The 56,312-nt window shown below is 34.9% G+C and carries 64 protein-coding genes and 2 pseudogenes (1 of these 66 running past the window's edge); 43 read left to right on the top strand and 23 right to left on the bottom strand.

Annotated elements, in window-relative coordinates; all coding sequences use genetic code 11:
* A protein-coding gene (locus ACFCYJ_RS15455) for a helix-turn-helix transcriptional regulator (RefSeq protein WP_376074819.1) crosses the window boundary here: on the top strand, positions 1-970 show its 3' portion. 8 nt of this gene lie to the left of the window's left edge; only the last 970 of its 978 coding nucleotides appear in the window; the start codon falls outside the window, past its left edge; it ends in the stop codon at positions 968-970.
* 88 nt (positions 971-1,058) lie between these two features.
* Here ACFCYJ_RS15455 and ACFCYJ_RS15450 read toward each other — a convergent pair whose 3' ends face one another.
* Complete coding sequence (locus ACFCYJ_RS15450) at positions 1,059-1,487, bottom strand: hypothetical protein (RefSeq protein WP_376074818.1); 429 nt, start codon at positions 1,485-1,487, stop codon at positions 1,059-1,061.
* 93 nt (positions 1,488-1,580) lie between these two features.
* Here ACFCYJ_RS15450 and ACFCYJ_RS15445 point away from each other — a divergent pair, with 93 nt between their 5' ends.
* From ACFCYJ_RS15445 to ACFCYJ_RS15430, 4 genes are all read left to right on the top strand, one after another.
* Positions 1,581-1,886 carry a hypothetical protein gene (locus tag ACFCYJ_RS15445; protein ID WP_376074817.1) on the top strand — a complete coding sequence of 102 codons (306 nt, stop codon included), beginning with the start codon at positions 1,581-1,583 and terminating at the stop codon, positions 1,884-1,886.
* On the top strand, positions 1,805-3,268 hold the full coding sequence (locus ACFCYJ_RS15440) for an AAA family ATPase (RefSeq protein WP_376074854.1): 1,464 nt from the start codon (positions 1,805-1,807) through the stop codon (positions 3,266-3,268). The genes ACFCYJ_RS15445 and ACFCYJ_RS15440 overlap by 82 nt, the downstream gene beginning before the upstream one ends.
* A 325-nt stretch (positions 3,269-3,593) precedes the next feature.
* Positions 3,594-4,112, top strand: a complete 519-nt coding sequence (locus ACFCYJ_RS15435) for a TetR/AcrR family transcriptional regulator (RefSeq protein ID WP_376074816.1) — start codon at positions 3,594-3,596, stop codon at positions 4,110-4,112.
* Positions 4,113-4,397: 285 nt separating this feature from the next.
* Positions 4,398-4,820, top strand: a complete 423-nt coding sequence (locus ACFCYJ_RS15430) for a DUF3995 domain-containing protein (protein WP_376074815.1) — start codon at positions 4,398-4,400, stop codon at positions 4,818-4,820.
* Positions 4,821-5,251: 431 nt separating this feature from the next.
* On the opposite strand, the gene ACFCYJ_RS15425 is transcribed toward ACFCYJ_RS15430, so the two are convergent.
* Genes ACFCYJ_RS15425 through ACFCYJ_RS15415 form a run of 3 tightly spaced genes read right to left on the bottom strand, consistent with a single transcriptional unit; the run spans position 5,252 to position 6,544 of the window.
* Entirely contained in the window at positions 5,252-5,659 is a 408-nt protein-coding gene (locus ACFCYJ_RS15425; RefSeq protein ID WP_376074814.1) for an EVE domain-containing protein, read from the bottom strand.
* A complete protein-coding gene (locus ACFCYJ_RS15420) occupies positions 5,652-6,134 on the bottom strand; it encodes a MarR family winged helix-turn-helix transcriptional regulator (protein ID WP_376074813.1) in 483 nt (160 codons plus the stop codon). The genes ACFCYJ_RS15425 and ACFCYJ_RS15420 overlap by 8 nt, the downstream gene beginning before the upstream one ends.
* Complete coding sequence (locus ACFCYJ_RS15415; protein ID WP_376074812.1) at positions 6,131-6,544, bottom strand: SRPBCC family protein; 414 nt, start codon at positions 6,542-6,544, stop codon at positions 6,131-6,133. The genes ACFCYJ_RS15420 and ACFCYJ_RS15415 overlap by 4 nt, the downstream gene beginning before the upstream one ends.
* A gap of 242 nt (positions 6,545-6,786) precedes the next feature.
* Between ACFCYJ_RS15415 and ACFCYJ_RS15410 the strand changes: the two genes are divergently transcribed.
* From ACFCYJ_RS15410 to ACFCYJ_RS15395, 4 genes are all read left to right on the top strand, one after another.
* Positions 6,787-7,398: a histidine phosphatase family protein gene (locus ACFCYJ_RS15410; RefSeq protein ID WP_376074811.1), complete on the top strand. Its 612-nt coding sequence runs from the start codon at positions 6,787-6,789 to the stop codon at positions 7,396-7,398.
* 90 nt (positions 7,399-7,488) lie between these two features.
* Positions 7,489-8,325, top strand: a complete 837-nt coding sequence (locus ACFCYJ_RS15405; RefSeq protein WP_376074810.1) for a D-alanyl-D-alanine carboxypeptidase family protein — start codon at positions 7,489-7,491, stop codon at positions 8,323-8,325.
* Between the two features lie 181 nt (positions 8,326-8,506).
* A complete protein-coding gene (locus ACFCYJ_RS15400; RefSeq protein WP_376074809.1) occupies positions 8,507-8,674 on the top strand; it encodes a hypothetical protein in 168 nt (55 codons plus the stop codon).
* 193 nt (positions 8,675-8,867) lie between these two features.
* On the top strand, positions 8,868-10,133 hold the full coding sequence (locus ACFCYJ_RS15395; RefSeq protein WP_376074808.1) for a polysaccharide deacetylase family protein: 1,266 nt from the start codon (positions 8,868-8,870) through the stop codon (positions 10,131-10,133).
* 61 nt (positions 10,134-10,194) lie between these two features.
* Here the strand turns inward: ACFCYJ_RS15395 and ACFCYJ_RS15390 are convergent.
* A pseudogene (locus ACFCYJ_RS15390) lies at positions 10,195-10,392 on the bottom strand (sodium/glutamate symporter); the annotation flags it as partial.
* A gap of 186 nt (positions 10,393-10,578) precedes the next feature.
* Entirely contained in the window at positions 10,579-11,544 is a 966-nt protein-coding gene (gene hutG / locus ACFCYJ_RS15385; RefSeq protein WP_376074807.1) for a formimidoylglutamase, read from the bottom strand.
* 140 nt (positions 11,545-11,684) lie between these two features.
* Here hutG and ACFCYJ_RS15380 point away from each other — a divergent pair, with 140 nt between their 5' ends.
* From ACFCYJ_RS15380 to ACFCYJ_RS15365, 4 genes are all read left to right on the top strand, one after another.
* A complete protein-coding gene (locus ACFCYJ_RS15380) occupies positions 11,685-12,572 on the top strand; it encodes a LysR family transcriptional regulator (protein ID WP_376074806.1) in 888 nt (295 codons plus the stop codon).
* A 535-nt stretch (positions 12,573-13,107) separates the two neighbouring features.
* Positions 13,108-14,343, top strand: a complete 1,236-nt coding sequence (locus ACFCYJ_RS15375; RefSeq protein ID WP_376074805.1) for an acyl-CoA dehydrogenase family protein — start codon at positions 13,108-13,110, stop codon at positions 14,341-14,343.
* Complete coding sequence (locus tag ACFCYJ_RS15370) at positions 14,340-15,116, top strand: SDR family oxidoreductase (RefSeq protein WP_376074804.1); 777 nt, start codon at positions 14,340-14,342, stop codon at positions 15,114-15,116. Before ACFCYJ_RS15375 ends, ACFCYJ_RS15370 begins: the two co-directional genes overlap by 4 nt.
* Before the next feature lie 457 nt (positions 15,117-15,573).
* Positions 15,574-16,617: a phosphotransferase family protein gene (locus ACFCYJ_RS15365; RefSeq protein WP_376074803.1), complete on the top strand. Its 1,044-nt coding sequence runs from the start codon at positions 15,574-15,576 to the stop codon at positions 16,615-16,617.
* A gap of 949 nt (positions 16,618-17,566) precedes the next feature.
* Here ACFCYJ_RS15365 and ACFCYJ_RS15360 read toward each other — a convergent pair.
* Positions 17,567-18,052, bottom strand: coding sequence for a tetratricopeptide repeat protein (locus tag ACFCYJ_RS15360; RefSeq protein WP_376074802.1), 486 nt, complete (start codon positions 18,050-18,052; stop codon positions 17,567-17,569).
* Between the two features lie 259 nt (positions 18,053-18,311).
* Between ACFCYJ_RS15360 and ACFCYJ_RS15355 the strand changes: the two genes are divergently transcribed.
* A complete protein-coding gene (locus ACFCYJ_RS15355; protein ID WP_376074853.1) occupies positions 18,312-19,157 on the top strand; it encodes an alpha/beta hydrolase in 846 nt (281 codons plus the stop codon).
* A gap of 129 nt (positions 19,158-19,286) precedes the next feature.
* On the opposite strand, the gene ACFCYJ_RS15350 is transcribed toward ACFCYJ_RS15355, so the two are convergent.
* Positions 19,287-19,721, bottom strand: coding sequence for a ribosomal maturation YjgA family protein (locus tag ACFCYJ_RS15350; RefSeq protein WP_376074801.1), 435 nt, complete (start codon positions 19,719-19,721; stop codon positions 19,287-19,289).
* A gap of 51 nt (positions 19,722-19,772) precedes the next feature.
* Positions 19,773-20,429 (bottom strand): GNAT family N-acetyltransferase, encoded by a 657-nt coding sequence (locus ACFCYJ_RS15345; RefSeq protein WP_376074800.1) that lies wholly within the window; start codon positions 20,427-20,429, stop codon positions 19,773-19,775.
* Between the two features lie 281 nt (positions 20,430-20,710).
* Here ACFCYJ_RS15345 and ACFCYJ_RS15340 point away from each other — a divergent pair, with 281 nt between their 5' ends.
* Positions 20,711-21,469, top strand: a complete 759-nt coding sequence (locus ACFCYJ_RS15340) for a class I SAM-dependent methyltransferase (protein WP_376074799.1) — start codon at positions 20,711-20,713, stop codon at positions 21,467-21,469.
* A gap of 61 nt (positions 21,470-21,530) precedes the next feature.
* Here the strand turns inward: ACFCYJ_RS15340 and ACFCYJ_RS15335 are convergent, their stop codons facing one another.
* A complete protein-coding gene (locus ACFCYJ_RS15335) occupies positions 21,531-22,376 on the bottom strand; it encodes a DUF1266 domain-containing protein (protein WP_376074798.1) in 846 nt (281 codons plus the stop codon).
* Positions 22,377-22,782: 406 nt separating this feature from the next.
* Here ACFCYJ_RS15335 and ACFCYJ_RS15330 point away from each other — a divergent pair, with 406 nt between their 5' ends.
* From ACFCYJ_RS15330 to ACFCYJ_RS15310, 5 genes are all read left to right on the top strand, one after another.
* Entirely contained in the window at positions 22,783-23,628 is an 846-nt protein-coding gene (locus ACFCYJ_RS15330) for an MBL fold metallo-hydrolase (RefSeq protein WP_376074797.1), read from the top strand.
* 255 nt (positions 23,629-23,883) lie between these two features.
* A complete protein-coding gene (locus ACFCYJ_RS15325) occupies positions 23,884-24,432 on the top strand; it encodes a PadR family transcriptional regulator (RefSeq protein WP_376074796.1) in 549 nt (182 codons plus the stop codon).
* 63 nt (positions 24,433-24,495) lie between these two features.
* Positions 24,496-25,191 carry an ABC transporter ATP-binding protein gene (locus tag ACFCYJ_RS15320; protein ID WP_376074795.1) on the top strand — a complete coding sequence of 232 codons (696 nt, stop codon included), beginning with the start codon at positions 24,496-24,498 and terminating at the stop codon, positions 25,189-25,191.
* A gap of 11 nt (positions 25,192-25,202) precedes the next feature.
* Entirely contained in the window at positions 25,203-25,913 is a 711-nt protein-coding gene (locus ACFCYJ_RS15315) for an ABC transporter permease (RefSeq protein WP_376074794.1), read from the top strand.
* A 191-nt stretch (positions 25,914-26,104) separates the two neighbouring features.
* Positions 26,105-26,524, top strand: a complete 420-nt coding sequence (locus tag ACFCYJ_RS15310; protein WP_376074793.1) for a VOC family protein — start codon at positions 26,105-26,107, stop codon at positions 26,522-26,524.
* A 290-nt stretch (positions 26,525-26,814) separates the two neighbouring features.
* Here ACFCYJ_RS15310 and ACFCYJ_RS15305 read toward each other — a convergent pair whose 3' ends face one another.
* From ACFCYJ_RS15305 to ACFCYJ_RS15295, 3 genes and pseudogenes are all read right to left on the bottom strand, one after another.
* Positions 26,815-27,168 carry a cupin domain-containing protein gene (locus ACFCYJ_RS15305; RefSeq protein WP_376074792.1) on the bottom strand — a complete coding sequence of 118 codons (354 nt, stop codon included), beginning with the start codon at positions 27,166-27,168 and terminating at the stop codon, positions 26,815-26,817.
* Between the two features lie 20 nt (positions 27,169-27,188).
* Positions 27,189-28,103, bottom strand: a pseudogene (locus tag ACFCYJ_RS15300) (class I SAM-dependent methyltransferase).
* 148 nt (positions 28,104-28,251) lie between these two features.
* Positions 28,252-28,938 carry a DUF421 domain-containing protein gene (locus ACFCYJ_RS15295; protein WP_376074791.1) on the bottom strand — a complete coding sequence of 229 codons (687 nt, stop codon included), beginning with the start codon at positions 28,936-28,938 and terminating at the stop codon, positions 28,252-28,254.
* Positions 28,939-29,243: 305 nt separating this feature from the next.
* Between ACFCYJ_RS15295 and ACFCYJ_RS15290 the strand changes: the two genes are divergently transcribed.
* Positions 29,244-30,050: an aminoglycoside adenylyltransferase domain-containing protein gene (locus ACFCYJ_RS15290; protein ID WP_376074790.1), complete on the top strand. Its 807-nt coding sequence runs from the start codon at positions 29,244-29,246 to the stop codon at positions 30,048-30,050.
* Between the two features lie 182 nt (positions 30,051-30,232).
* Entirely contained in the window at positions 30,233-30,790 is a 558-nt protein-coding gene (locus tag ACFCYJ_RS15285; RefSeq protein ID WP_376074789.1) for a cysteine hydrolase family protein, read from the top strand.
* A gap of 366 nt (positions 30,791-31,156) precedes the next feature.
* Here ACFCYJ_RS15285 and ACFCYJ_RS15280 read toward each other — a convergent pair whose 3' ends face one another.
* Positions 31,157-31,282, bottom strand: a complete 126-nt coding sequence (locus tag ACFCYJ_RS15280) for a hypothetical protein (RefSeq protein WP_376074788.1) — start codon at positions 31,280-31,282, stop codon at positions 31,157-31,159.
* A 141-nt stretch (positions 31,283-31,423) separates the two neighbouring features.
* Between ACFCYJ_RS15280 and ACFCYJ_RS15275 the strand changes: the two genes are divergently transcribed.
* The 7 genes from ACFCYJ_RS15275 to ACFCYJ_RS15245 all read left to right on the top strand — a co-directional run bounded on the left by ACFCYJ_RS15275 (position 31,424) and on the right by ACFCYJ_RS15245 (position 36,262).
* Positions 31,424-31,963 (top strand): DUF7010 family protein, encoded by a 540-nt coding sequence (locus tag ACFCYJ_RS15275; RefSeq protein WP_376074787.1) that lies wholly within the window; start codon positions 31,424-31,426, stop codon positions 31,961-31,963.
* 320 nt (positions 31,964-32,283) lie between these two features.
* Complete coding sequence (locus ACFCYJ_RS15270; RefSeq protein WP_376074786.1) at positions 32,284-33,003, top strand: alpha/beta fold hydrolase; 720 nt, start codon at positions 32,284-32,286, stop codon at positions 33,001-33,003.
* A 25-nt stretch (positions 33,004-33,028) separates the two neighbouring features.
* Positions 33,029-33,589 carry a DUF1697 domain-containing protein gene (locus ACFCYJ_RS15265; RefSeq protein WP_376074785.1) on the top strand — a complete coding sequence of 187 codons (561 nt, stop codon included), beginning with the start codon at positions 33,029-33,031 and terminating at the stop codon, positions 33,587-33,589.
* A 507-nt stretch (positions 33,590-34,096) separates the two neighbouring features.
* Positions 34,097-34,378, top strand: a complete 282-nt coding sequence (locus ACFCYJ_RS15260) for a hypothetical protein (protein ID WP_376074784.1) — start codon at positions 34,097-34,099, stop codon at positions 34,376-34,378.
* A gap of 25 nt (positions 34,379-34,403) precedes the next feature.
* Positions 34,404-35,096 carry an ABC transporter permease gene (locus ACFCYJ_RS15255; protein WP_376074783.1) on the top strand — a complete coding sequence of 231 codons (693 nt, stop codon included), beginning with the start codon at positions 34,404-34,406 and terminating at the stop codon, positions 35,094-35,096.
* A 79-nt stretch (positions 35,097-35,175) separates the two neighbouring features.
* Positions 35,176-35,361 (top strand): hypothetical protein, encoded by a 186-nt coding sequence (locus tag ACFCYJ_RS15250; protein WP_376074782.1) that lies wholly within the window; start codon positions 35,176-35,178, stop codon positions 35,359-35,361.
* Positions 35,362-35,518: 157 nt separating this feature from the next.
* On the top strand, positions 35,519-36,262 hold the full coding sequence (locus ACFCYJ_RS15245) for an amidohydrolase family protein (protein ID WP_376074781.1): 744 nt from the start codon (positions 35,519-35,521) through the stop codon (positions 36,260-36,262).
* A 321-nt stretch (positions 36,263-36,583) separates the two neighbouring features.
* On the opposite strand, the gene ACFCYJ_RS15240 is transcribed toward ACFCYJ_RS15245, so the two are convergent.
* Positions 36,584-37,495 carry a DMT family transporter gene (locus tag ACFCYJ_RS15240; RefSeq protein ID WP_376074780.1) on the bottom strand — a complete coding sequence of 304 codons (912 nt, stop codon included), beginning with the start codon at positions 37,493-37,495 and terminating at the stop codon, positions 36,584-36,586.
* A 252-nt stretch (positions 37,496-37,747) separates the two neighbouring features.
* On the opposite strand from ACFCYJ_RS15240, the gene ACFCYJ_RS15235 reads away from it, so the two are divergent.
* From ACFCYJ_RS15235 to ACFCYJ_RS15225, 3 genes are all read left to right on the top strand, one after another.
* Complete coding sequence (locus ACFCYJ_RS15235) at positions 37,748-39,157, top strand: aminotransferase-like domain-containing protein (protein ID WP_376074779.1); 1,410 nt, start codon at positions 37,748-37,750, stop codon at positions 39,155-39,157.
* Positions 39,158-39,176: 19 nt separating this feature from the next.
* Positions 39,177-39,803, top strand: a complete 627-nt coding sequence (locus ACFCYJ_RS15230; RefSeq protein ID WP_376074778.1) for a DUF3267 domain-containing protein — start codon at positions 39,177-39,179, stop codon at positions 39,801-39,803.
* A gap of 370 nt (positions 39,804-40,173) precedes the next feature.
* The gene (locus ACFCYJ_RS15225) at positions 40,174-40,983 is read left to right on the top strand and encodes a hypothetical protein (protein ID WP_376074777.1); all 810 of its coding nucleotides are present in this window, start codon (positions 40,174-40,176) and stop codon (positions 40,981-40,983) included.
* A gap of 99 nt (positions 40,984-41,082) precedes the next feature.
* Here the strand turns inward: ACFCYJ_RS15225 and ACFCYJ_RS15220 are convergent, their stop codons facing one another.
* A complete protein-coding gene (locus tag ACFCYJ_RS15220) occupies positions 41,083-41,541 on the bottom strand; it encodes a putative iron-sulfur cluster-binding metallochaperone (RefSeq protein WP_376074776.1) in 459 nt (152 codons plus the stop codon).
* Positions 41,542-41,899: 358 nt separating this feature from the next.
* Here ACFCYJ_RS15220 and ACFCYJ_RS15215 point away from each other — a divergent pair, with 358 nt between their 5' ends.
* A complete protein-coding gene (locus tag ACFCYJ_RS15215; RefSeq protein ID WP_376074775.1) occupies positions 41,900-42,073 on the top strand; it encodes a hypothetical protein in 174 nt (57 codons plus the stop codon).
* Here ACFCYJ_RS15215 and ACFCYJ_RS15210 read toward each other — a convergent pair.
* The gene (locus ACFCYJ_RS15210) at positions 42,065-42,985 is read right to left on the bottom strand and encodes a DMT family transporter (protein WP_376074852.1); all 921 of its coding nucleotides are present in this window, start codon (positions 42,983-42,985) and stop codon (positions 42,065-42,067) included. The genes ACFCYJ_RS15215 and ACFCYJ_RS15210 overlap by 9 nt on opposite strands.
* Positions 42,986-43,218: 233 nt before the next feature.
* Between ACFCYJ_RS15210 and ACFCYJ_RS15205 the strand changes: the two genes are divergently transcribed.
* The 5 genes from ACFCYJ_RS15205 (at position 43,219) to ACFCYJ_RS15185 (ending at position 48,082) form a co-directional block, all read left to right on the top strand.
* Positions 43,219-43,704, top strand: coding sequence for an Lrp/AsnC family transcriptional regulator (locus ACFCYJ_RS15205; protein WP_376074774.1), 486 nt, complete (start codon positions 43,219-43,221; stop codon positions 43,702-43,704).
* A 78-nt stretch (positions 43,705-43,782) separates the two neighbouring features.
* Positions 43,783-44,352 carry a histidine phosphatase family protein gene (locus ACFCYJ_RS15200; protein ID WP_376074773.1) on the top strand — a complete coding sequence of 190 codons (570 nt, stop codon included), beginning with the start codon at positions 43,783-43,785 and terminating at the stop codon, positions 44,350-44,352.
* 127 nt (positions 44,353-44,479) lie between these two features.
* Positions 44,480-45,694, top strand: coding sequence for a phosphoenolpyruvate hydrolase family protein (locus ACFCYJ_RS15195; protein ID WP_376074772.1), 1,215 nt, complete (start codon positions 44,480-44,482; stop codon positions 45,692-45,694).
* A 344-nt stretch (positions 45,695-46,038) separates the two neighbouring features.
* On the top strand, positions 46,039-47,298 hold the full coding sequence (locus ACFCYJ_RS15190) for a Tm-1-like ATP-binding domain-containing protein (protein ID WP_376074771.1): 1,260 nt from the start codon (positions 46,039-46,041) through the stop codon (positions 47,296-47,298).
* A complete protein-coding gene (locus ACFCYJ_RS15185) occupies positions 47,264-48,082 on the top strand; it encodes a phosphoenolpyruvate hydrolase family protein (RefSeq protein WP_376074770.1) in 819 nt (272 codons plus the stop codon). Before ACFCYJ_RS15190 ends, ACFCYJ_RS15185 begins: the two co-directional genes overlap by 35 nt.
* Positions 48,083-48,355: 273 nt before the next feature.
* On the opposite strand, the gene ACFCYJ_RS15180 is transcribed toward ACFCYJ_RS15185, so the two are convergent.
* Positions 48,356-48,799 carry a carboxymuconolactone decarboxylase family protein gene (locus ACFCYJ_RS15180; RefSeq protein ID WP_376074769.1) on the bottom strand — a complete coding sequence of 148 codons (444 nt, stop codon included), beginning with the start codon at positions 48,797-48,799 and terminating at the stop codon, positions 48,356-48,358.
* Between the two features lie 401 nt (positions 48,800-49,200).
* Positions 49,201-49,416: a YkvA family protein gene (locus ACFCYJ_RS15175; RefSeq protein ID WP_376074851.1), complete on the bottom strand. Its 216-nt coding sequence runs from the start codon at positions 49,414-49,416 to the stop codon at positions 49,201-49,203.
* A 260-nt stretch (positions 49,417-49,676) separates the two neighbouring features.
* On the opposite strand from ACFCYJ_RS15175, the gene ACFCYJ_RS15170 reads away from it, so the two are divergent.
* Entirely contained in the window at positions 49,677-50,186 is a 510-nt protein-coding gene (locus tag ACFCYJ_RS15170) for a MepB family protein (protein ID WP_376074768.1), read from the top strand.
* A 497-nt stretch (positions 50,187-50,683) separates the two neighbouring features.
* Entirely contained in the window at positions 50,684-50,935 is a 252-nt protein-coding gene (locus ACFCYJ_RS15165) for a hypothetical protein (protein ID WP_376074767.1), read from the top strand.
* Between the two features lie 389 nt (positions 50,936-51,324).
* Here ACFCYJ_RS15165 and ACFCYJ_RS15160 read toward each other — a convergent pair whose 3' ends face one another.
* Entirely contained in the window at positions 51,325-51,744 is a 420-nt protein-coding gene (locus ACFCYJ_RS15160) for an HXXEE domain-containing protein (RefSeq protein WP_376074766.1), read from the bottom strand.
* 253 nt (positions 51,745-51,997) lie between these two features.
* Here ACFCYJ_RS15160 and ACFCYJ_RS15155 point away from each other — a divergent pair, with 253 nt between their 5' ends.
* Together ACFCYJ_RS15155 and ACFCYJ_RS15150 are read left to right on the top strand one after the other, a co-directional pair.
* Complete coding sequence (locus ACFCYJ_RS15155; RefSeq protein ID WP_376074765.1) at positions 51,998-53,224, top strand: collagen-like protein; 1,227 nt, start codon at positions 51,998-52,000, stop codon at positions 53,222-53,224.
* Positions 53,225-53,622: 398 nt separating this feature from the next.
* Complete coding sequence (locus ACFCYJ_RS15150; RefSeq protein ID WP_376074764.1) at positions 53,623-53,805, top strand: hypothetical protein; 183 nt, start codon at positions 53,623-53,625, stop codon at positions 53,803-53,805.
* A gap of 202 nt (positions 53,806-54,007) precedes the next feature.
* On the opposite strand, the gene ACFCYJ_RS15145 is transcribed toward ACFCYJ_RS15150, so the two are convergent.
* Both ACFCYJ_RS15145 and ACFCYJ_RS15140 read right to left on the bottom strand, forming a co-directional pair.
* Positions 54,008-54,529, bottom strand: coding sequence for a GNAT family N-acetyltransferase (locus ACFCYJ_RS15145; RefSeq protein WP_376074763.1), 522 nt, complete (start codon positions 54,527-54,529; stop codon positions 54,008-54,010).
* Positions 54,530-54,788: 259 nt separating this feature from the next.
* Positions 54,789-54,986 carry a hypothetical protein gene (locus ACFCYJ_RS15140; RefSeq protein ID WP_376074762.1) on the bottom strand — a complete coding sequence of 66 codons (198 nt, stop codon included), beginning with the start codon at positions 54,984-54,986 and terminating at the stop codon, positions 54,789-54,791.
* A 182-nt stretch (positions 54,987-55,168) separates the two neighbouring features.
* Between ACFCYJ_RS15140 and ACFCYJ_RS15135 the strand changes: the two genes are divergently transcribed.
* Positions 55,169-55,504, top strand: a complete 336-nt coding sequence (locus tag ACFCYJ_RS15135; RefSeq protein WP_376074761.1) for a hypothetical protein — start codon at positions 55,169-55,171, stop codon at positions 55,502-55,504.
* A gap of 244 nt (positions 55,505-55,748) precedes the next feature.
* On the opposite strand, the gene ACFCYJ_RS15130 is transcribed toward ACFCYJ_RS15135, so the two are convergent.
* The coding region (locus ACFCYJ_RS15130; RefSeq protein ID WP_376074760.1) for a pentapeptide repeat-containing protein at positions 55,749-56,312 on the bottom strand (564 nt) is incomplete at its 5' end.

Genomic DNA, 56,312 nt, shown 5'->3' with positions numbered 1-56,312 from the left:
TTCACAACAAAACAAAGGCTATCGTGTCATTTCGATGTTTGACAGACTGATAGATGGTCAGGGAATTAACAAAAAACAAGAAGCATTTACACACAATGTTGGTGAAAAAACCGTACAACGGGATTTGAATGAAATTCGAGCGTATCTGGAAAAAGCTAAATTGGATTGCCATTTAGAATATGTTCGGACAGAAAATGTGTACAAGCTTACAAATACAGAGGAAAGTATTTTATCGAAGGAGCAAGTTTTAGCGATTGTTAAAATTCTAATTGAATCAAGAGCGCTGCTAAAATCAGAGATGAGCGATATAATAGATAAGCTTATTTCGATTGTTGCAGCCGATAAACAGGAGTTTATTCGCAATATTATTTTAAATGAAAAGCATTTGTATGTAGATTTAAATCATAAAAAGTCACTATTGCATTTAATTTGGGCTCTGTCAGAGGCGATTCAAAAAAAGAAAATCATTAAAATTGATTATTTACGTGAAGGTGAAACAATTCCGACAGAAAAGATTTTAAAACCACTCGCTGTTATTTTCTCAGAATACTACTTTTATTTAATTGCCTATGATAAAAAGGTCGAGAAGGATTTGCCCATTGTCTATAGAGTCGACCGTATACAACATTTTCAAGAGCTCGAACAAAAATTTCAAATACCCTATACCGAACGTTTTCAAGAAGGAGAGTTTCGGAAACGCATTCAGTTTATGCATGCTGGCGAGCTAATGCGTATGAAATTTATCTTTAAAGGAACATCCCCGCAAGCGGTATTAGATCGCTTACCAACAGCAAACATAGTATCCAAAAAAGATGAGCAATATTTATTTGAAGCAGAAGTTTTTGGACATGGTATTAAAATGTGGCTGCTGAGCCAAGGGGCAAACATAGAAGTGCTAGAGCCAATTGAGCTTAGAGAAGAAATCATTGAAACGATTCAATTGATGCAGCAAAACTATCGCTATATATAAAAGACCAAAGCTATCCACAAATAAAAGGTAAAAAATCCGCGTAGAATCTAATCGAAGCGGATTTTTACTGTTTAAGAATGAATATTTTCTAAAAAAGTTCCTCAAGCAACGCCATATTAAATTTATCTAAAAGCTTGTAATCTTTCATATAATTTTCCTCATATAAATATACGAATAAATGCTTTGAATCATCTAATCGTATGCCTATTTCTTGTTTATCATTATTACGTAATGTTACCCAATAAGCCTCGTCGTAATTTGAATTGGAAAAAAAGACTTTTCGAAGCGGCTGATCTTCAAATTGCTGCATTATTTGATTAATTGTCGCTACATCTGTAATAGTGATTGTTTTGTTATCAGAGGAACGGATTACTTCAATTTCATTAATTTGTTCAAGATCAAATTGTTCAATTACCTCCTTATTAAAAGTTGAATCGCGCGTTAAAAATAGGGTTGAAGCAAATAAAATGAGAAGAGGTAATAGGATGCCAATTAATATTTTATATCGTTTTTTCATGTTAAACTCCTTGAATTCTAAAAATTCGCACATATGTATTCTTTTCCACGCTATAATTGAGCATATACTGAATGGATAAAGGATGGCAATCAAATGACACATAATTATGAAGAAAAAGAGATATTGTATCCAGATGGTACATTAATGTATCTTGGCGGTGTGAAGAAAAATGACTTTGGTCATGACATTTATGATGGAAAGGGTACGCTATTTGACCAAGAAGGGGAGCTGTTATTCGAGGGTGAATTCGTCAATCATATGAAGCAAGGTAACGGCATCATGTATTTAAAAGGACAAATGATTTATCAGGCGAATTTATTCAAAATAAAAAACAAGGTAATGGTATTTTATATAAGGATGGTCAGGTATATTACGAGGGACATTTTCGTAATGATTTAATGGAAGGTTACGGGATTTTGTATTATGAGGAAGATGTTACGGCTCCATTTAAAGAGCTTCGTACACAGTATCCGCATTTAAATCAGCCACAATATGAGGGTGATTTTGTCCATGGCATGAAGAAAGGCAAAGGAAAACAATACTATCCAAGTGGTTTTTTACAGTATGAAGGTGATTTCATATGGAATCATATGCAAGGGGCAGGAAAGCTTTACTTCGCACCAGAATCGCCAAGTGCTGAGGAGCTTGCAAAGGGTGTAATATCCCTTCAGTATGAGGGCTATTTCTTTGAGGATATGAAGCATGGAAAAGGTAAGAACTATTCCAGACAAGGTGTACTTGAATCGGAGGGGCAATTTAAAGAGGATGCGATGACAGGACAGGGTACTCTTTATTATGCTAATGGACAGGCTTCTTATATTGGGGAACTTGTAAATGGAGAAAAGCACGGTCGAGGAGATTATTTTAATGAAGAAGGAAAAATTATTTATAGTGGTGAATTTATTAACGGGGAACGTTTACGAATTACACCAGAAATAGAACAGGAGATTGAAAAGTTACAGAAGCAGCTGGATGGACTTGTAGGACTTCCAAATGCCAAAAAGGAATTACATAATCTAATTAACTTCATAAAAATTCAAAGTTTGCGTGTCGATCATGGTTTAACAAGCTTCCCAATAACATATCATCTAGTATTCTCTGGAAATCCAGGTACAGGAAAAACAACAGTAGCGCGTATCATAGGCCAAATATATAAGCATCTTGGTGTACTTTCAAGCGGGCATTTTGTGGAAACAGATCGTGCAGGCTTAGTAGCAGGATATGTTGGCCAGACTGCTTTGAAGGTCCAGGAAGTTGTGAATAAAGCAAAAGGTGGCGTGCTTTTTATAGATGAAGCCTATTCACTAATCAATGATAAACAGGACGCATTTGGTAAAGAAGCGATTGATAGTTTATTAAAGGCGATGGAGGATTTACGCGATGATTTAGTTGTTATCGTTGCTGGATATACAGAGCTCATGGAGGAATTTTTGCTTGCCAATCCAGGATTTAAATCCCGATTCAACCATTTTGTGCGGTTTGATAATTTTAGCACAGATGAGCTTTATGATATTTTTGCCATGCTTTGTAAAAATAATGATTACCAGTATGGTGACGTATTTGCATACCATATGAAGGAGCAATTGCATCAAATTCCAGTTGAATCAATTCCAAACTTTTCGAACGGTCGTTATATCCGAAATTTATTTGAAAAGCTCGTAACCATTCAATCAAATCGTCTAATTCAACAGAAAGACATTACGAGAGAAGAATTAATGGAGTTTACAGAGAAAGATATTTTACTAGGCATAGCAGAACGTCTATTTGATAATACATTTTAACTTCTTTCAGCCGATTCCGGACACAATTTTGCCGAGGCATAATTGAAAAGTTGTCATTGAGGCCAAGGATTAATAAAATTTGGCCTCAGCTGTGTACAAAAGAATAAATATGATCAATAAAATGAAAAATGGAGGTAAAGATGAAAAAGCTTTTAGCTATTATATTAGTATGCGCGTGTATTATACCAAGGGTAATGACTGTAAATATTACGATCAACAATAATATTAAAGTACCTAAAAAACAGAATGAATAATTGACAAAAAATGAAAGTAGTAGTAATCTAACTGGAAAACATACGCTACCGTATTTTACTGGAGAGATGACATGCAATTAACGAGGGAAGATTGGATAAAAGCAGGCTTACAACAATTAGCTAATGAAGGAATACATAAAGTTCGCATCGAAGCACTTGCTCGATTACTAAAAATAAGTAAAGGGAGCTTTTATCACTATTTCCATGACCATCAAGAGCTGTTAGATTCTATGCTCGACTATTGGGAAGTACATGCAACAAAGCTCATTGTTCAAAGTATGGAGCAACCTGATGCCTCATTAGAACAGCTATTACAAATTAGTTTTAATCGAGATAAAAAAATGGAGATTGGTATTTATACTTGGGCAAAATATGATCCTGTTGTTGCAGAACGCTTAGTGAATATTGAAGAACAAAGAATTTCGTGTGTTGCGAAATTGTATCAAAAAAAGGGCATAGACAACGCTGAATCGATTGATAGAGCGAGACTTGCCTATTTAACGTATGTAGGATGGATGACAAGGTTTGAAGAAAATCCTAATTTTGATCTTGATAAAATGGTTGATCTTTTAACTTCTTTTAGCGGTTAACTAAACATCCGTTGTTGCTGTCGCTATGCTTTCGCACAGAAAACATTTGTCGCTGTCGCTACGCTTTCGCACCAAAAACATCCGCTGAGATAGAGGGACTCAGGCTAGGAACTTCACATCCTGTAAAAAACGCCAGATGTGCAAGTACAAAGCCGAATCCGGACGCATAATTGATTACACGATTTTAAATGTCCCTAATATGGTTATAGAACCTGAGGGGACAAAATTATTACCATAACATACGGTAGTGTATGTTTGAGGGTTGAGACAATTGGAGGTAACTATATGAAATCAATTTTGCCATTAGTAGCTGTGGGATTACTTTGGTTTATCAGTTTTTTGCATATGTATTGGGCTTTTGGAGGTCGATGGGGTTCTGCCGCTGTTCTCCCGGTAAGAGAGGGAGAGCATAAACCTGTATTTACACCGAAGAAATGGGGAACATTATTCGTAGCCATTCTTATTCTAATTGCTAGTATCATTATCGTTGTTCAAGGTGATTATTTGCAGAGCTTCCAAGCAAATAGCCTATCTAAAATCGGAAGTATTGTCTGTGCTATCGTTTTTATTATTCGGGCGATTGGTGATTTTAATTATGTTGGATTTTTTAAAAAAATAAAACATTCACAGTTTGCTAAATACGATACTTGGATCTACAGTCCATTATGTTTGTTCTTTGGATTTGTCTATACCATACTATTGTTTTAAAATGAGTGACAACTAGGGAGAATTTATAGGAGGAAACAATAATGGATCAAACGATTTCCTTACTTCATCATGGTGATACGGAATACAATACACAAGGACGATACCAAGTCGAGCTCGATTCTTTAGTACATTATGTTTTATATAGACTATAATGACAGCAGTAGTTAACGTTTTCTACGTTAGCTTACTGTTCTTTTTTTGTTAAATACTATATAGGGTGTGATTTTTATAGTTCTTATAGTTTTTAATGAATCGGAGAGAAAAATGAAGGTAATAGAGATTGGATCAGCCGGGGGCAAAAGATATATACTACTAAATCGAGAGGGAGGACCAGTTATACCAGCCATGAAATATCTAAAACTTGAAACAAAAAGAAGTAAAAAAGTTAAAAAGAGGCATATCAGCAAATTACTGATAAACCTCTCTGAATTTTATGATTTCATCATACCAGCTAAAATATCAAATAATTCTTTTGATATTTCAAAGTGTCCGAATCGTAGTCTTGAGCGATATTCCTGCCATAAGGGTTCTTTTGAAATCAATGATAACGGAACGGGTACTATATGTTCGAGGTAGCTCACATTTTTCCTGTAGGGCATGAATCCAGGATATAATTCTACTTGATAAGCAACTCCACTTAATACTTTCCCAATTGCCGTAAATTTTTGACAAGGGACTTTTGTTTCTAGGGTTTCTTTAGGACTATAGTAAATAATCCAATCTCCTTCTTTCATTCTATTTAAAGGAGCATTTTTACCATGACATAATTGACAAAAGCCTTCTTTAACCCCATATTTCACATGATTTTCTGATGCTATACCAATCCAATATTTAATCATAATTTTTTTCTCCAGCTGAACTAAAATCAAAGTTTGATAATGTAAGTAATTTTTCCTTAAAGAAAGCTTCCTCACCATTTAGAGAAGAAAAAAAGATATTGTCGATTCTTTCAACTAATGGAATAGCAATTTCTAATTTATTTTGCCCTTTTTCAGTAAGGGAAATTGTATTTGCTCTAGGATCTTTTTTAGAGATATTTCTTACTACCAATTCACTGTTTTCCAGTTTTTTTATAATACTTGAAACAGTCATTACATCCATATCAGCAGCTTTGGCAATTAAAGCCTGGTTAATATCTTCATTCCTCTGTGCTAGATATGCTAAAGTTGTTAATACAACGAATTGAGGATGAGTAAGAGCAACCTCTTTCAATTGTTTTTTTATTTCCCTATGCCAAATATTGTACGATCTAATGAATAGAAAACCAATAGATGCTGAAGAATCGTCTTTGAATTTTGAAGGAAATTTGGTCATTTTTCAACCAATTTCTTTATTGAAATTATACTCATAGGTACGTCTCTAAACACCTGGTTTAAGAAGTTAATATTTTCTTCTGTAGTTTTAGCATTTTTCAATTCAACTGTATGTTTAATAATACTTTGATCAACACCTTCGATAATTTTATGATCAAAATAGAGGTCTCCTAATCCTGGGATTGAAGTTTTATCACAAAAACATTTATTTTCTTCAACACTTACCAATTCAAATACAATTGGTGGTTGGCCTTCAAGCTCCATTGTTCCAGTGCTTCCCTTTACGAATTCACCATTTAGTGAAATATCTTTCAAGTCTGCTTCCCACTTAAACCATTCATTTACATTTGCGTATAATGGCCAAATTTTGTCTGGTGTAGTATTAACTCCTAGTTCAAAACTAAATTTCATAAACTAATCCCTGCTTTCTGTTGTAAGTAAACTTATTATAAGTTTACTTACAATAAATATCAACAATAATTTCTTCATCTAGAGAACATCGTTATCTGGAATTTTTGTCCTATCCAGCCTGAATCATGTTTAATTAAGTAGAGGAAGCTAAAAAGTCTTGATAAAACACTTATTCTTTGATTTTTTCTATGTATCTTATAATATTAATTATAGCAAGGGAGAAATTATAGGGGGAAACAATATTGAACCAAACGATTTACTTACTCCGTCATGGGGAAACTGAATTTAATACACAAGGACGATACCAAGGAGAGCTCGATTCTCCATTAACAGAATTGGGTGTACATCAAGTACAACAAAACGCTCAAATGCTAAAAAGTTTAATTGGAAATCCTAATGAATGGAAAATTGTGTCGAGTCCATTAGGAAGAGCCATGCAAAGCACGGAAATAATTTGTGAAACAATTGGATATGATGTGAAGAATGTTGAAAAAGATAATCGTTTAACCGAGGTTGCAGTGGGACAGTGGGCTGGGTTAACAACGAAAGAAATTGAAAATTCTTGGCCCAATCTTTTTCATAATACAGACGTGTATAACTGGTATTTTAATGCGCCAAATGGAGAAGCGTATGACTCGGTAGTGAACAGACTGAGTGCTTGGCTAGAAGACATTCAACATATACCGAAAGTGATTGCTATTTCACATGGTCTAACAGGTCGTATTTTACGAGGAATATATGCGGATTTAAAAAAGGAAGATGCATTGAAGCTAGAAGTATCTCAGGATGTATTATTTAAATTAGCGAATAACACCATCACAAGAATATGTTCAGATTTTGATGATTTTTATTAGTGACTAACAAACCTTAAGAATTTCTTCATAAATTTCCTACAGGAATATTCATAAATGCCTCCTATTATAATGTGTGGGGGGCGTTTTTTTATGAAGAAATTTGTCGTATTTTGTATTATATGTGCGGCAACATTCTATTTTTATTATGCAAATAACAGAACGGAACAAACGGAAATAGAGCTACCTTCGTTGCATAGTAAAAATGCATTGTTGCTGAATGAAAAAGGAGATGTATTATTCGAAAAAAATGCAGATGACACTATCTATCCTGCATCATTAACGAAAATTATGACAGCGATTGTTGCCATTGAAACGACTACTGATCTGCAGAAGCAAACAATCGTTGAACCACAAACGATTTCTAAATTTACTGCTCAAAATGCTTCTATGGCTGGCTTTAAGGCAGGAGATTTTGTAACGATAGAGGATTTATTATATGGTACATTGCTTGCCTCTGGGGCGGATGCTACAGGAACACTTGCAAATGCGATTGCAGGTAGTGAAGAATCATTTGTGACATTAATGAATAATAAAGCGCATGAATTAGGGTTGAATGATACTCATTTTGTGAATGCCAGCGGATTACATGATCCTGCTCATGTCTCCAGTGTACGTGATATTAGCAAGCTGTTTCGTTATGCTATTGAAAATCCAACCTTTTATCAAATTTTGACTTCAAAAAGCTATAGTACTCATGTGCCTAATGAATTAACGATAACAAGCTCACTTTTAACGAAAATACCAGATGGAGAAGGTGCAATATTGGGAGGGAAAACCGGCTATACACCTGAAGCGGGTCTTTGCTTAGCCTCTATAATCGAAAAAGATGGTAAACAATATATCTTTGTGACGACTAATGCGGCTGGGCAGGCCTGGACACCACCACTCCATATTGAAGATGCTCTGACAGCGTACGATTCGCTGTAGGGAAAAATATGAAAAAATAACAACTTTTTAATCGTTTCAACCGTCATATTTATAGGGTGCACTGAACAAGTACCTGAAAAGAAGGCGTCTTGGGAGCCTTTGACTAATGAAAGTTGGCAAAATAGCTAACGCGGTATTCATACTTGGGGATACGATCGATCATTGTCATTAAAGAGGGGAGGTGTTACGTGTCGTTTATAAAAATGACAATGAAGCATTAAAATGGTATTCATCATCTACTTCGAGGAATAAAGCACTTGTTTATAATGCAAAGATGGGCGGAATTTTAGTTCCAATTGCCAAGAGATACGGTTTTGAGATAGACAGGAAATTTTTAAAATTACCATAAATGCTATTGATTACCGAAATGGTTAAAACGTATACCATGGTAATAAGTTGATAGTAGTGGAGGCTGAAAAACTAGTTGATTCCTACTATTTCCTGGCACAATCTATTAATCTATAATTAGAGTCGAATTCTATACTTTAATAGAAAAAGCACATGAGAAAAGACATCTATGATGAAAAGGGCGGTGTAGAACAATGAAAAAACTTTTATCCTTTGCAATTATTTTGACATTTTTAATTAGTTTTGTGTTTGTAGATAATGAATCTGCTAACGCTGAAGGTACATCCGTTATTCAATCAGTCGCTAAAGACGCAGCAGTTTATGAAGAACCTTCCGTAGAAAGCACCGAAATCGGTCAAATAACGAAAGGTAGTTATGTAACAGCTACACCTGTAAATAAGAAATGGACTCGAATTAAAGTGCAACAGCTAGAGGGATATGTAGAAACGGCAGCATTAGTAAGCATTACACCTGAAAAATATTTAGTAACGCAAAAAGGTGGAACAACTTTATTTACATATCCTAGTCCAAATGCACAAAAAGCGGGACTGCTTAATGAAAACAGTATTATCTTTGTATATGGATCAGCACCTGGAGGTTGGTCATTTGTCCAATATGGTCATCATACAGGCTATGTTGCAACAAATTCTTTAAAGAAACCTGTCGCGACAAAAAAACGAGTAAATGCTGCTAATGGCGCTGTGCTTCGTTTAACAGCTAGCCCAAGTGGCGAGGTTCTTGGTACGATTGCCAATAAAACAGTCGTTCAGCAATATACAACGCTAGTTGGCTGGGCCTATGTAGAAGCTGGGGAACAAAAGGGCTATGTGAAAGCCTCAGAGTTGGTGAATTTCCAAATACCTGGTAACAAAGTGTACAATAAAGGTGTACCAGTAGCAAAAGGGGAAAAGAAACGTGTGGCTTTAACATTCGATGATGGGCCAGACGCAAAAGTTACCCCGCAAATTTTAGCGACTTTAAAGAAATATGATGCTAAGGCAACATTTTTTATGGTTGGGCCAAATGCCTCTAAAAATTCAGCAGTCGTAAAGAAAGTTTATGAGGCTGGCCATGAAATAGGCAATCATACATGGAACCATTCAAAGTTAACAGGCTTATCGACAGCAAATGTTAAACAAGAGGTTGATCGAACTAGCAATGCTATTTATGTAGCCATCGGTCAATCTCCAACGGTTTTCCGTCCACCATATGGTGCAACGAATGATAAAGTTCGTTCTGTCATTACGACGCCTTCTATTCTATGGTCTATCGATACGCTAGATTGGAAGCATCGCAATGCTGATAAAATATTAGCGTATGTGAAAGCCTCTGTGAAAGATGGCAGCATTATTTTAATGCATGATATTCATCAAACAACAGCAAATGGTTTGGAAAATGTAATTCTTTACTTGCAAAAGCAAGGCTATGAATTTGTAACTGTTAGTGAAATATTACAATAATCTATAAGCGAAAAATAAGGCCGTGCAACTGTCAATCCAGACAATTGCACGGCCTTATTGATTATTTAAATAGATTAATAGTCGTAATAATAATTGAAATACCGAATACGTCGATTAAAAACGCTCCTACAATTGGTACGACAAGCAATGCTTTTTTCGATGGACCGAAACGTTGGACAACCGCTGACATATTGGCCATCGCATTTGGTGTTGCCCCTAAATCATGTCCGGCAAAACCGGCAACCATAACCGCAGCATCGGTATGATGGCTGGCGCTGTTTCTATGGAAGACGGTCATGGTGCGGCGGCAGCTAACACCCTTTCAGACAATTAAGGTAGCAAAAGTTACCTCTTGTCTGACCTCACTTTCATCCCATGTCTAAAGACGGGCTACACCCTGCATGGACTTTCTCGTTCGGAAAATCTGTAATGTGAATAATTTCCATCATGTACCTTGTCTACTAAGTAAGTTATTAAGTGCTTCATAAACAAAATAAGCACCTAATTTAACTGTGCGTCCGTTCTCATCCAGTGAAGGATTTACCTCACAAATATCAAAAGAATGTGTATTTGGGTGCGAAGTTACTTTTTGAAGTATTGTGCGTACAGTTTTTGGGTCTAATCCAAACGGTGATGGAGCACTAACACCCGGTGCAAATGCAGCATTTAGTACATCCATACAGAGCGTTAAGAGAATATAATCATGATTATCCATAAATTGCTGAAGATCCGGCATGATTTGCGCATTATTTTCTGGCGTCATATTTTCTTCTAACACATAATTCACATGCAACTCATCGGCTTTATCAAATAATTCTTTTGTATTGCCGAAACGTTGTATGCCTAAAACAAAGTAGTCGGCATGTGGATCCTGCTCTAAAATCTGACGGAACATTGTACCAGACGATGGTTGCTCATCGTATGGTCGTAAATCAAAATGAGCGTCGATATTGACGATCCCGATTTTCGCATCTTTAGGTAACGCTGCACGAACGCCTAAATAGTGTCCGTATAGTGTTTCATGTCCACCGCCAAGCACGACACATTGTATTTTTTTATTTAGCAATGTTTTGACAATTTCACCGAGCTCACGCTGTGCCTCTTCTAAAGCGTGGTTAAGACAAAGAACGTTACCAACATCTATAATTTGCTGTTCATCATTAAATGCCCAAGGTAAGCTAGATAATGATTCACGCAGAGCATTAGGCGCACTTGCTGCCCCTACACGCCCCTGATTACGACGTACACCTTCATCACAAATAAAGCCCACAATTCCGGCATGCTGATGATCTGAAGCACTTACATCATTAATAGGAATTCTTTTTACTTTTTGATGTAAACGAAAACTACTCGTATTAGTAGTTGAATCTATACGACCTTTCCATTGTTTTTGATCTGTCATTGAATACATATCAGTGTCAACTCCGTTTCCAATATTATTGTATTGAAAATATTGTTATGAATAAATTATATATTCGCATAATTATAATAGCTAATATATAATTATTATTAATCTATAGCTTTAAACTATAAATGGGGAGAGATGTTGTTGTGGATATTAAACAATTGCAATATTTTATAGCAGTTGCGGGGCATATGAATTTCTCAAAGGCAGCTGAAAAACTGCATATTTCTCAGCCTTCTCTAAGTAATGCTATTAAAAAATTAGAGCAAGAAATTGGCTCACCTTTACTTGAAAGGAATACGAGAAACCTTCAATTAACAGAAGCAGGCGAACTTTTATATGAACGAGCAAACGTTATATTGAAAAACATGGAAGTTTTAAAAATAGAAATGGATGAGGTCATTGTACGTGGCACAAGTGAAATAACGATCGGCGTGATGGAATCGATTAAGCATTGGCTCCCAAAAGTGATTACAGAGTATAAAAAAGAGTATCCACAAATGATGATTCATCTAGTAGATATTTTAGGAAGTAAGCGTGTCGAAAAATCTCTCAAAAGCTATAAAACACATTTAATTATTACAAATCAGATAATGGATGATGAAGAGCTCGAAGTTAACTGCTTATATGAAGAGCGACTTGTAGCTGTTTTACCATTAAATCACCCATTAGCGAAGAAAGAAAAGCTGACGATCTCAGATTTAAGTGGTGAGTCTTTTATTATAAGTACAGAGGGCTTTCAAACGAGACATGACATTTTAGATGCATTTGAAAAGGCTGACCAAAACATTAATATCCAATTTGAAATTGAACGTTTTGAAACGGCTGTGTCTCTCGTTCGTGAAAATTTAGGAGTTACCATTCTACCTGAAAATTATTTAAAAGGTCCTACAGCTAAAACGATTGTCCAAAAAGGAATAGATTGTCCCAATTTACGACGAAATGTGTATGTGGTGTATTTAAAAAAACGTCATTTACCTTTGGCTATTCGTGATTTGCTTACTGATATAATAAATATAGGCAAAACGCTTTAGAATATTAAAGATTGATTTGATTGAGAAGAGTAACTTCTTTGAATGAGAAGTTACTCTTTTTTATCCTACTTTTTGTTTCACTTACCAATTTTAAAAAGAAGAGGCTCATCGGACGCCCCTAGGAAGCTCTGCTCTGCGCGAAAGCGAAGCGTCAGCGGCAAATGTTTTCTGTAGCGAAAGCAAAGCGGCAGCTACAAAGCGCCCAGCCGGAACGGAAATCAACCCCACGCTTTGGTAATGGGTAAAGAAGTAAAAAACAGGCGACTATGAACATTAAAATTTTTTATCAAAAGAAGCTATTTTGATTTGATGACACATAATATGGCAAAATAATTTTTCGAATTGAGCTTTATTATTGTAATGATATTTTCTATCTGCTCAAAACACTGTCTTAAGTATGAATTTTCTCTATAATTCAAATTTTTGTTTAATAGACATTGATTTACAAGAAATATAGCGGTAACATTTAATGTAAGAATAAAAATGAATATTCATTCATTTAGCATTTTGATGTTCAAACAAAGGGGGCTTTTTTATGAACTTTTCTTATAGCGAAAAAGTAGTAGAACTGCAAGAGAAGCTGACAAATTTTATGGAGCAATACATTTATCCTAACGAGGCAGTGTTTGCTGCACAGGTAGAGGCAATGGAGGATCGTTGGGGAGCGATTCCACCAATTATGGAGGAATTAAAGCAAAAAGCAAAAGAAGCGGGTTTATGGAATTTATTTTTGCCAGATAGTGAATACGGTGCAGGTTTAACGAATTTAGAATATGCACCTTTATGTGAAATTATGGGACGCTCTTTACTGGCTCCTGAAGTGTTTAATTGCAATGCGCCAGATACAGGAAATATGGAGGTGCTTGTGCGTTACGGCTCAGAACAGCAGAAAAAACAGTGGCTGGAGCCGTTATTACGTGGAGAAATACGTTCTTGCTTTGCAATGACTGAGCCTGCAGTTGCGTCTAGTGATGCAACAAATATCGAGGCAAGTATTGAACGGGATGGTGATTATTATATTTTAAATGGACATAAGTGGTGGACAACGGGAGCTGGAGATCCTCGCTGTAAAATCGCTATTTTTATGGGGAAACATAAAGATACTACAGCACCTATCCATGAGCAACAGTCGATGATTTTAGTGCCGATGGATACGCCTGGAGTAAAAATAGAGCGTATGCTAACTGCATTTGGCTATGATCACGCACCTGAAGGACACGGTGAGGTGACGTTTACAAATGTTCGAGTACCTGTGGAAAATATATTGTGGGGAGAAGGAAAAGGCTTTGCGATTGCCCAAGGTCGTTTAGGGCCAGGTCGTATCCATCATTGTATGCGTCTGATTGGAGCCGCTGAACGTGCATTAGAGGAAATGTGTGTGCGTGTAAGTGAGCGACACGCTTTCCATCGACCACTCGCAGACCAAGGTGTGATGCGTGAGCGTATTGCGGAATCCCGTATTGATATTGAGCAGGCAAGGCTGTTAACGCTTAAGGCAGCGTATATGATGGACACAGTAGGGAATAAAGAGGCGAAAGCAGAAATCGCCATGATTAAAGTAGTGGCGCCGAATATGGCATTAAGAGTGATTGACCGAGCGATTCAAGCATTCGGTGCTGCTGGAGTAGGACCTGATACGACGCTTGCAGCACAATGGGCAAATTCCCGCACATTACGACTAGCAGATGGACCGGATGAAGTGCATCGTAATACAGTTGCCAAGCTGGAGCTAAAGAAGCATGCCAAAAAACAAGAGGAGCTGGTTAAATGACGGTATTAGACTTATTTAGTTTAAAGGGGAAAACGGCCATCGTAACAGGGGGAGGACGCGGTCTTGGCGCTCAAATCGCACAAGGCTTTGCCGAAGCAGGTGCCAACGTTGTACTTTGTTCAAGAAAGGTTGAGGCATGCGAAGAGGTAGCGGAAGAATTAGCTGATTTAGGTGTCCAAACATTAGCTCTTGCTTGTGATGTGACAAAGCCAGAGGATATCGCGAATGTAGTGTCAAAAACGCTTGAAACATTCGGCCAAATTGATATTTTAGTCAATAACAGTGGGGCGTCTTGGGGTACTCCTGCTGTTGAAATGCCATATGAGGCTTGGCAAAAAGTTTTCGATGTTAACGTCAATGGTACATTTTTAATGACGCAAGCTGTTGGCAAAATAATGCTAGAACAAAAGAGTGGGAAAATTATCAATATCGCTTCGGTTGCAGGGCTTGGTGGTACATTACCTGAATTCATGGATACAATTGGCTATAACGCAAGTAAAGGTGCGGTCATTACGCTTACGAAAGATTTAGCCGTAAAATGGGGACCATATGGCGTCAATGTGAATGCCATTGCCCCAGGATTTTTCCCAACCAAAATGTCAAAAGTCTTAATCGAGCGCGGACAAGATTACTTAATGGGCGCGACGCCGTTAAAACGTTTAGGAACTGAAAATGACCTAAAAGGCGTTGCATTATTTTTAGCCGCAGCTGCCTCAGATTATATTACGGGGGATGTCATAGTTGTAGATGGCGGTATGAGCTCAATCATTTAACTTATTTCAGCAATTATTTTCTGTAGCGAAAGCAAAGCGTCAGCTACAGAAGTCTTTCACCTCTATAGGTGGTGAGATGAATGCCGATTTAAGTTACTTTTCAGTGGGTGACCAAACACCTGTTGAAATAGAGGAACTGAGTCTAAGAACGCCACGTCCTGTGGCAACGACTGAGTGACCAACATCGTGTTGGCCTAAAGCCTCCGGCGGATGTCACGGAAATCGGACAGGAGTTCTTAGAGGATGTTAGCCTAAAATCATCGCATCCATGCGATAACGGCTAACTGACCTGCATCGGTAAAAACGCCACGTCCTGTGGCATTACCGAAATGACCGACATCGTGTCGGCCCTCATGCAGGCCTAAGCACAAAGCCGATTCCGGACGCATTGTTTATCTGTGCGAAAGCGAAGCGACAGCAACAATTATGCCGAGGCATAATTGATAGGAGGGGTACAATGGATACGATACAAGTAAGGGCAAGTGAACGTATTGATGAAGTGAAATTACATTCATTTTTAAAGAGTCAATTTCCGGAATTACCAGAAGGGAAGCTAGAGATTTCACAGTTTAGTGCTGGACATTCAAATTTGACTTATTGCCTAAAAGTAGGCGAATTTGAAGTTGTTCTGCGTCGACCTCCACATGGACCAGTCGCCAAAAAAGCGCATGACATGAAACGTGAGTTTACGATTATATCTGCATTACATCCATTTTTATCTGCTGTACCACAACCTTATGTGTACGTTGACGATCGAGATATTATCGGCAGTGATTTCTTCCTAATGGAACGGAAAAAGGGGATCGTACTTGATACTCATTTCCCAGCTGGCACTGAAAATACGGAGGAGTTAGGACGTCTCATTTCGGAAAAGATGGTTGATTCACTTGTAGCTCTTCATGCAATACCATATAAGGAAACGCAACTAAAGGATATGGTGAAGCCAGAAGGATTTATGGAACGGCAAGTATATGGATGGATTGAACGCTATGACAAAGCAAAAACAGCAGAGCATGCTGAAGTAGCAGCGTTGACAAAATGGTTAAAGGATCATGTACCTTCTGAACATGAAGCAACCATTATTCATTATGATTACAAGCTTAATAACGCTATGTTTTCAAGTGATTATACTGAAATGATTGGGCTTTTTGATTTGGAGATGACAACTGTAGGGGACCCATTAGCGGATTTAGGGGTAGCCATGAGCTATTGGATGCATGCAGATGACCCAAAAATGCTGCTATATGCATTTGGAGAACCACCAATAACGACTTTACCAGGGTTTTATACACGTCAGGAATTCATTAACCGATATGCAGAGAAAAGCGGACGAGATGTTTCAGCTATCGATTATTATATTACATTTGCCTATTTTAAATTAGCTGTAATTTGTCAGCAAATCTATTGTCGATACGTCAACGGCCAAACAAAAGACGATCGTTTTGCACAAATGGATAAAATGGTAGCTGCATTAATTCATCAAGCTTCCAAGGCGCTATAACTTTTAAAAAATAACGGTTGCTATTTCAGCTTGTCGACAAAAGAATAAATATAAATAATTTGTATCAAAAAGCAAAGGTTGATTTTCACTCCGAGTTGGCGCTTTCCACGGGCTTGGCTTCAACTTCTTTCAGAGGGTGTCCAAACACCTGCTGAAAGAAGTTGAAGCCTCCGGCGGATGTCACGGAATCGGCAAGGAGTTCTTTGTGCAAGCACAAAGCCGATTCCAGACACAATTATGCCGAGGCATAATTGATTATTCTCCTCGTCACTACGTTCCTGCGGGGCTTTCAGCGCAAGCTCATCCCGCAGGAGTCGCCACTCTCCGTGAAAAATCAACGGTTCCTCATCATTAGTATGAAAAGAAGCTGAACCAAATGTGTAGAAATAATAAAGGTATTCTATTTTTTAAACACAAAGGAAGGAGATACTACATTTTAAGTAGGATCTCCTATTAAAGTTCTTTAAGAATATTCATTTCAGTACGTGGTCTTGCAATAGCCATACAGATTTATGTAATTAGAAAAGTGATTGTCTACAGACTAAAATAACGGCTGCTAATAAAAGCGACGGTTATTTTTTTTATTGTTACAACTACAGATTATCCGACATTAAATGTTATAGTTGAAGATGTATTCTCGCACCCAATTTACTTTTATAACAAAATATTCCCGTGTGGAAAATCAAGGGAGGGCGAATGTATGTTCTTATTTTATCATAGATTCTTGTATAATGAAATGTTCATAAACATAATTAACTGAAATACATAGAGTCGCTTCAATGAAAACTTTCTATAGGTCGATTTATCGAGGGAAATCCTATATTTATCGACTTAGATCTAGAATTTATCGAGAACTTTATATGATATATCGAGAACCCAAAAAGGAAGACAACTATAGAAAAGATCAGGTTCACAAAATAGAAGCCTGATCTTTTATGCTTTTATTGTGTTATTCCCAAGTTCGATCTAGCTTATCACTGTAAAACTTAATGGCTTTGCGGTAATCTTTTATGCCTTCATGATTAGTAGTATGAATTATTGTATTTAATAAAGTTTCCACAGCCATTGAATGTTCACCAAGATTATAAAGTGTTATCGCATAGAAAACCTTTAAATGTTCAGCTTCTGGAAACTCGCTTATGGCTTGTTCAAAAATACGTTTTGCCTGCTCATATTGCCCTAATGTACGATAAGTGCTGCCTAATCCTAAATAAGCATCTAGTAAAATTTCTGGTTTGAGCCCTAATTGAATCGCTTTTTCATAGTGGGGGATAGCCTCTTTTTCTTTTCCTAATGAATCATATGTCCAGGCACATTGAAATTGGTAGTATGCATTTTCAGGCTTTTCTTGAACTAGTGCCACCATTAATTGATTTGCTTCTTCCAATCGGCCATTCTCTCTTAATGTTATGATGTGCTGTAATCGCTTATCCATGTTCTTATATCCTCTAACTCTCTATTTTTTCTTAATATTTAATAATTTTAAACTCTTTAATTATTCTTGTATACTTAAGAAAATAATTCCTATTTTGAAAATTCTACTTTTATATACATAGAAAATAATAATAGAGGTGAGATAGAATGCTGGAACGTTCTATGGAGAAAACACGGGAATGTAAAAAAGAAGGGGAGTGATAGAAAGAGGAGCATTATATGATAGCTCTTCTATATAAAAAGAAAAGAGGACTATTATGATGAATAATTATCAAAGCATTTTAAATGAAGGATTTGAATTAAAATATTGTGTGAAGGGACAAGGGCAGCCTATATTGGTAGTGGGTAGCAGTGTATATTATCCACGCTTGTTCTCGGAGAATTTATATAAACAATTTCAATTTATTTTCTTAGATCATAGAGGTTTTGTGAAGCCACCTCGTGTTTTAAAGAAAGAAGATTATACTTTGGATAAAATTGTCGAGGATATCGAAACAGCAAGACAATTGTTAAAGCTTGAGGATTTTATCATTTTAGGACATTCTGGACATGCATTTATGGCCTTGGCATATGCAGAAAAATATCCTCAATTTGTTCAGAAGGTCATTTTACTAAATTCAGCACCGACAAACAGTCAGGAGAGACAGCAGCAAAGCTTTTCATTTTTTAATGAGACTGCCAGTGCTGAACGAACAAAGCAATTTGAGCATGATATTGCTTTCTTAGAGGATGATATTCACAATGATCCGGAAAGACGATTTGTGCATATGTGTATTCGCATGGGGGCGCATAGCTTTTATGACTATAAGTTCGATGCTGCTTATATGTGGGATGGCGTCTATACAAATATGGAAGCTATTGATTACCTTTGGGGTGTAGCTTTTGCTGAACGAAATTTAATCCAATCATTGGCTCACGTAGATAAACCTATTTTTGTAGGGTTAGGAAGGTATGATTATTTAGTCGCTCCTGTTTCGCTCTGGGATGTAATTGATGATTCATTTGAAAATGTGACGAAGGTCATTTTTGAAAAAAGCGGCCATAACCCAATGTTTGAAGAACCAAATACTTTTGATAGGGAATTAATTAATTGGATTAATGAATAGAAAAGAACGATGACCAGTTACTCATATGGCTTTGTAATAAAGATTGATCATTTAAAATAAGGTTCATTAATTTATAACCCCAAATACAAAATCGCTAGAGAATTTTATTAATTCCCTAGCGATTTTTCTTTAACTTTGAAAAGTGAACTTAAGTGCCATCGTATCTAAAACAGTAACGATTATGATACCTGCTGTATATCGAACCAAATCCTCTATAAGAAAACCTTTGCCAAGTATCAAAGCCCCGAGCGTTGTACCACGAATCTGATTAATCCAATCTTCCTGATACAACTGACTAAATTCAATGCCGAAGCTAAACAAAAAACTGAGCCAAATAGCTGTGAGGGTACTTTTACGTACTAGCAACAATCGAAATCCAAAATAGACCATCATAGCCCATAGCATGTCCCCAGCGTTCTGCGCTATAAATGACGGGAGTAGGGCACTCCATTTTCTGGAGGATAACCCCAATAAAATGGTAATAACAATAACTATCAAATAAGCTATTCGCATGTTACGGTATTGCAAGTTGATAGGTTTATGCTCATGTGTCAATAGTATCACTCTTTCGGCGTGTTGATATCATTCATTAATTTAATTATCTCATAAATGGTGTCAGCAAGAATGATGTCTTTCTAAACATTTGAAATAGGTGAAACTAGCTATTAAAAGACACAACCGTTCATGAAGATTACACAATTTTTTATCGTTGTACTCATCTTTAAGCAAAACGTATATTTCTAAATCTACAACACCTGTACCAGACCAAAAAGTCGCTTGTCTTAATAGCCCTTCTTTTAAAAAACCATTTTTCAGAAGAACCTTTTTAGATGCTTCGTTTAATGGCATTACTTCGGCCTGTATTCGATTTATATGAACTTCCTCAACTAAAAATTTGACAAGTATGTTTACCGAATCGGATGCAAGGCCCTTACCCCAATAGTCCTCTGCTAAAAAGTAACCAATCGTCACCATATTCACTTTTTGATTAAAATCCATTGCTTCTATAATGCCTACTAATTGCTCGCTGTGTGACTTTTGAAAAATGCCCCATTTGACTCTGCTTTTCTTCTGATAATCCCTGTCAAAATGACCAATCATTTTACCAACTGTTTGGATATTATGTTTAGGGATCATCCCACAATATTCAAATACTTTTTCATTATCATAGATCGCAAAAACTTCCTGTAAATGTGCAGCTTCAATTTTTTTCAGCACTAGATTTTCAGAGCTTAATAAAGGGAACTCTGCAAACACTTTGTCTATTTTCATAGTATCCTCTCCTAATTTTTATTAAGCACAAAAAGGTAGTAAAATTCTCCTTGCCAGTATCCACTTTAAATCAACAAATTTCATCCTCACTTATGCTGATTAGTAATAAAATAACTACATTGTGCAATTTGATGTAATTATGTATAATTTTACTATATTATACTGAAAGTGAGTGATTTATTATGAAAGTCAGCTCTATTTTTCCATCAAACAAAAATAAGGTGTGGAAGAACTAAGTGAAAATCGAATAGATTCTTCTGCAAATAATCGGAGGAATTGCATTGTATAGTAATTACGGTCCATTATGTACAGAACTTTATGATTTAACAAAACCAGTAGGATATTCTATTGGTGGGGATATTGAATATTATATTGAACGATTAAAAGGAACTACGGGAAAAGTGCTTGAAGCGGGAGTTGGCTCTGGACGCTTCTTAATTCCTTTACTTGAAAAGGGATATAATGTTGAGGGAATCGACTATTCACCTGAAATGTTAGATTTATGCAGAAAACGTTGTAAAGAAAGAGGATTCAAGCCAAATCTATATGAAGGTAACTTGAGCAATTTCTCATTAGACATAAAATATGAAGCGATTGTTATGCCGACAGGTTCGTTATGTTTAATAGAAAATTCAAAAGATGCAATGGATGCATTAAAATGTATGTATAATCATTTGATACCTGGAGGTCGCATAATTGTAGACTTGCTTTTACCTACAGACTGGCGAACAGGGGAAATTTCTTCATCCTACTATGAAATTTCAAAAGAGGAAGGAATTTCATTAGAAAGAAAAGCCGTTGAAATGAACTGGGTCGATCAATATACGCTAACCGTTTTAAAATATGAAAAATGGAGAAATGGTAAATTAATAGATACAGAATTACAAAGATTCCCGGTACGATGGTACGGAATAGAAGAATTCCAACACATATTAATAAGCTTAGGTTTTTCTGATATTACTTGCTCCGCTGAATATGTTTATAACAAGAAGCCTTCAAAAGAGCATTCATTAATTACATTTGAAGCTGTTCGTAAATAAATAAACCTGCTAGATTTTAGCTAAGAAAGTAGCTAAATATCTAGCAGGTTTTTTAATGCCATCAAACCTTGTCCAATGTTAAGTTATTGGAATCCTGTGCCGTTGATCGCTGAATGCTAAATTCATTCCAGATCGAATCTTTTTCATTCAACAATTCCTTTCCACTCCAAATGATGTCGTAAATGTCACCCTCGTAAGCAATGGCTCGGCCAAATGCAAATGATATAAGATAGTCCTTCCAAGATTGGAAGATATGGCTGCCGGCATCAGCTGCTCGCGTTATATAGCCCCATGCCTGTTCTTCGGTTATATAACCAACTATGTAGCTCCATCTTGCAATATTTACAGCTCGGTCGAAATCCCAGGCGGCAATAGTGTCCACACGGTCATAGTCTGATTTTGCAAAGGAAAGCTGCTTCATCATTACTTCTTGCGCAGATTCGTAGCACTTCTGCGATTTGCCCACTTCTTCCTCTGTAAAAGACTGGCCAGCTTTCAATGAATTAAGGAACTCATCATACCTTGCACGATGCCCTTCCATAAGTAGCCATTCTAGGGTCTCTACAGCCTCCTCTGGATTATTAACGTCCCAGTTAGAAGAAAGACCTTCTTTCAAAGTTTCATGATCTACCTTCACCGGCAGTATCCGAGGCGACTCAGACCGATAAAGAGCTAGATTGGCACCGTAGGCAAGCAAATGCTGTTTTTCTTTCGATAAAGGGTTAACCGACTCCATTTCTAACTGTGATTTTTTAGCGTTTTTCACGATTCGCTTGCTCGCAATAATTAAACCAACAATAAGTAAAACCACAACTCCTATAATTATTCCTACAATCTTCAAACTACCACGTTCCTTTCCGTGCTTTAATCGGGCGAAGTAAAAATCAAAATCACTTACTTCGAACAAAAGACAGTAAAATTATACATTTGCAGGTAGTTTTATACAATGAGACTATTTTATTACTTTTCAACGGAAGTAAGGATGACATTGTAGGCGTAAAGGCTTTGGCACGAGCGTTTGAAAGGAACTAATGAAAGGGGACTGTTAATTAATGCTTATAGGTCGTTTCTGTTTAATAGTGAATTCAAAAGATGCTATGGAAAAATATATGTTTAAACATATAGCTAGCGAACAGGGAAGGTTATAACATCTTATCGTGTGAAGAAGAAATTGCATGAGAACGTAAATCCATTAAATATACTATAACTGTTGCGCTAGTTTTGAATTATTATCCATTTTTTTCTTGCTATATTTTAACTGTATAAAGGAAAAATATGATTGTTTACAATTCAATGAGGAAGAAGGGTTTTCCATGCATAAAGATATGAATTATGGGAGTGACTTTAAATATATTCCAGCAACTTCAATTTGGAGCGGAGATGGTATTGAAGTATTACCTGATTTATACCAGCATACGATTCAAATTGTTAATATTGTACTTTACGGTGAACCTCATAAGAGTGAATTTGTATTAGTGGATGCTGGTATGCCAAAAAGTGCACATAATATTATTTCAATAGCCGAGGAGAGATTTGGAACAAATAGTCGACCTAAAGCGTTAATTTTGACGCACGGTCACTTTGATCATGTTGGGGCGATAATCGATTTAATTGAACACTGGGGTATGCCGGTTTATGCACATTCTTTAGAATTACCTTATTTAACTGATATAAAAAATTATCCTGAACCTGATTCTAGTGTAAATGGTGGCTTACTAGCAAAAATGTCATCATTTTTTCCGAATGAAGCCATTAACTTAGGAAACAACGTTGAGGCACTCCCTTTTGATGGAAGTATTCCATTTATGGATGGTTTTCGTTGGATTCATACTCCGGGTCATACGCCAGGGCATATATCTTTATTTCGCGAAGAGGATCGAGCGTTAATTGTTGGAGATGCATTTGTTACGGTTAAACAAGAGTCGCTCTACAAAGTGTTGCTACAAAAAAAGGAAATTAGCGGACCGCCACGATATTTCACGACAGATTGGCAAGCTGCTTGGGATTCTGTAAAAAAATTAGAGGCTCTAAAACCTTCAGTTGCTATTACAGGACATGGATTACCAATGAAGGGGGAAGAGCTTACTAGAAATTTGTATAAGTTAGCAAATGAATTCGAGCAGATTGCTTTACCTAATCACAGCAAATTTCTGAATTAGTGATGAAATAAAATCCATTACTGTTGAAGATTTTTATCATAAATATGAAAAGCTGTAGCAAATAAATTTGCTACAGCCTGAATTGGTTTATGCCCTTTGATGGTGCAATATAATTCATTTTATCATAAAATACGTTATTGTAGTATTTTTAGTTTTTTTAAAACATTTCAACAATAATTATTAAGCCTATTGACAAAAAAAATAAGAATTGTTATATTCAATTTATTCAACGTTGAATATAAAAAGGTGATTATTATGACAAGGCTATTAGTTCTTGCTATGTTGGGGCTAAAACCAATGACAGGCTATGATATTAAAGTAATGCTTGAATTAAGTGACGCTGAACGATGGGGTGGTGTGCTAATCGGCTCTATCTATAATGCTTTAAAGAAGCTTGAAAAAGATGGCTATATAGAGGTGGCTAGTATTGAATCCACGGGTCACAGACAAAAAGCAATTTACCAAATTACTGAAAAGGGCAGATCGCATGAGCAAGAATTAATTATCGAGGCGCTTGAAAAATCCTCTGTAGTTTATCCTACAACATTGTATTCTGGTGTATCCTTTGCATTTAAACTGCCAAAAGCTAAAGCGGTGGATGCATTAGAAAAGCAGAAAATAATTTTGGAACAAGAAGAAAAGGCGATCAATGCTGGCTATGAAGCGAAATTGATTGCTGTGCAAGGAGAACTGCCAGCATTAACACAGCTAGCATTTGATAATATGCTAGAAATTGTAAAAGTACAATCCAAATTTGTACATCAAGCTATTGAAATTATGAAAAAAAGTAACTCTCTCGAATGAGGGAGTTAAAAAATAGCTATATATTCAATGTTGAATATACAATGTTAAGTAAGGGGAGAAAAAATGAAAAAACTCATTAGTGCTAGTCAATTAACGAAAAATTATAAAGCTAGGTGTGTCGTTGATCATATAAATGTTGACATTCAAGAGGGGGAGATAATAGCTTTAGTGGGCTCAAATGGTGCTGGGAAAACAACAACGATCGGTATGCTTCTTGGCATTATTCCTCAGGACAGTGGAACGATTGAGTACTGGACATCTGATTACAAAAAGGAAATAGGTACGCAGCTTCAATCAACCCCTTTTTTCGAAGGTTATTCTGTAGAGGATAATGTAAAATTATTCGGGGCATTTTATGGAATTTCGCTAACAAAAAATGAAATTGAAGAAAAACTTGCCGCTTTTGATTTATTGCAGGTCAAAAAAACGCCTGCCATCAAATTGTCATTAGGACAACAAAAACGGCTAGCAATTATCGTGACAACTTTGCATCATCCTAAATTAGTAATTTTGGATGAACCTTCTGCTGGATTGGATCCTAGAGGTCAAAGAGAAATTCAACAGATCATTAAACGTTTAAAAGATACCGGCGTTACAGTTTTATTTTCTACCCACGATATGTTGGAGGTAATGAATGTAGCTGACAGAGTGTTGATTATGCATCGTGGAAAAATAATGGCAAATGACTCACCTGATGCTTTAATGGAGCGCTATCAAACTCAAAATTTAGAAGAATTATTTTTTGAATTAACGAAGTGAGGAGCGAGAAGATGAAAGCTATTTTCGTATTAAATTTGAAATCTAGCATAAAGGATATGTATTTACTCTTTTGGTCAATATTAATGCCATTTGCTGCGATTGTTGCGTTAAGGATATTTTTACCGAGCTATGCAGGAAATTATGTAGAAGGAATTATTTCTGTTAGTGTATTTTTTTATTCATTTATGACCACTGCTTTTATAGCGTTATCGCAAAGAAAAAGAGGCGTTTATAATTTACTTCACGCAACACCAATGCCTTTATGGAGATATATCGTCAGTATTGCTAGTGCATGGGCTATAGTAGCGATTATTTTATCTTATATCGTGCTTTTATTCGCTATCGTTATCAATCAACTAAATTTTTCTTTTAATATCCTCTTATATATGACCCCGATTATTCTTATAGCTTCATTAAGTTTTGTCTTTTTAAGCTTTTTTATTTCAAGTCTCGTGAAAAACGAGGGACATCTAAGTATGACTGCAAATGTACTGATGATACCAATGCTACTTTGTAGTAATGCATTTTTTACAATGGAAAAGGCACCAAATCTTATACAAATGATTAGTCTAGTAAATCCATTTGAATGGTTTTTAAATGGAATTAAAGCCGCATTTCTAAATAACTTTAGTACATGGGGAGAATCTTTACTCCTTTTATTGGGTTGCTTAGCTTTGACACTTATCATTTCCTTAAAAACATTCAAGTATAGTGACCAATAATTATAAAAGTAAAAAATGAAATGACCAGAACTTAAAATTGAGTCTGGTCATTTCAGATTGTAGACAAATGCAACTTTGCAGACCTCACCATTGCGCATTTGTGGGGAACTTAGAAATTGTAGAACTGGTCAGAAGGGATATAAAAGCTAGAAATAGAATAATTCATTAAAGACATTGGAGAGGGCGATTAGATGAGTGAAACGTTAATTAGAATAGGAACTACTTATATTCCAGTCAGCAATGTAGAACTGTCATGTGAGTGGTATGTAAGTAAGTTGGGAGCAGAGTGCAGTTACGTAGATACCGATAAGGCTATTCTTAATTTTGCCAATCAAAGTATTTTTCTTGTTAGATCAATGAACAATCAAAGCTCAAATTTCATTGATTGCTACGGCATAGAACATTTTTCGATTACCTTTGAGGTTGATGGATTAAGTGCATTAGAGACTATTCATAAAAATTTTAGAGATAAAGGAATTAGAGTTGGAGAAGTTGAAAATAGGGGGCATGCGGGAAGAAATTTTGTTTTTTACGATTTAGACGGAAATAAATTTGATGTGTGGAGTGAGCTGAGTCCTGCTTTTAAAGTAAAATACGGGGAGGGAAAATAAGCATGGCAAGGAGTAGAAGCAATATTTATTCCGATTCCACTAAATTTCCCAGAAAATTATTTTAGCGTTGGAAAATTCTTTGATTTTACACTAGGAGTTTGTCAATAAACTATATGGAAACACTATTTCTTGAACAGTAAATTTATAGAGGGCCACTTATTAATATAAGTGACCCTTAGTAACAAGCCTCGGAGGTGTAAGACTAAACCAATTTACATTACTAAAATATGCTAAGAATGTTATTTTTGCATAGTTAATTGCCTGAGAAATAGTTTAAAAATATTAGTAACTTATTTTAAAGGCATAAAAACTGCCGGATTTAATTGCTCAGATTCTATCACGATGCCAGTTAATCCTTTATCCGTTTTAGTTTCATGCCATTCACCCTTTTCCCAAAATACTGCATCTCCAGGCTTGACTTGAAAATATTGCTCCTGTTCATTTCTTACAAATCCTTCGCCCTCTATAATTAAGAGAAGCTGGGGAACTACAGCTTGATGATAGCCAATAACATCGTTTTCTTCTAAATACATGCACCCGATACTAGCTGATGTTTCAGTGTTGATAATACGAGACATAATAAAATTTGACCTAAATTGTGTTATGTTTTTGCCATTCTCTTTAGACAATTGATAAAATTTCATTAGATTCCTCCGAACTTAACTTATTTTTTTACAGCATGAACGTAATGAATCGTTTCAAAGGCTGTTAGATAATCTTTTCGATTGTCAAAATAAAGCTCATTAATTGTATCTGGCGAAAGATGTTCATAAATAAGCAGTCCTGAGTTTTCTAACATTTTTTCCAGTTCTTCATAAGTAAAGCACGATCTCATCGGTTCACCACTTGCTGCAGCCATTTTCACCATGTTATCAACACGATTTGAAATTCCACTTTCTTTAAATAGTTTTTCATCTGCATAATCAAATATGATGGAACTTCCTGATGGTACATTGGCAAATAAATGATCAAGTAAGCTTGAAGTTTCCTCTTTCGTTAAATAATAGGAAACGCCTAATAGACTAAAGAAAGTTTTTTTATTGTCAAAGCCGCTATCCAATAAATTTTGAGTTGCAAACTTTTTTGTGAAATCCATCGAAACGAAATGTACATTACTAGGAAGCTTTAGATTAACTTCAGCCATTCTTTTCTTTTTAAATTCCTATGTTGCAGGGTGATCAATTTCGAAGATTTCCAACATGTTTTCAAGTTCAGAGTGTCTTAAGCCAAACGTATCTAACCCTGCTCCGAGTATGACATATTGCTGTAAACCTAACATGACTTCATTTAGCAAAACTTTTTCACAATATGCTGCACGTGCTAAGGGAGTAGGAGAGAGTTGAGTTTGCACAATCCATTTTAATAGCTCTTCAGTTTGTCCATTTAGTTTTTCTGCGATTTCTTTGTTAAAAAACTGGATGCCTTGTACCATATTTGTTTGAATGTCATGGAACTCTTTTGGTGTGATTAATTCTTTTGCAAGGTAGTCATCAAAAATTATAGGGGTATCGAATTGACTGTGATAAGCTCTGGCAAAAGCTGAGATTAATGAAGTTAAACTGGATTCACCTTTGTTCATGCAAATACACTCCTTCAAAAAAAATAGGATTCCCCCTGGCCAGGAGAATCCTATTGTACAAATAAATATAATAAAAGTAAATTATTGCATAAATAGATTTTTTTGTCAATTTTTTAGTACTGGGAAGCAACTGGATATGGAAATTTCCTTAATCAAATTTTTGGATAAATATTTTACCATTCGGTTGAATTTCTGCATAAAAAACTTCTTCGATTGATTGTATTTTTGCTTTTTTTAATTCGTTATCCAGCCATTCTTTACTTTTTCCAACTTCCAATAAATTTCGTTTCAATAGCTTCCCATCAGTGATGATTTCAATAGGGATAAAAGCCGGGGATGAAGGAGCAATTTTTAAATCCATCTTTTGTGGGCTTTGAAATTCAGGTTTTTTAAGAATACTAAGCATGCCATTGGGTTCTAATATAGCATAGTCAATTTCTGTAATTGAAAAAACTTGATATTGTCTAATCATCATCGTAAGGTCATCAATATTAATTTTAGTGTTTGCTAAAGCTTTTCTATCTATTTTCCCTTTTTTAATAACAATTGTCGGTTGTCCATCAAGTAATGTTCTTGCTTTTCCGGATTTCATAGCGATGTAACTAATTAAAGTAGTAAGCGCACACCAAACAATTAAGCTTACTAAAAATTTTGTGTATACAATTGTTTTTAAAACTACCATATTGGCTGCCATTGAACCAATTGTAATACCAGTTACGTAGTTAAAGAAGGTTAAGTGACTTAGTTGTTTTTTACCTAAAAACCTCGTAAGTGTCAGCAGAACAAAAAAACTAATAATCGTTTGAACAACTACTTGTAAATAACTTGTGTACAAATTCTCCCACTCCTTATCTAATCCCTAGAATACCCAATGAATTTTTAAAAGATACTCCGATATGACAACAGAGCTGGATTCGAATAGATTTGTTCTAATCAAAAGTAGAGATAACCTTTGTCTAAAACGTATGTTATGTATGTAAGTTGATTGGAATGAAGACTGGACGCCCCCAAGAAAGTGCCTAGTCGGAACAGAAATGAACCCTACATTTAGATGATAACCGCATTAATATCAACAAATAATGGAAAATATAGAAAGCATTTTGTTAATATTGTATTGATCAGATTAAAAGGAGTGTTTTTATGGATTCTAGAGTTCCTATTCCGGTTCAAAAAGTTTTAAATGAATATATAACCCTATTTCAAAATGAAATGCCTAATACACTGGAAGGGTTCTATTTACATGGCTCCATTGCTCTAAACGCATACATAAACGGTTCTAGTGATATCGATTTTATTACAGTTGTAAACAGAACCTTAACAGAAGAAGATGCGAAAGTTATATCCGACCTTCATAAAGAATTAAATCGAAAATATAAGAATGTAGGGATGGATGGAAGTTATATACTTGTTGAGGATGTTGGAAAGAAACAGAGTGAGGTAAAAGGCTGTTTAAAGGTAAATGAAGGCAAAATAAATTGGGGTAACGATGATATTAACCCAATTACATGGTGGATTTTAAACAATAAAGGAATCACCATTCTAGGATCAGATGTAGCTACATATAACTTCAATGTAGATGAAAGAGTGCTTAATGATTATGTTTTAGAAAATATGAACAGTTATTGGTCGAATAGATTGCAAAAAATAAAAAAATATAAAGCATTCTTAATACCAAATAAATTAGTTGATTTAGAAGTAGAGTGGTCAATAACAGGTGTTTTACGGCAATTTTACACATTAGAAGAAAACGATATTGTTTCAAAAGTTGATGCATGTAAATATGCAATACATCATTTACCAGAAGAATTTCACAAAATTATTAACGAAGCCATCAGTATTCGAGAAGGCTCCAATATACGCTATTGTAATTCGAAAAAACAACGCATCGATGACACTATTCAATGTATGGATTATATACTTAAAGATTGTAATAGTACCAAAAATTAGTGAATTGTTTCATTTCATATGCTACCTTTTATTGGAAAATATGATAAAATTAATTAGTCTTAAATGACAATTTTGGGGTAGATATTATGATTAAAAATTATGTTAGCGTGATAAACAAAAAGGGGAAACCGTCTAACTAAAATATTATATAGCGTTTCCTCATATTGAAAGGGGAAAATTATTTGAATCAAGCATTACTTATTATTGATGCTCAGCAAGATTTAATCGATGGCAACGAGGAAGAAAGAGCTGTTTTTAATAAAGAACTGCTTATTAAAAATATCAATTTAGTTATTGAAAAAGCAAGAAAATCCAATGTTCCAGTCGTCTTTGTAAGGGATCTCGATGTAGCTGAAGGTAAAGGGCAAGGATTCGATATTCATAATGGCATTAATGTACCTACGGAAGTTAAGATTTTCGATAAAAAAGCATCGAATTGTTTCCATGGGACTGAACTGCTAAATCATTTACAATCTCAAGATATTAAACATGTTGTTGTGATGGGCTGCTCGACGCAGCACTGTATCGATAGTGCAGTAAGAACTGCGACTATTAGTGGTTTGGATGTTACGTTAGTTGGTGATGGGCATTCAACTGCGGACAGTGATGTTTTAAGTGCAGAACAAATTATTAAGCATCATAATCATACTCTTCATGGTCATTACAATGTCGAACACTTTTCTGTTGTTAGAAATTCAGAAGAAGGCTTGTTTCAACCTACACATGATTCGTATAGATAAGTAAAATTCTAATGGTCCTTGGTATTTACCCTATAAAGTGAGAAACAAATAAAAACCCTATCACTTAAAAAAGTGAGAGGGTTTTTGCTATACCAAAAAAAGATTGATTTCAGTTACTATTTTTATGTAGTTAAGATACCCCTGTCAAGTAATGTAACAAAATAAAATACTGTGCATCAAAGTGAATTTTTGCTGCTTATTTCATACTACTTTGATATTTTTAAATTAAGAAAGGAGTTAGAATGAAAACACTATTTTTCTATGATAAAAATCTTCCAAAAGATGAAGCACACGTAATACTTAATTCTAATAATTAATTAGTCTAACTATTATCTCATTTCTAAGCTCAATCACTTTTGGAGTTATTTATCCATTTTTATGGCAATATGGCACATTTAGTAGCCCTGTGAATAGTACTTTATCAACGGCTGCAAATGTTTTCGTTGGATTCGCATGTGTGTGGCTCTTTTCTAAAGAAATGTACTTGTTCATAGTTCCATACTGGTTTATCGTTGTACTTATAACGCTAACTATTCATATTATTACTTTTTACTTTTATGCTAAATATGAGAACGAGCGATTAAGCAAAGAATTAAACGCTAGGATAAAAAATGCAGTAAAGGAGTGAGACTCATGAATCTGCGTGAAATTCGTTTGGATTGTGCAATCAAACAAAAAAGAGGATTACATTTTATAGTAGCTTCCATAGTTATTTGGGGGTTGGTATTTGTGATACATATAACCAACCTGCCGATCTTAACGAAAAATCTTTTGACATTTTGTTGTACTGCACCACTTTTACCCTTAGCTTTTATACTATCTAAATTAATGAAAATTGATTTTAAGAATGTGAAAAACCCGCTTACAAATCTGGGCATGTTATTCTCTTTTAATCAAATTATCTATTTACTTATTGCTATGTGGATTTATCCGACTATCCCAGAAAAACTTGTTATGGTAATTGCCATGATTTTCGGTGCTCATTTACTGCCGTTTAGCTGGCTATATCTTTCGAAAGTGTATATGTTTTTCTCGATAATTATTCCATTTTTAGCTTTAGTAGTTGGCCTTTCATTTTCACCGGCAATTCTGGCATTGGTAATGATTATTATAGAAATAGCATTTTGCATGTCATTGTGGATCGAAAATAAAAATTTGGTCCCTATTGAGTAAAGGATGGTTCATTCTTCGCTAATGGGTATCACTACTCTAAATATTGTAATTAAAAACTAGGCTGAAAATCTCCTGTTGAGTATAGAAAACTTTCAGCCTAAAGGTTTTGGTGACGCTTTTGTCGTATCATGACTTCTATAATTTTGTTATCCAACAGACAGAGTATTTTTTAGTTCAGTGGGAAGCGTGAAAAGGTAATTATACAAAGTAGGAGGATATTTGATGGCAAACGTTAATGCGAACAATATCACGATCCATTACGAAATTAGAGGTCAAGGGACGCCTATATTGTTTTTGCATGGGAGCGGGCATCATGGAAAATGTGGGAGCCTCAAATTGAAGCATTTTCTACACACTATCAAATGATTATGCCAGATTATAGAGGACATGGTGATACAACAAAGGAATTCCCGAATAATAAATATGATCACCATATCATTGTGGAGGATATCAAATATTTTTTGGATGTACTAGGAATTAGCAAAATTCATGTCGTCGGTGTATCGCAAGGTGGTCAATTGGCTACTCTACTTGCAATAAAATACCCAACTTACGTAGATAAGCTTGTAGTCTCTAATAGTTATAGCGAGATGCCCACAGTCGCGGCTAGCTGGGTACTGACGATATCAAATTTTATATTTAGTTTACTTCCATACCACACAATAATAAATCTCATGATGAAATTGTATAAAGGGGATCCTTATACTCAACGTATTTTAAGAGAGTCTTTTTCGATTGATAAGAAGATGTTACTTGCGATGAAAAAGGCACCATTTCCAACTCATACTGATCAATTGTATCGAATAAAGTCACCTACACTTGTAATGGGCGGCGAAGGAAAAGTTATAACAGGTGTTGATGAAGGGAAAGGATCCCGAATTATTTTTAACCATATTCAAAATGCAAAACTAGCATTATTCAAAAATGCATTCGATCCATTAAGTACGATGTCCAGAGATATTTTTAATGAGATGATTATTGATTTTCTAGAGGATAAGCCTTTACAGCAATATAAGGATGTAGCTATTTTTAGTAAATAAAATGTATATAGAAAGGCGGGATAGTATGACCATTTACATTGCGCTACTTAGAGGAATTAATGTAGGCGGGCATAATAAAATCATCATGGCAGAATTAAGAAGTTCTCTTGGGCAGCTTGGATTACATAATGTGAAGACATATATCCAAAGTGGAAACATCCTTTTTGAATCAGACGAAACTGAGGAGCTTTTGCAAACGAAAATACACGATAAAATTAAAGCGGATTTTGGAGTATCTAGCGTTGTTGTCATTAGGACAGCAGAGGAAATACAGCGGATTGTTAGTCAATCCCCTTTTTCAGATCAGGAGATTTCGGAAGCGGAGCAATCATGTAAAGGGGAATGTTTGCATGTTGCTTTGTTGCCGACAGCTCCTTCGAAGGTCAATAGTGACCAATTTTTAACCTTTACAAACGAAAGAGAACGCAGTGTCATAAGTGGAAGAGATGTGTATCTTTTATTTTATGACAGCATTCGAAATTCCAAACTAGGCAATAATCTAAAAAAACTTGAGATTCCAGCGACTGTCCGCAATTGGAAAACGCTCATGAAGCTTTCAAGTTTGGTTGAAGAATTCAAACATTGATACCATTAATCACAATATAGAAAATACATTTTGTGGTTTTTGTGGAATTTGTTAGAATAATATGCTAAACTAGTAGTGTCATGGTTAACAAATGAACACGCATAAAAACAGCTAGGTATTCACAATTTTTTTGTGAGCCTAGCTTTTTTTGTTGATGACTTGTAACAATAAAAATCAATAAAGCTAATTGAACTGCACCTCAATTATTAGTTAATTTCTAATAATTGGGGTGCAGTTTTTAATTAATAAATTTGTAAGGAATGAGTAAGAAAAAAGAGATGATCGATTCGTACAATTAAAGTACATGAAAGGGGTCGTTTTAAGTGTAAACATGTATGTGGAGAAGGGTGAAATTCTATTACTTTATTGGATAGAGTACTGAAAAGATATCGATTAATGTCAGCACTTTGAAAAAACACTTATGAATGATATTGAGATTGAAAGTAATAAAAAATACATAGCTCTTTAGAGGAGCATTTCTTAAATGAACGAACGGAGAGAGAATCCATGCTTAAACTGATGGAACTAGGGTGGAAAAAATATCAATTATCTAAATACTTTATAAGAATAATCATTTGTATTCTGGCGACCTCCTTTCCAGTTGATCTTGTGCCGTGGGGATTTAAAGTTGGAAGTGGACTAATGCCAGTATTAGATATTCTTATTAAAACAACATTGACTATTATTTTAGCTATTATTTTATTACGTTTATTAATTGATAAATACTGGAATGGTTATGACGTACCAATATTTAACATAGTGAGTGTTGTTTATATTATCATGCAATAACAAACCGAGGAGGAGAAATGGTGCTATGCTACATCTATTAAAGCTGGAAATGAAGAAATTTAAATTAGGTTGGTATGTAAAAGGTGCAATTATCGCAAACATCGTTATAACAGCAATAGTGTGTTTCGTTATTTATATTGCACAAAGAGAAGGGGATATACCCATTTCAACGTATCAAGATGTTTATGTAATGATTGGTGCTAGTGTGAGGGCAACGTTTATTGTGTTTGCCTCGGTATTAATTGCGAAACTAGTTATTGAAGAATATAAAAACAGAACCATTTTGATTATGTTCACTTATCCGGTTAGTCGTAAGAAATTGATTGCTAGTAAACTGGCCTTGATCGCTGTTTTAACCTTAATGACTATGATGTTGTCAAATATCGTTGTAGCTGGTCTTTTTTCGATCATTAATTTTTATTTTCCTATCGTTCCATTTTCAATAACTGCAAACCAGTTTATTGGAGAAGTCATAAACATAATACCTTTTGCTATTGCCGCAACAGGAACAAGCTTAATTCCATTGTATTTTGGGATGCGTAATCATTCTGTTCCGGCAACTATTGGTTCATCTCTACTCGTAGTAGCGATTGCTTGTTCTTATAATCCTGCAGTCTCATTGGTGACCTTCATTCCACTTCAATTAGGGCTTGCAGCTGTGGGCGTAATAATTGCGTATCTAGGTATTCGTAATATTGAAAACGAGGATGCGATGTAGCTTGAAGTATGGTAAAACGGTATTAGTAATGAATATTTGTACTTACAATAAAAAATGAAAAGAGAGAAGGCAACTAGAAATGGGAATGATTATAGGCATTAGTATAGGTGCAGTTTTGGGTGTGGTTTTATTAGTAATTAGCATAATATTATTTTGGATAAGTAAGAGAAAACAAGAAGAGAATCGCTATGCAATATGGATCATGGTGGCAGGTTTTATAGCGTTAATTACATCAGGAAGCAATGCTTTAAGGTATTTCTTATAAGGAATTATATTTTGTTTTGACTCAAGATAGGATTTTTGCAAGACTTTAACGATTTGGACGTTCTATTTGATAAGAAAAAATTATGAATTTACATAAAAAATCATAAATTTTCTTTATGTTCTTTGTTTGATAACGTAATAGAAAGGAGGCAGGAAAGATGAGAATTTTTGATGCACATTTTCACATTATTGATTTTGATTTTCCGATTACTGAAAATCAAGGATATGTACCACCAAGCTTTGTTGTAGAAGATTATCAAAAAGAAACAGCGACTTATCCTATTGTAGGTGGGGCAATTGTATCAGGTTCCTTTCAAGGTTTTGACCAAGCTTACTTAGTGAATGCTTTAGAGAAAATGGGGTCTGCATTTTGTGGTGTTACGCAGCTACCATTTTCGGTGACAGATGATGAGATTATGGATTTACATAACAGAGGTGTACGTGCACTACGATTCAATGTGAAGCGTGGCGGCTCCGAAGATTTATCGAAACTCGATTACTTAGCGAGACGTGTTTATGATTTAACTGGCTGGCATAGTGAATTATATATAGACGCAAAAAATTTGCCTGAAATTGCACCATCGATTGAAAACTTACCGGCGATTTCAATTGATCATTTAGGATTATCCGAGGAAGGTTTACCTCATTTGTTGCGCCTCGTAGAAAAAGGTGTACGAGTAAAGGCGACAGGATTTGGTCGTGTGGAGCTCGATGTACAACATGCTTTGAAGTCTATTTATACAGTTAATCCCGAAGCGCTAATGTTCGGTACAGACTTACCGTCCACACGAGCAAAAAGACCATTTGCTTATGCAGATATTGAACTGATTCAAGAATTATTTGATGCAACGTCAGCTGAGAAAATTCTTTATCAAAACGCGATGAATTTTTATTTCAAGTGAGTTTTTGGGTAGAAATGCTATAGAAATCGCTGATTGCCTTTCACATCTATTGTGGAAGGTTTTTTTTATGCGCTTTGAGAGCAATCGAGATGGGCAACTAAATGCCTAATGATTCTCGACGTTTCTGATAGTTAAATAGAGAATAGAGCGAAAAGGTGTTATTAATGCAATATGTTCCAACGATCAAGCATCATCTACAATGTTAGAAATTGCTTCTTAAAAAGATTGAAAAATGGACAACAGGTATAGAACGATAACTACACTAATTCCTGTTGTCAACAGTCTGTAAAGATCAATGAAGCAATTATTCAATCGAGCCAGTTAGTTTAAACTCTGAGCATTCTTATCTTCTTTCAAAATATCTTCTTTCTTTATGTTTGCAATAAATACACCTACTAAAGTAATCAAGCCACCTGTAATGGCAGAAAAATGTGGTACCTCACCAAGCCAGATCCATGCGATAAGAAATGCAAAAACAGAAGTTAAATAAAGTGTACTCGTAGCTTCAGCTGCTCCTGTTCGTGATGTAACATAGGCTAGCATAAAATAGGGAATGATTGTTGGGAAAATGCCAAGATACAAAGTGACGAATGTTGCATTTAACGGCGCATCCATAATGGCTTCACGTAGGCCTGGCGAGAATAGTAACATAAAAATAGTACCTGACCAAATTGCGTACATCGTGAAGGGAAGAGCCCCGTATTTTTCTAGATAACGACGTTGAAAAACAAAGTATATACTTTCGGAAAGAGATGCTACTAAAACTAGGATAATCCCAGTATTAAAAGCAAAGTCTTCAGTTGAACCTCCTACAGAAATAAATGCTACACCACAAAAACCAACAAGTGAACCTACCCATCCCCATAATCCAAGCTTCTCACGATAAAAGAATACAGCTAACAAGGCGGTGAATATAGGGGTTGTGGAAACAAGTAAACTTGCAACCCCCGCACTAATCGTTTGCTCTCCGTAATTTAGTGCTACTTGATACACGGTGAAACCTAAAAAGCCAAGTAATAAAATAATGGGGATATCTTTTAACGCAGGTAAAGGAGTTTTTTTGATAACTGCTATGATTATTAATATAAATGAGCCGACTAATAATCGTAAAAGTGAAATATGCTCAGGCGAATATGCCGTCAATGCCACTCGTATTCCTGGAAAAGCAGATGCCCATAAAAGGATTGTTATGAAATGAGCTGAAATAATCTTAAGATCTAATGTTTTTAACATGAATACACCTCTTTATCCAACCAATTAAATTTATGTTTTCAATATTAATAGGATTTTGGTAAAATTTCTCCAACAGGTTAAAATGAAAATAACCAACCAGTTTAACTTATTTCAGCGGGTATCAAACAACCGCTAAAATAAGTTAAAGCCTCCGGCGGATGTCACGGAATCGGAAAAGAGTTCTTTGTGCAAGCACAAAGCCGATTCCGGACACAATTATGCCAAGGCATAATTGAACAATAAGGAGTACATATGAAAAAGCCAAAATACCAATTGATTATTGATTTTATAAAAGAGAAAATTGCGAAGGGGGAGTGGGCGATCGGCAGTCCTATACCGAGTCAACGTAATCTGGCAAACCTGTTTGAGGTTAACCGTAGTACAGTCATAACCGCATTAGAGGAACTAATGGCAGAAGGACTCATTGAAGGCAAAGCAGGGAAGGAAACTGTTGTCACCAATAATACGTGGACTTTGATGGGGGCAAAATCCTCGACGAACTGGAATGAAAATGTCACTTTAGGCATTCATAAACCTAGCGTTTCTATGGTTCAGGAGATTAACGAAGCGGAATCGAATGCGAATCTAATTCAATTGAGTAAAGGGGAGTTATCACCAGAGATGTTCCCTTTAGAAGAGATGAAATCCGTTGTTCAAAAGGTTTCGAATCAATTGACCACTTTTGGCTATGAAGAGCCAAAAGGAAATATAAAATTACGCCAAGCCATTAGTGATTATTTGAAGGTAAGAGGAATTGAAGCATCTCCGTCGTCAATCCTTGTCGTTTCTGGTGCGCTCCAAGCTGTACATCTAATTTCAATTGGACTCCTGAAAAGAGGTTCAACGGTATTGTTAGAAATGCCGTCCTACCTTTACTCATTGACAGTATTTGAGTCTGCGGGGATGGAGTTGCAAGGGTTAACGATGGACAATGAGGGGATCATCATAGATTCCATCTATCCAATAAATGAAAAAGGAAAGAATATTTTATATACGATTCCTACCTTCCACAATCCAACAGGTGCCTTAATGCAAGAAGAGAGACGAGAGAAATTAATTGCATACTGTGAAAGAGAGCAACTGCCAGTTATAGAAGATGATGTGTACCGTGATTTATGGATTGACAATCCACCACCTAAGCCACTGAAAGCAATGGATCATTATGGAAATGTATTGTATGTTGGAAGTTTATCCAAAACCCTTAGTCCAGGATTACGAATTGGGTGGGTAGTTGGTTCGGAGTCAGTCATTAATCGATTAGCAGATTTAAAAATGCAATCCGATTATGGATCAAGTACTCTTTCCCAGCTTGTGGCAGCAGAGTGGTTATCAAGTAATCTCTATGATGATCACCTTGATAAAGTAAGAGAACAACTTAAAATTCGTAGAAAAGTTGCTTTAGATGCACTGGAAAAATACTTGAGTCCATACGCTACGTGGGACATCCCAAAAGGTGGATTGTTCATATGGGTTAAAATAAAGCCTGAATTTAAAGTGAAAAGGCTATTTGAGAAAGCATTATCCAATAATATTCTTCTAAATCCTGGTAGTATTTATGCCGAAAAATCAGGATTATTTATACGAATCTCCTACGGGTATGCTTCGCTCGATAAAATTAAAGAAGGCATATTTCAATTAAGTGAAATTGTTAAAAATCAATAGATCGTAATGGAGGGGTTTAATGAAATTACTAAACAAATTACCCAAAAGTGACCCAAACTTACATGTAGAATTAATTAAAAATGGTTGGATTCCGATGAAAGAACCTAAGAATTTAATAAGTGCTATATTGTTATCGATCCCTTTAATGATTATCGCTTCAATGATTTCTATTGGGGTAATAAATATTTTCTCCAGTATTTTTTTGAGTGATTTTGGATTTTCATCTGGTGCAATAACTTTAACCATTAACTTTAGTATTATTTTGTGGCTAGTCTTATTAATGATCATTCACGAATTACTTCATGTGATGTTCATTCCTAATTTTATGAAATCAGAAAAAACTTCTGTAGGGCTTACTCTGTTCGGGGCTTTTGTCATTACGGAAGAAGAGATTTCAAAATCAAGATATATCTTCATTACGGTTGCTCCTTTTATAATACTTTCAATAATTTTGCCACTAATTTTAAGTGTATTTGGACTATTAACAACGACATTAAAGTTCTTGGTCATATTAAACGCAATGGGATCGTCAGTTGATTTACTAAATCTTCTTCTAATTATGAAACAGGTACCGAAACATGCAACTTTAACATGTAATGGACCAAACACTTATTGGAAAAAAACGCAGACTGAACAAATAGGGTAAAGATATCGAAAGTCATCTTAATAGGAATATTCCGTTATAGAAACAATGTGTCAACGCTGATGATTACATAACAGCAAACGGGACTGCTACATTGGAATTTGCAAAAGAAATTATGAATCATCTGCAAGTACATTCAGTAGAGAAGATACAAAAATGGTGCGATTTCAATAAAAATGGCTTTTACGAAACATAATTTTTAGTATTTTTGCGTAGAAGGGCTTTTGTGGAATTGACTTATAATACGTTTTATAAAGTTTCTGTCCTTTGACATCCTGCTGACACATTTCGTCGATATAGTGTAGATACAGCTTAGTTAAATCTAAGTTTAGGGGTAAATACCTCGTTACACTAATTCAAGGAGTGAATAAGAATGAAAATAAGAAGTAAAATTTCGATTTATGCTATGACAGGAGCCTTATCACTAGGGATATTTGGCGGTACAACAATCCCAACTCTCGCAGCTACAAATCAAAAGGAAACAGTAAATGTAGATAAATACAAAAATTTGGATGCTGAAACACAACAAAAAGTTGATGAAATTTTAAATAATCTAAGGAATGAATTAGCTAACTTAGGGGTGTCATTATCTTCAAAGCATAATGAAAAAGGCGATAAATTCGCGAATTTAGATGACGCAACAAAAACACAAGTACAAGAAATTATGAAACAACTTAAAGACGGTGCATTTACCCAGAAGGAAGCGAATACAAAACTGAAAGACCTTGGTATATCTCTTCCAACCCATATTGAAAAAGGCGATAAATTCGCGAATTTAGATGCTGAAACAAAAACAAAGGTACAAGAAATTATGAAACAAGTTAAAGAGGGTTCTTTAACTCAGGAGGAAGTGAATACAAAACTGAAAGACCTTGGAGTATCCCTTCCAATCCATAATGAAAAAGGCGATAAATTTGCGAATATAGATGCTGAAACAAAAACAAAGGTACAGGAAATTATGAAACAAGTTAAAGAGGGTTCTTTAACTCAGGAAGAAGCGAATAAACAACTAAAAGACCTTGGAGTAACCCTTCCAACCCATAATGAAAAAGGCGGAAGATTCGCGAATTTGGATGATGAAACTAAAAAAGAGGCAACAAAATTAATTGAGAAAGCCAAAAAACAAATGGAGGAATTAGGAGTAGATTTCCCTACAGAAAAGTTTAATCAATTGGTAGATTAAACTGTTGTGAAGGGAGGATAAATTAGCAATTTTACGATCAATAAAATGGTCCTAAAACACCTGTTTTACCAGGATTTTAGGACCTCTTTTTATTCCTATTTAGGCTAGACCTTTAATGTATTTCGTAACATTCCCTAAACAACAACTACCTTGAGGATTGTTTACCTCGCAGCCACAACGGTTTTCTTTTATATTTGCACGAATATGGTCTAACGGATTAGGCGTCAGTTCATTTTCAACATAGTGTTTAATTTTGTCTTTCGTCCAATCAAAACAATAACAAACCGGTGTACTGAATGTGTCATCCTTTTGATGCACAGTTACCTTTATATCAGGAAGAGTGTACTCCTTATTACTCGTATCAAAATAAACGACATGACAATCTTTGGTAGAACAAAAATAGTGATTTTCCATAGCATTTATTGATCCTAATACAGATGGTTTAATCATTGATTTTATTGTTATTAGTTGTATGTTTTTAGCTTTATTTTTGCAAGAAGGACAAATAATCGTGTTTTCATTACTATTTTTTTTAGGGCTACTACAACAATTTCCCATCTTTGATTCACCTCGTACAATTTATTTTCTGCCACTAAAGTTTCAATAGCAGAACATTGGTTAGGACTCATTATACATCTTCTATAAAGTATAAACCATGCACTAAGACAAAAGGAGAAAGGAATAGCTTCATTATCAACAAGAAGGTGAACATTCATAAAATGATTAAGCGCCAAATCCTTTTTGAAATTTATTAAACTTTATTTTAAAATGAAAATAATTCCCAAAAAATACGAGATCTTTTTAAAAGGCGCTCATAAAATAAACTGCCTCCCAATTGTTAGTTCGTACTTACTGGGATGCAGTTCAAAATGCGTCTTGGTCTTATAAAATAAAATAATAAAGGGTGATAAATTTTATGTTGTTAGGATTTGAATGGTTCCCTAAAAGATGGGGGAAAAGAAAAGTTTCGGAACGTTTTCTTCAAGCAAAATTTACTGAAGAAGGTAAAGGGATTACGATTACTACATATGCTGTAGATTTATATGTATTATCTATTCCTTTACAAGTGAAAAAATATAATTCACTGTAATTTACGAGTGTCAACAAATTTTGTTGACATTTTTTCACTTGAAAGGGACGTATTCAAATAGTTTGTGTTTGACTTAAAATGTGAAAATAAATAACAGCCTATAATAACAATCAATCCCCCAATCCCTTGAGTCCAAGAGATGCTTTCTCCTAAAAATAAAAACGCTAAAAGTGCCGTGAAAATCGGATTAAAATTAAGGAAAACACCGGATGTTGTTGCCCCTAATTTTTGAATACCAATGCTCCACAGTACCATACAAACAACAGTGGAAATAAGCCCTGTATATAAAAGCGATAGTATAAAAGAATGATTCACATTGGAAATGGTAAAATCCTTAAGATTAAACGGCAATAGGATAAGAAGTCCAAATATTCCTGAATACAAAGTAGACATTAGTGGCGAGGTAGTTTTTAATGCCCATTTACTACAAACGGAATAAATTCCCCATACACATACAGCTGCAATCATCCATAAATCACCTAAATTAAAATGAAAAGACAATAATAACTTGATATTCCCCTTTGACAGTACGAGAAGAACACCAAATAACGAAAATAACAATGAAAGTACCTGAAATCTATTTATCTTTTCTTTTAGAAAAACAAATGAAAAAAACGCAATAGAAATGGTATTTAATGTTGAAATGAGACCAACATTCGTCGACGTAGTTCTTTCTAATGCTAAAAATTGAAAGATATTGAACAATACCACACCTGTTATGCCCATTAAAAATAAAGGGAGAAGGGCAGCTCGAGAGGGAAGCAGTTTTTTCTCTTTCCACCATACCATTGGAAGAAGGGCCGCAATGGCAATGAGCCACCTTAAGCTCGTCAATGTTAAGGGAGAGGCATGATCCACAAGAGATTTGGCCACTACAAAATTGCCACCCCAAAGTATACTAGTTACAAGCATTAATAAAACATAGACATTCGTCAAATCACTATCTCTCCTTTGATTGTCTTACGTACAATCAAGTTACATTTAATAAAAGAATCATAACACTTTTGCTTTTTTGACAGTATAATATTTTGTAAGGTTAATGAAAATCAAAACAATAGAAAGAAAAATGGAATTTTGCAGAATAAAATTAATAATAGCTGTCGAATGTGGCTATAATTTCGAATAAAAAAAGGAGAGAAAATTGCATGAGAGATGTTGAAAGAAAATTATTAGATAGTGTTGATACTCAAATACTAGATATTTTGCAGAGAGAGGTTCAGATAAGTAATGCAGAAATAGCGAGACGTGTAAATTTGTCTCCGCCGGCAACCCATACAAGGATAAAACGTTTAGAAAGTGAAGGATTTATTGACAAACAAGTAGCGATTTTAAATCCTGAGAAACTGGGATTCGATTTACTGTGCTATGTTTTCATGAGTACCAATATTCATCAAGCTAAGGAATTAGAAGCGTTGGAAAATACTTTGAAAACAATGACCGAAATATTAGAATGTCATTGTTTAACAGGAGAGTATGATTATCTTTTAAAGGTCATTATTAGAGATCGAAAAGAATTAGATAGCTTTATTAGAAAATTAAATAGAATGGGCATATCCCGTATTCAAACGAATTTATCTTTACGAGAAGTTAAATATTCTACAGTCTTACCGATTTCAGAAGATGAACAGTAGAAGTTCTTCAGAGCAATATGGATTTTTAACTTCGTCACAAAAATGGTTTAGGTCAAAAATTCGATTTTAGGAGGCATTATGAAAACATTCATATATATGGTACGTCATGGGGATTCACCAAAAGACGGAAATGAGAGAACGAGAGAATTAACTGGAAAAGGTAGATTAGACGCTCAACGAATAACTGATATTCTACAAAAAGAGGGCATTGATACGGTTATCTCAAGCCCGTATAGTCGTTCGATCTTAACTGTTCAGAAAGTAGCTGAACAAATAGAAAAAGAGGTCATTGTATTTGAAGATCTAAAAGAGCAAATATTTATTGCGGGAGATAAGCGAATCTCTGACAAGGAATTATTCCCTTTATTACAAAAGTCATTTTCTGAACCAACCTATGCTTTAGAGGGAGGCGAGTCAAATGCTGACTGCCAGAAACGCGCTATAAAAGTTTTGAAAAAAATAGTATACACATATCAAGGTCAAAAAGTAGTAATTGGCACACATGGGGCTGTAATGACTTTAATGATGGGGTTTTATGATAGTAGATTTGATTTGAATTTTTTATTACATACAACAAAGCCAGACATATACAGAATGGAATTCAATGGGCAAGAATTGGTCGATGTAAAAAGGTTATGGGAGATTTAGGCGAGTTTTTTGAAGTTAGGAAATCTGTAGATATAGCTTTGGTATAAGAGATAATATACATTACACTAAAAGAGAAGAATGATTAAATAACTGAAAACTAAACAATGTTAGTAGGGGTGAAAATAAAATGGAGGACAAATTAAATCAGAAGTATGAAATAAAAAATCATATGAATAAACAAATTAATAAAAATAGATATATTTTAGGTGTTGCAGCAGGTTCTGGAATGACAGCTAAATATGCAGAACAAGGTGGCGCTGATTTTATTTTAGCTCTAAATTCAGGACGATTCAGATTAATGGGGGTAAGTTCATTAGCAGGTTTCTTACCGTATGCAAATAGTAATGAAGTTGTTATGGATTTTGCATGTAAAGAAATCATTCCAATGATAAAAAAAATTCCTATTTGTTTTGGATTATGTGCAACAGATCCAACAATTGAATTAGATAGCTATATCGATTTAATTCAGAAAAAAGGATTTGCGGGCATTAATAATTATCCAAGTATTGGTCTAGTAGATGGGCTTTTTAGAGAAGCTTTAGAAGAACAAGGGATTACATATGAAAAAGAGATAGAAGCTATTCGTATCGCTAGTGAAAAAGGTTTGTTTACTGTAGCTTTTGTATTTAACGAGGAGCAAGCTATAAGTATGGTAGAAGCGGGTGCAGATATTATTTGTGTTCACTTAGGTTTAACGAATGGGGGATCACTAGGCGCTAAAAAGATTTTATCTTTACAGGCTGCCAAAAGGATGGCTGTAAATATTTTTAATAGATGTAATGAACTGAATCCAAACATTATAAACATGATTTATGGAGGTCCAGTTAATAAACCAATAGATGTTCAGTATATGTACGATGATACTACTATTATGGGTTACATCGGAGGTTCCGTTTTTGAAAGGATTCCAAATGAACAAGCTCTTATACATATTACGAAATCATTTAAGCAAACGAACGACTTTCAGTTGGATGAATTAATCGGTAAAATTACTGATGGTTTAGGTAGCCGAGATGATTATATTAATTTTACAAAGAAGTATATCAGCTTACATTATATGGACGAAATTTCGTTGAATGAAGTGGCGGAAATATTAAATTTGTCTCGCTCTTATTTAAGCACATTATTTAAAAAAGAGATGGGTATTTCATTTACTGAATATCTTATTAAGTTTCGGCTTAATCGCGCAATCGAAATACTGAGATTTGAAAAAATACCGCTAAATAATATCGCCGAAATGGTAGGTTATCCGGATTATACTCAATTTAGTAAAATATTTAAAAAATATAAAGGTGTGTCACCTAAAAACTATTTAAAAAATAACAAAGAGACAATTTTATAGAACAAAAACACATTAACTCTCCTAATAGAAAACGTTATCATGAAATGGAGGTATAAATGAAACCGCTTTCTTAAATGATTATTTGATGTTAAAGCCTCCGGCGGATGTCACCGAATCGGAAAGGAGTTCACATAGGACATCGCATCCATGCGAAAACGGTTAACTAACCTGCATAGGTAAAATGCGGCATTACCGAAATGACCGACATCGTGTCGGCCCTCGTGTTGTTGCCGCTGCCGCTACGCTTTCGCGCAAAAAAACATCTGCAGGCCTAAGCACCAAGCCGATTCCGGACGCAATTATGCCGAGGAATAATTGATAGATCAAGAAGGGAGAGAGTTGATATGAAAACAATTGCTTTGGCAGGAACATTTGATTCAAAAGGAAAAGAATATTTGTATGTAAAAGGGTTGATTGAATCGTTAGGTTTCAATACTTTCACGATTCATACAGGTGTTTTTAACCCAGCATTTGAGCCTGACGTATCAAATGCTGAAGTAGCAGCTGCAGCCGAAGAAGATATACAGGACATTGCAGGAAAAAGAGATCGAGCAAATGCAACCGCAGTTCTTGCAAAAGGCATGGAAGTGCTTTTGCCGAAACTGTATGAAGAAGGTAAATTTGACGGTGTACTTTCCTTTGGAGGTACTGGAGGGTCATCTATCGTATCAACTGGTTTGAGAGCATTACCAATAGGTGTTCCAAAAGTGATGGTTTCTACAGTTGCTTCTGGTAATACGGAGCCGTATGTAGGTACTAGTGACATCATTATGATTCCATCGATAGTAGACGTTGCTGGTTTAAATATAATTTCGACTAAAATATTTACGAATGCAGTATTTGCGATAGCAGGTATGCTGAACTTTGACAATAAAACGATCGTGAAAAAGAAGCCTCTTATTGCTGCAACTATGTTTGGACTGACAACACCTTGTATTAATCAGGCTAAAGATTTTTTAGAAGCCAAAGGATATGAAGTATTAATTTTCCATGCAACAGGTGTTGGTGGTCGTACAATGGAGAATTTAATAGCTAATGGATTTATAGATGGTGTCCTTGACATAACGACCACTGAATGGGCTGATGAGTTAATTGGAGGTGTATTGAAAGCTGGACCGAATCGTTTAGAAGCAGCCTCCAAAAAACAAATTCCTCAAGTTGTATCAGTGGGTGCAATAGATATGGTTAACTTTGGTCCATTTGATTCTGTTCCTGAGAAATTTAAAGGTAGAAAATTTTATAAGCATAATCCAACAGTTACTTTAATGCGCACATCTGTTGAAGAGAACAAGCAAATAGGAGAAATAATTGCAGAAAAATTAGCTTTAGCTAATGGAAATACAGCATTATTTTTACCGCTAAAAGGGCTCTCAGGTCTTGATGTTGAAGGGCAGCCTTTCTATGGTTTAGAAGAAGACAGAATGTTATTTGATACATTAAGAAAAAATGTTGACCAAAGCAAAGTGGAAATGATAGAAATCAATGCGGATATTAATAGTCAAGAGTTTGCATTAGCTGCAACGAAGAAATTAATTGAATTAATAGAGAATAAAGAGAGGGAAAGCGATCATGTTACAGAGACAAGAAATATTAAATCGTTTTAAAGAAGAAATTAAACAAGGTAATATTCTGTTAGGTGTTGGTGCTGGTACAGGAATTACAGCTAAAAGTAGTGAAGCCGGTGGAGCCGACATGCTAATTGTCTATAATTCTGGCCGTTATAGAATGGCTGGTCGTGGTTCCTTAGCTGGATTATTATCGTATGGTGATGCCAACCAGATTGTTGTTGAAATGGGTAATGAGGTATTACCCGTTGTAAAGGATACTCCAGTACTAGCTGGTGTTAATGGAACTGACCCTTTTAAAGTGATGGAAGTTTTCTTAAAGCAGCTGAAAGATCAAGGGTTCAGTGGCGTTCAAAACTTTCCTACAGTTGGTTTAATTGACGGTGTTTTTCGTCAAAATTTAGAGGAAACAGGAATGGGCTATGATTTAGAAGTAGATATGATTAGAAAAGCACATGAATTAGATTTACTAACTACACCATATGTCTTCGATGAAGAGCAAGCAAAGAAAATGACTGAAGCGGGTGCAGATATTTTAGTGGCCCACATGGGATTAACAACTAAAGGTACGATTGGTGCACAAACTGCATTAACTTTAGATGACTGTGTTGATCGAATTCAAAAAATTATTAGTGCTGGTAAGTCTATAAATCCTGAAATATTAGCAATTTGCCATGGAGGTCCAATCGCAGAACCGGAAGACGCTGCTTATATTATTGAAAGAGTAGATGGGATTGTTGGATTCTTTGGTGCATCTAGTATTGAGAGATTTGCTGCAGAAAAAGGAATCAAAGAACAAACTGAAGCTTTCAAAGGTATATAATTGAAGGTATTTTCTTTTATCGGAAGTTTGAAACTTAATAAACAATTTGAAGATCGTATCAGAAAGAAAATGCAATGTACCAGGTGTAACTTTGAAGTAAAGTTTGATTAAAAAATACTCTAATCTAATTAAGACGAATCCAATTTGAAAAAAGATTGTTCAAATTGGATTCGTCTTTGTAGATTTAATCTGTCTTTATGTTTTAATAGCAACAATCTTTTAGAAAACAGCCTAAAGAAAAACGAACACCTTGAGATGTTCGTTTAAAAGTTATTATTTTTCAGTTGCTGTATTCCCCATTGCAATAGAAATTCTATTCCAACTGTTGATCTGATTGATGATTAGAACAAGGTCAACATACTGTTGCTCATCATAGTATTCACGGACCCGCTTATATAGATCATCCGGAACTCTTTTAGTAGGAATTAAAGTGATATGTTCAGATAATTCTAGCGCAACTTTTTCTTCAAGTGTATAAAAAGTACATTCATTCCAAGCATTTAAACAATAAATACGCTGTTCGGTTTCACCCATTTTACGAGCATCGGATGTATGAATGTCTATGCAGTAAGCACATCCATTAATTTGAGAGACTCTAATTTTGATAAGTTCCCTAGTTGCTCGATTAATTGTAGACTTCTTAGTGTATTTTTCCATATCCATCATAATTTTCATACCATCAGGTGCAATATCATAATAGGCAACTCTTTGACTCATAAGGCAAGACTCCTTTTATATTAAGATAAGCTAATTATAACTGAATGCGAACATTCGTGCTAGTTTTAGCTTTGGGATATTTGAATTAAATAGAATTTTCTTGTTAGACCCTGTTCTTATGCCTCTTTCCAGTTTCAACACCTACTTCATAAATAAAGAGGATCATAATAAAGAAAAAAACAATTTTTAGAGTAGTGCTAGCTGACCAAAAGCCCAAATAATACATGAACACAAGATAGATAAAAGAGTTTTAACAATCTTTAGAGTCATCCTGATACCTCCTGATACCTGGGTTGGTAGATTTCAAAATGATAACATAGTTAGGAAGTCTTGCTGAACAATCCTTTGAATATGATGAATAATCATTTTACTAATCCAAACTGCAAAGATAATCCAAACAATTATAAAAAGAATACCAACAAACCAATTTTTGGTTTTTTAGATTGTTTTAACTCTTCTGCAGCTTCTTTATGATTCTCAATCACATGTGGTGGAATTAATTTTAAAGCTAAGATAATTCCCAAAGGTACAATTATCAAATCAACAAGATACCCTAGAATAGGAATAAAATCTGGAATTAATTCTATTGGGCTAAAAGCATAAGCAACTATAATCATTGCCACAAGCTTTGCATACCTTGGGGTTCCCTGAATCTTTATAAGACAAGTAAAGTACAAATAAATTTTGTTTTAATTTTTTAGCAAAGGCTTTGAACCTTGATAGTGAATTGCTTCTCATTGAAAAAATCTTCCCCCATTCCTAGAAAGTACATATCATAAAAATACATCGGGGAATAGAAATATTTACTGAACAATTACGGTGATAAGTCCGCGGATGATATACTAGTATATCGTAGTATGAGATAAGGAGAATAACTATGAATAAATTTAATAAGACGTTAACATATGTAAATGAATTACTTTATGAACCTAATGATTTAACAATAAAAAACATATGTGAAGAAACTCAAAATTCAGATTATGGGGCTGGGATATTTCAGTTGAATTCTAAATTGGTTAGATTTAGAGTCGCAAAAATTACACCAACCAAGATAGGACAGTTTGTTTCTTTTTGGGAAAAGGATGAAGCTAACAAAAACCAAGCATTTTCATTTGACAATGCCACTGATTTATTGGTAATAAACACTTTTAATGATAATGGTGATTTTGGCCAATTTGTTTTTCCGAAAGAGGTTCTTTTAAAACAAAACATCCTTAAAACCGCTAATACAAAGGGGAAAATGGCAATTAGAGTTTATCCTAGTTGGGAAACTCCCACTAGCAAACAAGCGATAGCAACACAGAAATGGCAATTACCATATTTTATTAAAATAGACGATGCTAATAGTTTGCCAATACCTGAGCTATTAAAATTATACTCCAATTAAAATTAGATTCTTTAAAACAAAAGAATAAGTAACAAGCTCTATTACAGAAATTGTGTCATTTAAATATTAATGAACATTTTGAGTAAGGAAACTATAAAAAGGGTCACTTGGGATAGGAGTGACCCTTAGTTACAAAACTCGGAGGTGTAAGGCTAAATTAGCTTTACATTTCTATTAATATGTCGTGATAGCGTTGTTTGTATAGTTCATAGCCTGAGAAAATAGATTGAAAAATAAAAAAGCCACAGTGTCGTTTCATGCTCAACTAAGAATGGGGTTATACCCTCGAATGGCTTGTTCGTATAAGAAAGAAAATGTGCAGCAATGGTATGAGATAAGCCACCATTACAACTCAGTTTGAGTTAACCTCTAACGGTTTGCAATTAAATCATTATTGCATACACCATATACATATTGAGAAGAAAAAGAAAACAAGTGGACCAATAGAATTTTTTGAATATACTAGTTGAAACGAAAAGAATTAGGGAGATGGTGTAGTGAGCGAAATAGATGAACGCAACAGATTAAGCGAAGAACCGTTTGCTTATCAAATAACGAAAAAAGGAACGGTAGTAATAGATTATGAAGGTAAACAGATTAAAATTGTAAAGGATAGGGAGGCCGAGCGTCTTATCGCAAGAATCAAAGAAGTTGAAGACAATCAAACAGCAGTACAGTTATTGTTAGCTAAAATTACAGGGAATTTTAAACGTGGAAACGAGAAACTTGGGAAAAATAAAAGAAAGTAATCTATGACTTTACTTCGTAGTTTCACAAATAATTTGTAATGAAAATAACGTGATGTCGCTCTATCATTTAGACGTAATTGAATTGTAGAAAAATGGATTGACCATATACAAAATGACCAGGACTCTCTTTTTATAAATGAGATACTGGTCATTTTATGTTTATTCACCTTGTAATTTTTCGTATGGATCTTACTTTCATAAAAAAGCTTTGGACAAAGGAGAACAAACATATAGGGAGTTAGAATCAAAGAGAACTTGAACGAATTAGTAATTTACGCAGGTAAGTCAAGTAAATATTTGAAAGGAAATGTGCTGTAAGGTTAGATGGAAATACCATAGAACTCGTAAATCGCCCATACAGTACAAAGTTTATTATCTGGATGAATTAATTAAATTAACCTGGTTAAAAGATAGACTGTATAAGGGGTAACAAGAAAAACAGCTGAATAAAGACCAGGAGTATATGTCTTTAAAATAATTGTTTGTATGATATGCACAAGATTATGGAAGAGAACGAAACATAAAAAAGATATAAATAATGCTGCTGTCCAATTAGCATCTATAAATTGAACTTTTAAAAATACAATACTTGAAGTTACTAGAAAAATAAATACATCTCTTTTAGCAAATGAATGTGAATTGATATTCCAAAACTTCCAAATTAGTAGTTTCAATTTATTATTAGTGTTTTTAACTAGATAATTTGTTTTCTGAGACCAGTTCTCAACAGTTATTATTTCTTCAAAATCATGAAGCATAAAAACAATAACGAAAAGCCATAGTGCGTTATGTAATTCAAACTGAATCATTCGAAGTATCCCCCATAATTGTAATAAAATAATTTGTATTTTTACATTAGCATTAATTACAAGAAATATTAAAGAATATGTCTGAATCAAAAGAGTAAATAATTGAACAATTTATTGTGATGAGTGAATGAACAATTTTTCTTAGGAGCTGATTCTAAACAATATGAGGAAGGAAGTTTATATAAGTCTAGTGCTATGTCTATTTCATTTATTCTAATAAAAATATTATGAAAAAAGGGAGGGGGGTGATCTAATGAGTTTTAATAACTTTCAAGAAGGATTAAGAGGAGAAACAGGTGATGGTGAGATAGGTTATCGAGGAAAAACAGGATTACCTGGTTCGACAGGTTTCCAAGGGTTAATAATAGAGGCGGGTTCAAACGGCTTGCAAATAATAGAGGGGAGAATTGGAGCCCAGGGAATAACAGGAGCAACGGGATCAACTGGAGTGACAGGTTCTACTGGACTTCAAGGAATAACAGGAGCAACGGGTCCGACTGGAGTGCAAGGAATAACAGGAGCAACGGGATCAACTGGAGTGCAAGGAATACCAGGAGCAACGGGTCCGACTGGATTTCAAGGAATAACAGGAGCAACGGGATCAACTGGAGTGCAAGGAATACCAGGAGTAGCAGGTTCAACTGGAGTGCAAGGAATACTAGGAGCAACGGGTCCGACTGGAGTACAAGGAATAACAGGAGCAACGGGTCCAACTGGAATTCAAGGAATAACAGGAGCAACGGGATCAACTGGAGTGCAAGGAATAACAGGAATGACAGGTTCAACTGGGGTGCAAGGGATAACAGGAGCAACGGGTCCGACTGGAGTGCAAGGAATAACAGGAGCAACGGGATCGACTGGAGCGCAAGGAATAACAGGAGCAACGGGATCAACTGGAGTGCAAGGAATAGCAGGAGTGACAGGTTTAACTGGAGTACAAGGGATAACAGGAGTGACAGGTTCTACTGGACTTCAAGGAATAACAGGAGCAACGGGTTCAACTGGGGCCCAAGGAAAAACAGGAGCAACAGGAGTAACTGGCACTACTGGTCCAACAGGTACGAATGGACCAGGACAAATGGAAGTTTTCCTAAGTTCAGATCAATCAGTTGCAAACAATGATTTTATTGGGGTTGGGAGTTCATCAGCGTCTTTCATCAAAAATACAATTGTAGTCCCTCAAAATGCAGTTATAACAAGTTTAACTCTTAATATACGAGATCATAATTTAACTGCTGGAGATACAGCATCTGCACAAATATATTTAAGCACAAATTGTGGTTTTACTGCCCCGATAGCTTCGGGTATTATAGCAACTATTACAGGACCAAGTACATCTACCACACCGAATTGCTGTGCAACTACAACGTCAAATTTCCCAATAAATAGTTGCACTCTTCTGTCTGTAGAAATAATAACTTCTGGTGGCTCTTTCGCAAATGGTGTATCTGCAACTATTCGATATAATTTGCCTCAATGAAATGAAAACAGTCCTTTCAAAATTTGAAAGGACTGTTCAATATAAGTGAACAATTTTAATAACATCATGGATCGGTAAGATTATAGAAGTGATGAAACGAAAAGGTGCTTGGGATTAATCGAAAGAAAACGGCAAAATTTTATTGTTAGATCCTGTTCTTTTGCTTTTTACCAGTTTCAACACCTATTTCATAAATAAAGAGGACCATAATAAAGAAAAGCACAATTTTTATAGTAGAGTTAGCTGACCACAAGTCCAAATAATACATGAACACAATAAGGATAGATAAAAAGTTTTAACAATTTCTAATACCTCTTACTATTTGAATTGGTGATTTTGGGAAGCACCTACAAACGTAAAGGTAAGTTAGATCTCGAAACGTAAAGGAAGAGTGAATCTTGCTGAACAATACGTTAAATATGATGAATAATAATTTTACTAATCCAAACTGTAAAGATAACCCAAACAATTATAGATTTAGAGTAGCAAAAAATACACCTATCAAATTAGGACAAAAAGATTCTGAGAATATTATTGAAGTAATGCTGAAAAAGAAGAAACAGCATAAAATATCATACTAATACCTGTGAATACCACCAACACCATTGATTGGTCTCAAAATGCCCGATTCTTTTGCATCTTTTTAAAATGTAATGGTCATTGGGGTTCAATGACCATTTGGATGACCAGATTATTGTTCAAAAATGGATCCCTAAAATTCGCTAAGGATCCAATGGAATGTTCGGAAATAAAAGAAGTTGTACATCAAATGATAAGATAGAGTTAGATTTTAGTATTTATAAATTCCATTAACAAAGCACGTTCATTATTAATTTTTTTAACTTTTGTAAACCCGCATTTTTCGTAACATCTAATAGCTCTTTCGTTAGAAACTTCAGGGTCTAATATTATAATTTCGGCGTCAGTAATTTTAATAATAAGTTCAATAAATTTACTAACCATAATTGTTCCATAGCCTTTATTAAACAATTTTGGAATACCGATAAATTGGTCAATTCCAAAAACCACTTGATTATTTAAATAGCCTAATTCTTTTAGTTCTTCTGCTTGAAGTTTATAGTATTGCATAAATCCTATTGGGGAACCGTCTAATTCAACAATAAAGGGGAAAACTAGGATTTCACCACGAACGCGTGGTTCATATTTTTTCCTTACTTGTTCTATTGAAAATGGTGAATTAATATCCCCATAAAATTCTAAAACTTCTTTCGTACTCAACCATTTTGCCATTAAACCATAATCATTATCAGTCATTTTCCTAATGTATATATTGTTGGTATCCAAAATATGTACCCCTTTCAAAACGCTAGTATATCGTAATATACCAAAATCAATCTGTATAGTACTTACTGAACAATAGGGCAAGATGGTGAAAATGATAAATTAGTTTAAAGGCCAATATGAAATGGTCAAAGTTTCAAAGTTTTGGTACCAATGTAAATGAAGTTTTCTGGCCAACAGGTTATACTGTATTTGTGAAATTATAACAATAACGTCGTTTCTAAAGGTTTTATCCCAAGGACTATGGGTAGTACAAAAACCTTTAAGCCACTCGCTTATCTTTTCTGATTTCCTGCATTGTAAAAATTAGTCCTGTTAAACCAGCAGTTAATGCAGGTGCAATACTATATATAAAAAACCGCCACACACCTGTGTACAAGGATACTGTTAGAAAAATAATAGGTAAACCAATTAATGCAAATAAAGAAGCAATTAAGGCGAATCTTTTATTTTCTTTCATTTGTGAAACCTCCTTATAATTTACAAATTTATTCAATTGTAACATAAATAACCTAAATATTTTGTTTTTTGATCATTAGAGGAATAGCTCGTGGTATAAGTGTAAGCAGTAGCGTCGTTACACTCTACAAGAATTGGTATTTGCCATTCTATTTAATTCCACTATATACGAGGAGGTTATATATGAAATATAAAAAAATTATTCTCGCTGTTGTATTATTTATTTTATTAGGAATTAGCTATTATATTGTTGCTAATTCTAAATATGAGCTATCGGAAAAATATCGTGATTTCCCTGTTCCTATAAGCGCCCAACTAACAAAGGAAAATGAGAATAACTCTGTATATGAGTGGTCAATGTCTTCTGATGAAAATGGTATTCCGATTAGTTATCGTCTTATCATATGGGTAAATGGTTGGGAAAAGGTAGTTAGAGAAGGTACTTTAACTATCTATGAGAAGGATGAGGTTCAGATTCATTTATCAAGCGATCGAGATGAGATTATTATAGGAAGATGAATGAATGATTTGCCTAAGAAAATGAATTTAATTAATTCACAAGACATCCTTAGGGGTGTTTTTATGTTGTTTTGAAAGCTGCATTCCAGCATTAATGGAACTTTTCGATTTTTCTAAAGAAGGTGGTAAATGCAGAATAATCGAAAGAAACTATTCAGTAAACAAGAACGAGGAAAACACCGTTTAAACATATAAACGGTGTTCACAAAATTATACAAACTTTACTTTAAATATTTGATTTTCATCAAGTTATAACCTTTAATCCTAACAATGAAGCAAATCCAACCGCTTGTTCCGAGGATACTTCACAACCTTTCAAACTTTCCAAGGTGACATTAAGTCTTTCAAATTTACATGTACTAATATCAATTCCTTTTAGGGACGTTTGAGAAAAGTCAACATCATTAATATCACTTTGAGAAAATATCACCTTATTAAATGAGCATTCATAATAGTTCGCACCCTGTAGAGTTGAACTTTCGAATAGTACATGTTTTAAACGAGTCTCTGAAAAGTCACATAAATTTGCAATACAATTTTCAAAAGAAACATTTCCTAAATTAGCTCCTAAAAAATCTAATCCTAATAATTTACAGTTTTCAAATTTAACTCGATGTATTATACCTTCACTAAAGCTGGAATTAGATAAATCACAGTTTTCAAATATCACATCAGTCAAATCAATTTTTCTAAAAGTAACATCTATGAATCTTACGTTTTTAAAGATAACTTTTGATAAAACTAGTCTTTCGACAACCTCATTATCAATTACTGTGTTAGAGATCATGCAGTTTGATAAATAGGGTTC

Origin of the sequence: Lysinibacillus sp. NPDC056232 (assembly GCF_042267565.1) — a bacterium.
Lineage (GTDB): Bacteria > Bacillota > Bacilli > Bacillales_A > Planococcaceae > Lysinibacillus.
This window is presented reverse-complemented; position numbering and strand designations above follow the sequence as displayed.

Excerpts from the sequence above, each read along its gene's own strand:
- ACFCYJ_RS15180 (WP_376074769.1), bottom strand. The coding sequence starts at position 48,799 with ATGAGTCAAAGAGTTGCCTATTATGATATTGCACCTGATGGTATGAAA.
- ACFCYJ_RS15200 (WP_376074773.1), top strand. The coding sequence starts at position 43,783 with ATGAAAACATTCATATATATGGTACGTCATGGGGATTCACCAAAAGAC.
- ACFCYJ_RS15270 (WP_376074786.1), top strand. The coding sequence starts at position 32,284 with ATGTGGGAGCCTCAAATTGAAGCATTTTCTACACACTATCAAATGATT.
- ACFCYJ_RS15135 (WP_376074761.1), top strand. The coding sequence starts at position 55,169 with ATGAAATATAAAAAAATTATTCTCGCTGTTGTATTATTTATTTTATTA.
- ACFCYJ_RS15235 (WP_376074779.1), top strand. The coding sequence starts at position 37,748 with ATGAAAAAGCCAAAATACCAATTGATTATTGATTTTATAAAAGAGAAA.
- ACFCYJ_RS15365 (WP_376074803.1), top strand. The coding sequence starts at position 15,574 with ATGGATACGATACAAGTAAGGGCAAGTGAACGTATTGATGAAGTGAAA.
- ACFCYJ_RS15315 (WP_376074794.1), top strand. The coding sequence starts at position 25,203 with ATGAAAGCTATTTTCGTATTAAATTTGAAATCTAGCATAAAGGATATG.
- ACFCYJ_RS15170 (WP_376074768.1), top strand. The coding sequence starts at position 49,677 with ATGAATAAATTTAATAAGACGTTAACATATGTAAATGAATTACTTTAT.
- ACFCYJ_RS15355 (WP_376074853.1), top strand. The coding sequence starts at position 18,312 with ATGAATAATTATCAAAGCATTTTAAATGAAGGATTTGAATTAAAATAT.
- ACFCYJ_RS15260 (WP_376074784.1), top strand. The coding sequence starts at position 34,097 with ATGCTTAAACTGATGGAACTAGGGTGGAAAAAATATCAATTATCTAAA.
- ACFCYJ_RS15240 (WP_376074780.1), bottom strand. The coding sequence starts at position 37,495 with ATGTTAAAAACATTAGATCTTAAGATTATTTCAGCTCATTTCATAACA.
- ACFCYJ_RS15435 (WP_376074816.1), top strand. The coding sequence starts at position 3,594 with ATGCAATTAACGAGGGAAGATTGGATAAAAGCAGGCTTACAACAATTA.
- ACFCYJ_RS15205 (WP_376074774.1), top strand. The coding sequence starts at position 43,219 with ATGAGAGATGTTGAAAGAAAATTATTAGATAGTGTTGATACTCAAATA.
- ACFCYJ_RS15160 (WP_376074766.1), bottom strand. The coding sequence starts at position 51,744 with ATGATTCAGTTTGAATTACATAACGCACTATGGCTTTTCGTTATTGTT.
- ACFCYJ_RS15290 (WP_376074790.1), top strand. The coding sequence starts at position 29,244 with ATGGATTCTAGAGTTCCTATTCCGGTTCAAAAAGTTTTAAATGAATAT.
- ACFCYJ_RS15225 (WP_376074777.1), top strand. The coding sequence starts at position 40,174 with ATGAAAATAAGAAGTAAAATTTCGATTTATGCTATGACAGGAGCCTTA.
- ACFCYJ_RS15230 (WP_376074778.1), top strand. The coding sequence starts at position 39,177 with ATGAAATTACTAAACAAATTACCCAAAAGTGACCCAAACTTACATGTA.
- ACFCYJ_RS15155 (WP_376074765.1), top strand. The coding sequence starts at position 51,998 with ATGAGTTTTAATAACTTTCAAGAAGGATTAAGAGGAGAAACAGGTGAT.
- ACFCYJ_RS15220 (WP_376074776.1), bottom strand. The coding sequence starts at position 41,541 with ATGGGAAATTGTTGTAGTAGCCCTAAAAAAAATAGTAATGAAAACACG.
- ACFCYJ_RS15445 (WP_376074817.1), top strand. The coding sequence starts at position 1,581 with ATGACACATAATTATGAAGAAAAAGAGATATTGTATCCAGATGGTACA.
- ACFCYJ_RS15245 (WP_376074781.1), top strand. The coding sequence starts at position 35,519 with ATGAGAATTTTTGATGCACATTTTCACATTATTGATTTTGATTTTCCG.
- ACFCYJ_RS15395 (WP_376074808.1), top strand. The coding sequence starts at position 8,868 with ATGAAAAAACTTTTATCCTTTGCAATTATTTTGACATTTTTAATTAGT.
- ACFCYJ_RS15405 (WP_376074810.1), top strand. The coding sequence starts at position 7,489 with ATGAAGAAATTTGTCGTATTTTGTATTATATGTGCGGCAACATTCTAT.
- ACFCYJ_RS15430 (WP_376074815.1), top strand. The coding sequence starts at position 4,398 with ATGAAATCAATTTTGCCATTAGTAGCTGTGGGATTACTTTGGTTTATC.
- ACFCYJ_RS15310 (WP_376074793.1), top strand. The coding sequence starts at position 26,105 with ATGAGTGAAACGTTAATTAGAATAGGAACTACTTATATTCCAGTCAGC.
- ACFCYJ_RS15265 (WP_376074785.1), top strand. The coding sequence starts at position 33,029 with ATGACCATTTACATTGCGCTACTTAGAGGAATTAATGTAGGCGGGCAT.
- ACFCYJ_RS15140 (WP_376074762.1), bottom strand. The coding sequence starts at position 54,986 with ATGAAAGAAAATAAAAGATTCGCCTTAATTGCTTCTTTATTTGCATTA.
- ACFCYJ_RS15195 (WP_376074772.1), top strand. The coding sequence starts at position 44,480 with ATGGAGGACAAATTAAATCAGAAGTATGAAATAAAAAATCATATGAAT.
- ACFCYJ_RS15345 (WP_376074800.1), bottom strand. The coding sequence starts at position 20,429 with ATGAAAATAGACAAAGTGTTTGCAGAGTTCCCTTTATTAAGCTCTGAA.
- ACFCYJ_RS15255 (WP_376074783.1), top strand. The coding sequence starts at position 34,404 with ATGCTACATCTATTAAAGCTGGAAATGAAGAAATTTAAATTAGGTTGG.
- ACFCYJ_RS15215 (WP_376074775.1), top strand. The coding sequence starts at position 41,900 with ATGTTGTTAGGATTTGAATGGTTCCCTAAAAGATGGGGGAAAAGAAAA.
- ACFCYJ_RS15330 (WP_376074797.1), top strand. The coding sequence starts at position 22,783 with ATGCATAAAGATATGAATTATGGGAGTGACTTTAAATATATTCCAGCA.
- ACFCYJ_RS15360 (WP_376074802.1), bottom strand. The coding sequence starts at position 18,052 with ATGGATAAGCGATTACAGCACATCATAACATTAAGAGAGAATGGCCGA.
- ACFCYJ_RS15280 (WP_376074788.1), bottom strand. The coding sequence starts at position 31,282 with ATGAACAAGTACATTTCTTTAGAAAAGAGCCACACACATGCGAATCCA.
- ACFCYJ_RS15425 (WP_376074814.1), bottom strand. The coding sequence starts at position 5,659 with ATGATTAAATATTGGATTGGTATAGCATCAGAAAATCATGTGAAATAT.
- ACFCYJ_RS15250 (WP_376074782.1), top strand. The coding sequence starts at position 35,176 with ATGGGAATGATTATAGGCATTAGTATAGGTGCAGTTTTGGGTGTGGTT.
- ACFCYJ_RS15305 (WP_376074792.1), bottom strand. The coding sequence starts at position 27,168 with ATGAAATTTTATCAATTGTCTAAAGAGAATGGCAAAAACATAACACAA.
- ACFCYJ_RS15415 (WP_376074812.1), bottom strand. The coding sequence starts at position 6,544 with ATGAAATTTAGTTTTGAACTAGGAGTTAATACTACACCAGACAAAATT.
- ACFCYJ_RS15375 (WP_376074805.1), top strand. The coding sequence starts at position 13,108 with ATGAACTTTTCTTATAGCGAAAAAGTAGTAGAACTGCAAGAGAAGCTG.
- ACFCYJ_RS15175 (WP_376074851.1), bottom strand. The coding sequence starts at position 49,416 with ATGATTATAGTTGCTTATGCTTTTAGCCCAATAGAATTAATTCCAGAT.
- hutG (WP_376074807.1), bottom strand. The coding sequence starts at position 11,544 with ATGTATTCAATGACAGATCAAAAACAATGGAAAGGTCGTATAGATTCA.
- ACFCYJ_RS15370 (WP_376074804.1), top strand. The coding sequence starts at position 14,340 with ATGACGGTATTAGACTTATTTAGTTTAAAGGGGAAAACGGCCATCGTA.
- ACFCYJ_RS15190 (WP_376074771.1), top strand. The coding sequence starts at position 46,039 with ATGAAAACAATTGCTTTGGCAGGAACATTTGATTCAAAAGGAAAAGAA.
- ACFCYJ_RS15420 (WP_376074813.1), bottom strand. The coding sequence starts at position 6,134 with ATGACCAAATTTCCTTCAAAATTCAAAGACGATTCTTCAGCATCTATT.
- ACFCYJ_RS15210 (WP_376074852.1), bottom strand. The coding sequence starts at position 42,985 with ATGCTTGTAACTAGTATACTTTGGGGTGGCAATTTTGTAGTGGCCAAA.
- ACFCYJ_RS15325 (WP_376074796.1), top strand. The coding sequence starts at position 23,884 with ATGACAAGGCTATTAGTTCTTGCTATGTTGGGGCTAAAACCAATGACA.
- ACFCYJ_RS15450 (WP_376074818.1), bottom strand. The coding sequence starts at position 1,487 with ATGAAAAAACGATATAAAATATTAATTGGCATCCTATTACCTCTTCTC.
- ACFCYJ_RS15320 (WP_376074795.1), top strand. The coding sequence starts at position 24,496 with ATGAAAAAACTCATTAGTGCTAGTCAATTAACGAAAAATTATAAAGCT.
- ACFCYJ_RS15275 (WP_376074787.1), top strand. The coding sequence starts at position 31,424 with ATGAATCTGCGTGAAATTCGTTTGGATTGTGCAATCAAACAAAAAAGA.
- ACFCYJ_RS15185 (WP_376074770.1), top strand. The coding sequence starts at position 47,264 with ATGTTACAGAGACAAGAAATATTAAATCGTTTTAAAGAAGAAATTAAA.